The organism is Arthrobacter sedimenti (genome assembly GCF_042652025.1).
GTDB lineage: Bacteria > Actinomycetota > Actinomycetes > Actinomycetales > Micrococcaceae > Arthrobacter > Arthrobacter sedimenti.
On record NZ_JBHSDQ010000010.1, the window covers coordinates 57,672 to 107,338 of the forward strand.

Consider the following 49,667-nt stretch of genomic DNA (forward strand, 5'->3'; position numbering starts at 1 on the left):
CGGGCCTGCAACCCAGGGCGAGGCCGCGGTGAATACCGCCGCTTTCCGGTCCACGCCGAACTTTGGGTCGGGGCCAACAAAGCTCACGACGCCGGCACGTGCCAGGGCGGCGAGCTGTTCGGCCCGCAGCGCCGGCGGCCCGCTGGCCAGGCCCTCAACGAAGGACTCGAACCAGCCACGCAGCCCGGCGACCCACGACTCATCGGTGATGCCGCCGTCGGCCACTGCTGTCTTCAGGACCGCCCGTCCGTGGTGCAGCGCCCCAATGGCCATCTTGACGGGGTCGTCCTCCCCCAGGGCCGAGCGGCGCGCATCGTCGAGCAGGAACTCCACCACTGCCGCGTCATGCTCACCGCGGGACGCGAACGAACGGCCTGCCAGCGGAGCCGTAAGTCCAGGCAGGTCCAGGCGGTGCCGGGGCCCAACGTGGATGGCGAGGACGCTCTCCACGCTGTCCTCCCAGTTGGCAGCGCTGTGCGCGTGCGGCTGCAGCGCCTCCTCCAGCGCGGCCAGGAACGCCGGCGCGTCGGGCACCGCCCCGGGCTGCGAGCGCACCAGCGTTGAGTAGTAGGCCCACAGGGCGTCCCGGTGCAGCAACGGCCAGAGGTCGTGGTCAAAGGACGGACGGATGCCGGTCCTGGCCAGCCGCCCGATCGCTGCCTCCGTGAGGTAGCGCAGCGTGATGGACGGGGCGTAATAGCCAGGTAGGGCCGCCTTGGCCCGGTACGGGGTCCCCCGCCGGGAGGCGGCGATGATCAGCGGTTCCTGGCCGGACGGTTCGTACTCCAGGCCGCTGCCGCTGGGAACGAACTTCCCGCCGCGGCCCTCGGTGAGCTGGCCCATGGTGTCAAAGAAGTTCAGGCCCATGCCACGGACCAGGACGGGTTCGCCGGCGGGGATCCGGGCCCAGTCGACGTCCGCGGGCACGGCTGGAGGAAAATACTGCAACCCCAGCTGCGCGGCTGATGCCTGCAGTTCGCGCTGTTCCGGGTTAAGGCGGGACGGAATGTGCCCCAGCGCCAGCACCACCGAGTCGGCGCGGAGGGTCGCTCCGGTGGCCAGGCCGACGTCGTACGTTCCGTCCCCCACGGGGCGCACCGACTGTGCGGACGTTTGGTGGAATTCGACCGTGACGCCGTCGGGCGCCTTGTCCAGCAGTTCCGCGAGGGTGCTGGACAGGTAGCGTCCGTAGAGGGCGCGGCTGGGGAAGTCAGTGGATTCCAGCACCGCCAGTTCCGCCAGTTCATCGGCCGTGAGGTCAGGCAGCGGGTCCCGCTGCTGCTTGGCCCGCCACTGATCGAACGTAGTGCCGGCAACCGGCGCGGGCAGGGCCGGATCCTGGGGAATCAGGGTGGGATAGAAGGACTGGGTGTTCATGAGGAACAACCGGGACTGCCCCGGCTGCCAGACATGCCCGGGACCGGCCGGGTAGGGGTCCACGACGTCGACGTGCAGCCGCAGGGAGCTTCCCGCGGCGGCAGCGTGGGCGAGCAGCCGCTCCAGCACGCTGGTGCCACGGGGGCCGCCACCGATGATGACGGCCCGGTTGCTCTGCGATAATTCCACGGATCCAGCGTACGGGCTGAAGACGGAGCCTGCGCCCACCGTGTGACTTGCCAGCCATGGGCGATGTTGTTTGGATGGGGCGCATGACCACCACAGCAGCTGATCAAGCGCCCTTTCCCGGTCCCGGCGGGGATACTTCCGGCACCGCACCCCGGGAGACCGCACCGGAACCCGTCGACGAAAACGTGTGGCTGGAGGACATCTACGGCGAAGAGCAGCTGGCCTGGGTCAAGGAGCAAAACTCCCGCACCGAGGACCTGCTGGAGGACGGCGGCTACGCCGAACTGGAAGCCGGCATCCTTGAAGTCCTGGATTCCACCGACCGGATCGCCATGGTGGGCAAGCGAGGCGACTGGTACTACAACTTCTGGAAGGATGGCCGGAACCCCAAAGGCCTCTGGCGGCGCACCACCTGGGACAGCTACTGCACCGACACCCCGGAATGGGATGTCCTGCTTGATGTGGATGAGCTGTCCCGCGCCGAAGGCGTGGAGTGGGTGTTCCACGGCGCAACCTTCCTGCGCCCAGCGGCCGGCGAGCCCTACCGGCTGGCGCTGCTGGCCCTCTCCCCCGATGGCGGCGACGCCAACCGCTACCGCGAGTTCGACGTCGAGGCACGCGGCTTCGTTGATCCGGACGAGGGCGGGTTTGACCTCCCCACTGCCAAGGGCAACGTGTCCTGGCTGGACGAGGACACGCTGCTGGTGGCCTCCACCGCGGACGGGCTGCCCAAGACCGCGTCCTCCTACGCCCGTACGGCAGTGACGCTCAAGCGCGGCGAATCCCTTGCCACAGCGCCGCGCCTTTTTGAGGTACCCGAAGACCACATGATGGCCGTAGCCGCGCACGACTCCACGCCCGGCTTTGAGCGGACCTTCGCCGTGGACTACATCGACTTCTTCAACCGCACCAACTTTGTGCTGCGGGACGGATCCTGGATGGCCATTGACGTCCCCACCGACGTCAACGTCAGCGCGCACCGGGAATGGCTGCTTTTCCGCCCGCAGCAGGACTGGGTGCTGGACGGCAACACCTACCCGTCCGGGTCCCTGCTGGCCGCCAGCTTCGAGGACTACCTCGGCGGCACCCGCCGGCTGACCGTCCTGTTCACCCCGGACGCCCACACCTCGCTGCAGTCCTGGAGCTGGACCCGGAACTTCCTGCTGCTCAACCTGCTCAAGGACGTTTCCTCAGAAATCCGGGTACTCGATCCGTCCCGGGCCAGCGGCACCGACGGTGGCTGGGCCGCCACTCCCCTGGACGCCTGCCCGCCGTTGCACGATGTCAACGCCTACGCCGTGGACGACGAGGATGAGGCACCGGCCGACGGCGGGGCCGGCGACGATTTTTGGCTCATCGCCACCGGCTTCACCACCCCCACCACGCTGATGCGCGGCACGCTGGAGCGGGACGGCGCTGATCAATCCGGCGTGGGGACGCGTGGCGTGGTGAGCCGGCACGCAACGGTCAAGAGTTCGCCGTCATTCTTTGCCGACGGTGACTATGAGGTGGAGCAGCACTTCGCCGTGTCCGACGACGGCACCCGGGTCCCGTACTTCCAGGTGGCGCCGCGGGGGCTGGCTTTGGACGGGCAGAACCCCACGCAGCTGTCCGGCTACGGCGGGTTTGAGGTTTCACGGACACCCGCTTACAGCGGCACCGTGGGCAGGGCGTGGCTGGAGCGGCGGACCACGCTGTCGGACGGAAGCGACGGGAAGGCCCCGCACTCGCGCGGCGGGGTCTACGTGGTGGCAAACATCCGCGGCGGCGGCGAGTACGGGCCGGCATGGCACCGCGCCGCGCTGAAGGAAAACCGGCACCGGGCCTATGAGGACTTCGCAGCCGTGGCCCGCGACCTCATTTCGCGCGGCGTCACCTCGCCCCGGCGGCTGGGCTGCGTGGGCGGCTCCAACGGCGGCCTGCTGGTGGGGAACATGCTCACCCGCTACCCGGAACTGTTCAGGGCCGTCTCCTGCGGGGTGCCCCTGCTTGACATGCGGCGCTACACCAAGCTTTCCGCCGGGCATTCATGGATTGCCGAGTACGGAGATCCTGATGTTCCCGAACAGTGGCAGTACATCAGGACGTTCTCGCCCTACCACCTGCTCAAGGACGCCGTGGAGTACCCGGAAACCTTCATCTGGACAGCCACCTCGGACGACCGCGTGGGTCCTGTCCAAGCGCGCAAAATGGCCGCCCGGATGCTGGCCATGGGGATCCCGAACGTGTGGTTCCACGAGGCCCTGGAAGGCGGCCATGCGGGCGCATCGGACAACCGGCAGGCCGCCGCGCTGCAGGCCCGCAGCCAGCATTTCCTGTGGAAGGCGCTGGCAGGCTGAACGCTTTGCATTCTGCCCTGACGGTCCGGCGGGCAGGCGCCGGCGACATTGAGCGGCTTTCCCAGGTGCATGTCCTCTGCTGGCAGGAAACGTACCGGGGGATGCTGTCCGACGCCTTCCTGGCTGCAGTGGATCCGGCGGGCCGGCTGCGGCTGTGGCGCCACCTGCTGGACCGCCCGGAGCCTGCCGAGGCCTGGGTGGCGTGCGACGGCGGGAAAGTCGTTGGGTTCGCCGGCGCCCGCCGGTTGCCTGCTCCCGGTTCCCCGGAAGGCCACCCGCCGCCGTCGTCCGGAGACCTGGAACTCTGGGGCCTCTATCTACTGGCCTCACACCAGGGCCTTGGGCTGGGCGGCCGTTTGCTGGAGGCGGCCATCGGCACCAGCGCGGCGAGCCTGTGGGTGGCGGCCGGCAACAGCAGGGCCATCGGCTTCTACCGGCGTTTCGGCTTTGAACCCGACGGGGCCGAGGACGTCCTGGCTGACTGGGAGAACCTGCCCGAGATCCGCATGGTTCGCCCGGCCCAACATTTCCTGTAAGGGCAGCACGCCTGCAGTACCGGGCTCGGTCAATGGCGGGAACCGTTTTGCGCTGCATGGCCGGATCTGCGTATCCTTGGTGGGCTAGCAATAGCAATTGGAGACGTGCCAGAGCGGCCGAATGGACTTCACTGCTAATGAAGGGTCGGGGTTAAACTCGACCGGGGGTTCAAATCCCCCCGTCTCCGCGTTTGGCCCCGGTCCTCGGACCGGGGCCTTTTGCGTTAACCGGCACTTTCCGGGAACGCGCTGTCCAGCACACGGACGTGCAGGGCGCCAGTTGATGCCGCGGTGGCAGGATTAGCCCATGGCGGCACGCAGCAACCCACAGCAGCCGGACGGCACCCGTTCAGGATGGAACCCTCGCCTGGCGCTCCTGGTGGCGGCGACCTTCTTCATGGAATTCCTGGACGGCACGGTCCTCACTACTGCCATTCCCAGCATCGCGGCGGACTTCGCCATCCCCGCTGCCGACGTCAACATCACCATGACGGCCTACCTCCTGACAGTGGCTGTTGGAATTCCGATCAGCGGCTGGCTGGCTGAACGGTTCGGTGCCAGGCGGATCTTCTGTGCCGCCATCGCCGTGTTCACCGTCGCTTCGCTGGCCTGCGCCCTGAGCCAGGACCTGGCCACGCTGACCCTGAGCCGCATCGCCCAAGGAGCCGGCGGGGCCATGATGGTCCCGGTGGGAACCCTGGTGGTCCTGCGCGGTACCCCGAAGTCCGAGCTGCTTCGGGCCACCGCATTCCTGGTGTGGCCGGGGCTCCTCGCACCGGTCCTTGCGCCGCTGGTGGGCGGCGCGCTCACCACCTACCTGTCATGGCACTGGATCTTCCTGGTGAACCTCCCCCTCGGCGCAGCAGCGTTTGCCGCTGCCCTGCGCCTGGTTCCGGTAACGCCGGGAGATCCCGGCCGACGGCTGGACTGGACCGGCATGGCGCTGACCACCGTCGGGGTGGGTGCCTTGGTGGCCGGCCTGGAGCTGGCCAGCAGCCATCCGGAGCTGCCCTGGGCCGGAATCAGCGCGCTGGCCGGAGCCGCAGCACTAACCGCCGCCGTGCTCTGGATGCGCCGGGCCCCCCACCCCCTGTTCAATCTCCAGGTTTTCCACGCCCGGACGTTCCGGGCCATGGCCACCGGCGGGTTCATGTACCGGGTGACCATCAGCTCGGTCCCGTTCCTGCTGCCGCTGATGTTCCAGACGGGGTTCGGCTGGTCACCGCTGCAGGCTGGTGCCATGGTGGCAGCGGTATTCGTCGGAAACATCGGGATCAAGCCCGCCACCACCCCGCTGATCCGGAAGTTCGGGTTCAAGGCAATGCTGGTGTTCGCTTCCGTGGCATCAGCCATCACCTTCGCCCTCTGCGCCTTCCTGACGGCGGAGACTCCGGAAGCACTGATGTTCGTACTGCTGGTATGCAGCGGCGCCTTCCGCTCCATCGGCTTTTCGGCGTACGCGTCGGTCCAGTACGCGGACATCCCGCCGGCACAACTCACGTCCGCCAATACGGTTTCGGCCACGATCGTGCAATTGGGCACCGGTTCGGGCATCGCCCTCGCAGCCCTGCTCATCCGAACCTTCAACGGCCCGGCGCTGGTCCCACAGGATCCGGCCGGGCCCTTCCGTGGCGCGTTCCTGGCAATGGCCGTCCTGATGCTCGCCAGCACGGCGGACAGCCTGCTGCTCCCCCGGCACGCCGGGGCGGCAGTGAGCCAGCGGGACCAGTCCCCCAAACCCGGTACCGGCGCAGACGGGGCCGCGCAGCCAACCGCCTCCGGCACCGACGCCGTGTCCAAGCCTGCCCAAGCCGGCAGCACCCAGCCCGCGGTCAGCCTGCCTGCGCCAGAACCAGGGGAAGCACCGCACCCGCCCCGGCCTGCCGGAGGGCGCGCCCCGCGACGGTAAGGGTCCACCGGCTGTCGGCAAGGTCATCGATCAGCATCACGCTCTGGCCCTGGACCGACTGCAGGGCTGCGCCAAGTTCAGGACCCACCACCAACCGGTCCCAAACCCCTGCCAGCCTGTAGGCGCTGTTGCCGCCGCGGCCGCCGGTAGGCCCACCGTGCGCCAACTGCAGCTCGCCCAGGTAGGGGATGCGCCCAATATCGGAGATTCCCCGGGCCAGTGAGCCCACCAGCTGCGGCTTGCTCCGCGACGGGACACCAATAATGGCGGCAGGCCGGCCCGCCCCACTCCAACCCGGGTTCCGGCTGTCCCCGGTTCCCCATTCCCGCAGGACCTGCACACATGCCTGGAGCATCGCAGGGTCCACCGGCCGGTCCTCCGCACCGGCGGCAAACAGCTCCCGCAGGGCACCGCCCCACCCAAGATCCGTCAGCCGGGCCAGGACGCGTCCCTCCGCCAGGCCTTCGCCCGGCTTGAGTTTGCCTTTCACCGGAACTCCCAAACGGTCCATGCCGCTGGGCCACTGCAGCCGCGGTTCCAGGACGCCTCCTGCCCTGCTCAAGGTCTGGCCTGCCGCCGCTGTAGCGTCCGCGGCAACGTCTGCCGGGAACCAGCGGCCCGCACAGTTGTCACAGCGGCCGCAGGGACGGGCTGTCTCGTCATCCAGGACGGAGGTGATGTATTCCATCCGGCAGCCTGCGGTGTCCTGATAGATCACCATGGAGTCCTGCTCGTCCACGCGGGCCTCGGCGATGCGGCTGTACCGCTCCGCGTCGTAAACCCACGGCTGGCCCGTGGACCGCCAGCCTCCGCCGACCCGTTCAACAGCGCCGTCCACTGACAGTACCTTCAGCAGCAGCTCCAGCGGCGTGCGGCGAAGGTCCACCCTGGCCTCCAGGGCCACCGTTGACAGCGCGGTACCGGCCTCGGCCAGCGCCGTCAGCACGGCCGCTGCCTTCTCCTCCGACGGCATGGACGCGGTGGCGAAGTATTGCCAGATTTCCCGGTCCTCGGAGCCTGGCAGCAGCAGGACATCGGCGTTGGCAGCGCCACGGCCGGCGCGGCCCACCTGCTGGTAGTACGCCACCGGCGAGGACGGCGCGCCGAGGTGGACGACGAAGCCAAGGTCCGGCTTGTCGAAGCCCATGCCGAGGGCGGAAGTGGCCACCAGCGCCTTGACCTGGTTGTCCTTCAACAGCTGCTCTGCCCGTTCCCGGTCCGCCGGATCGGTCCGCCCGGTATAGGCAAGCACATTGTGTCCTGCCTCGGACAGCAGCCTGGCGGTGTCCTCCGCAGCGGAAACGGTCAGGGTGTAGATGATGCCGCTGCCGGGAAGATCGGCCAGGTGGGTCAGCAGCCATCCCAGGCGCGCCTTGGAGTCCGGCAGCGACAGGACCCCCAGCCGCAGCGAGTCACGGCCCAGGGAGCCGCGGATGGTCAGGACCCCCGCACCGAGCTGCTCTTCGATATCGTGCACCACCCGGGAGTTGGCCGTGGCGGTGGTGGCCAGGACCGGCACCGAATCCGGCAGCCGCGTGATGAGGTCCGCGATGCGGCGGTAATCGGGACGGAAGTCGTGGCCCCAGTCGGAAATGCAGTGGGCCTCGTCGATGACCAGCAGCCCGGTGCGGCGGAGGAGTTCGGGCAACTGGGTCTCCCGGAATGCCGGGTTGGTGAGCCGTTCCGGGGAGACCAGGAGGACATCAACCTCATCGGCGGCCAGCTGCTCGCGGACGGTATCCCACTCCAACTGGTTGGCGGAGTTGATGGCCACGGCGCGAACCCCCGCCCGGGCGGCAGCGGCCACCTGGTCGCGCATCAGGGCAAGCAGGGGCGAAACGATCAGGGTGGGCCCGGCTCCGCGGCGCCGCAGCAGGAGGGACGCCACGAAGTACACGGCTGACTTGCCCCAGCCGGTGCGCTGGACCACCAAAGCCCGCCGCCCGCCGTCGACCAATGCCTCGATGGCCTCGAACTGGCCGTCGTGGAAGACGGCGCCCGGGTTGCCCACCAGCCCGCGAAGCACCTCAAGCGCCTCGGCATGCGTGGCGGTCCCGGGCGCGTCCGGACCTGCCGTGGCAACTGCGGCGGCGGAAACTGGGGAAGCGTACTGGTTATTGGCCATTGATTCAGTATCCCAGCACCCTCCGACACCCCGCACAGCGTCGCGCTGCCATGTGGAAACGGGCCCGGCACCCGCTACAAAGCAGAGCTGTTACGCAAGTTCTGCCAAAGTCCCCTTGGCCACATGCGCCGCACACGTAAGATAAAGCCCGTGACTAGCGAACAGACAACGACATTTGATCTCTCGGCCTCCTTCAAGGCCTACGACGTCCGTGGGATCGTAGGCGAGTCGATCACCGCCGAAATCGTCGAAGCCGTGGGCGCCGCGTTCGTGGATGTCCTGCAGCTTGAGGGCGAGACCATCGTGGTGGGCGGCGACATGCGCCCCTCCTCCCCCGAGTTCACCAAGGCCTTCGCCAACGGAGCGGCAAGGCGCGGTGCCAACGTTGAGCTGCTGGACCTGATCTCCACGGACGAACTGTACTTCGCCTGCGGTTTCCTCAACCGCGCCGGGGCAACCTTCACCGCCAGTCACAACCCTGCCGAGTACAACGGCATCAAGATGGCCAAGGCAGGCGCCGTGCCCATCTCCTCCGAAACGGGCCTCAAGGACATCCAGGCGCTCGCCGAGCAGTACCTGAACTCCCGGTCCATTCCGGCTGCCGGCACCAAGGGCCTCATCAGCGTGCGCGACGTGCTGAAGGACTACTCCGAGTACCTCCGCAAGCTCGTTGACCTCTCCGCCTCCCGTCCCCTGAAAGTAGTGGTGGACGCAGGCAACGGCATGGCCGGGCTGACCACGCCGGCGGTCCTGGGCGACGCACTGCTGCCCAAGCTGCCTTTCGACATCGTCCCGCTGTACTTCGAACTGGACGGTTCCTTCCCCAACCACCCGGCCAACCCGCTGGAGCCGGAAAACCTCCGCGACCTGCAGGCCGCAGTGATTGAGCACGGAGCGGACATCGGCCTGGCGTTCGACGGCGACGCCGACCGCTGCTTCGTCATCGATGAAAAGGGCGAGCCCGTGTCGCCGTCGGCCATTACCGGCATGGTGGCCCGCCGCGAAATTGCCCGGGCCAAGGCCCAGGGCGAGGAAACGCCCAGCATCATCCACAACCTGCTCACCTCCCGCGCCGTCGCGGAACTGGTGGAGCACGACGGCGGCCGCGCGGTCCGCACGCGCGTGGGCCACTCCTTCATCAAGGCAGTCATGGCCAAGGAAGGTGCCGTGTTTGGCGGCGAGCACTCCGCGCACTTCTACTTCCGCGACTTCTGGAACGCGGACACCGGCATGCTGGCCGCCATGCACGTCCTGGCGGCCCTCGGCGAGCAGGAGGGCCCGCTTTCCGACCTGGCCCGCGAGTACGAGCCCTACGTCAGCTCCGGCGAGATCAACTCCGAGGTGGAGGACAAGCCGGCAGCGGTGGAGCGCGTGCGCCAGGCCTTCGCGGACGAGGACCTCACTATCGACACGCTGGACGGCAGCACGTTCACGGCCAGCGACGGCAGCTACTGGTTCAACCTGCGCCCGTCCAACACCGAACCGTTCCTGCGGCTCAACGCCGAGGCCACGGACCGGGCCACCATGGAACGCATCCGCGACCGCGTCCTCTCCCTGGTGCGGGCCTAGGACCGGATGACCGACAACACGGGGCAGGCAGCGGACGGCAACGGCGGGCAGGACAGCTGGCGCGATTCCGTCTCCGAAGCCACGGCAACTGACCTGGAGAATCTCCTGGGCACAGGCGTCAGCGCGGCCCAGGAGCAGCTCCAGCGCAATGGCGGCTTCCTGCCCTTCGCACTGACAGTCCAGAACGACGGCGAGGTGCGGCTGGTTGCCGTCTCCCCGGCGGATGCCGGGGAAGGCACGGACGGAGACTTCGACGCCGACGCCATGATCGGCGACCTGCAGGCACTCCTGCGCCAGAACCGTGACGACTTCCGTGCGGCGGCCGTGGTCTGCGACATCCTCCTGGTGGAGGAGGATTCGGACGCCATCCACGTCGCCGCCGAACACCGGGACGGCTCCCTCTTCGCAGCCGTGCTGCCTTACTCCGCCAACGCCACCACCCAGTCCTGGGAATTCGGCGAGCTGGGCGCGGACGCCAGCGAGCCCACTATCTGGGTGGACTAGACCGGAACTGCAGCCATGAAGATCAATGCCTTTGCTGACGTCAGCCTGCGCGCGCTCATGGTGCTCGCGGCCGTACCCGACGGAACGCTGCTCACGACCCAGAGCATCGCGGACTCGGTGGGGACGCCCTACAACCACGTCAGCAAGGCCATGGCCAAGCTGCGCAGCATGGGCCTGATCGAGGTGGTCCGCGGCCGCTCCGGAGGTTCACGGCTCAGTCATGCGGGGCGGATCGCAACAGTAGGCCAGATCCTCCGGCAACTCGATAGCCGCACTGATCCCGCGGACTGCGTGTCTCCCGCCGGAAACTGCCCCCTCATCAACGAGTGCCGGCTGCGCGGCGCCTTGGCCCGCGCACGCGAGGCCTTCTACGCCGAGCTCGATTCGGTGGTCATCGGGGACCTTCCGCAGGCCCGCCAGATGGCACCCGTTTTCCAGATGATCGGCCTCCGCGCCGGGCTCTAGCCTCCCCATATCCGGTCGCTCGCTATCAGTTTGGTTCAAACTTCTACAAGGTGTAGAAATGAGGCAGAAATACTCGTATTTCAAATATGAGTTTCCTCCGGCCGGACGAAGGCCCCGGCCATAACCTCAGGAGTACAGATGCTCTCGGACAAGTCCCGCCCCGTCATCGAGGCCACCCTGCCGCTGGTCGGCTCCCGGATCGGATCCATCACTCCCAACTTCTACGCCCGCCTTTTCGCGGCGCACCCAGAACTGATGGATGGCTTGTTCAGCCGCTCCAACCAGCGCTCCGGCAACCAGCAGCAGGCCCTCGCCGGCAGCATCGCTGCCTTCGCCACCCACCTGGTGAACAACCCGGGCACCCTGCCCGAAACCGTCCTTTCGCGCATCGCCCACCGCCACGCCTCCCTGGGCATCACCGAACCGCAGTACCAGGTGGTCTACGAGCACCTCTTCGCAGCCATCGCCGAGGACCTGGCCGAGGTCATCACCCCCGAGATCGCCGAAGCCTGGACCGAGGTGTACTGGCTCATGGCAGACGCCCTGATCAAGCTCGAGAAGGGCCTCTACGCTGCACAGGCCAACGATAAGATGTGGACTCCCTGGCGCGTGGCCGCGAAGACTCCCGCGGGAACCGGGTCCATGACCTTCACCCTGGAGCCCGCGGACGACACCCCCGTCACCCCGGCCCTTCCCGGCCAGTACGTCAGCGTCAAGGTCGCCGTTGCAGACGGGCTGCGCCAGGTCCGGCAGTACTCCCTCTCCGGCGACGCCGGCACCAGCCGCACCTTTACTACCAAGCTGGACGACGGCGGCGAGGTCTCCCCCGTGCTGCACAACACCGTCCAGGTGGGCGACGTCGTCGAGATTTCCAACCCTTACGGCGAAATCACGCTCAAGGAGGGCGACGGCCCGGTGGTCCTGGCCTCTGCAGGCATCGGCTGCACCCCCACCGCTTCCATCCTCCGTTTCCTTGCCGAGTCCGGATCCGACCGGCAGGTCCTGGTGCTCCATGCCGAAAGCACACTGGATAGCTGGGCCCTGCGCAGCCAGATGACGGACGACGTGGAACGCCTCGACGGCGCCGAACTGCAGCTCTGGCTGGAAAAGCCGGTGGACGGGGCCAAGGAGGGCTTCATGTCCCTGCGCGAGGTCGACCTGCCCGCGAACGCCTCCCTCTACCTGTGCGGTCCGCTGCCGTTCATGAAGAACATCCGCAATGAGGCCATCAACGCCGGCATCCCCGCCACCCGGATCCACTACGAGGTCTTCGGTCCGGACATCTGGCTCGCCAGCTGAGTCCCCACCGCCTCCCTGACTTCGCTTCGCTCAGCCAGGGAACCCACGGCGGCGGAGGCCCCTGTTGGAGAACGGCGACGGCCCCGCACCTTTTCGCAAAGGTGCGGGGCCGTCGTCGTATGGAAGGTCGGGCGGCTGCTAGTGCCTGGACATCCGGTCCTTCAGGGAATCGAGCTCGGAGCGCAGGGCATCCGGCAGCGAGTCGCCGAACTTGGCGTACCACTCCTCAATGGAGGCGAGCTCCGCATCCCACTCTTCGCGGTCGACGCGGACGGCGTCTTCAACGTGGGCGTGGGTCAAGTCCAGGCCGGTGACGTCCAGCGCGTGCCCGGCGGGGACGTATCCGATGGGGGTCTCGACGGCGTCGGCCTTGCCCTCGATGCGTTCGATGGCCCACTTGAGGACGCGGGCGTTGTCGCCGAAGCCGGGCCAGGCGAAGCCGCCGTCAGCTGTGCGGCGAAACCAGTTCACCAGGAAGATGTGGGGCAGGCGTTCCGGGTTGGCCTTGCCGGAGACGCTGATCCAGTGCTTCAGGTAGTCGCCGGCGTCATAGCCGATGAACGGCAGCATGGCCATGGGGTCCCGGCGGAGCACGCCCACCTGGCCCGCGGCCGCGGCCGTGGTCTCGGAGGACAGCGTGGAGCCCATGAAGATGCCGTTGGTCCAGCTGCGGGCCTGGGTGACCAGCGGAACGGTGGTCTTGCGGCGTCCGCCGAAGAGGATGGCGGAAAGCTCCACGCCTTCCGGGCTGTAGTACTCCTCGGCAAGCATGTCGATCTGCGCGATCGGCGTGCAGAACCGGGAGTTCGGGTGAGCAGCCGGCTTGTCCGAATCAGGGGTCCAGGAATTGCCCTGCCAGTCGGTCAGGTGCGCCGGAACCTCGTCCGTCATTCCTTCCCACCACACGCCGCCGTCGTCGGTCAGGGCGACGTTGGTGAAGATGCTGTGGCCCTTGGCGATGGCGCGCATGGCGTTGGGGTTGGTGCCCCAGCCGGTGCCGGGGGCAACGCCGAAGAGGCCCGCTTCCGGGTTGGTGGCGCGGAGTTCGCCTTCCTTGCCGATCCGCATCCAGGTGATGTCATCGCCCAGGGTCTCCACTTCCCAGCCTTCGATGGTGGGATCGAGCAGCGCGAGGTTGGTCTTGCCGCAGGCGGAGGGGAAGGCGGCGGAAACGTAGTAATTCTTCTTTTCCGGCGAGGTCAGCTTGAGGATGAGCATGTGCTCGGCCAGCCAGCCCTCGTCGCGGGCCATCACCGAGGCGATGCGCAGCGCGTAGCACTTCTTTCCCAGCAGGGCGTTTCCGCCGTAGCCGGAGCCGAAGGACCAGATGGAGCGCTCTTCGGGGAAGTGGACGATCCACTTGTCCGGGTTGCAGGGCCATGCGACGTCGTCCTGGCCGGGCTCGAGGGGCGCGCCCAGGGAGTGCAGTGCCGGGACGAAGAAGGCGTTGGTCTCGGTGATCTTGTCCAGCACCGCGGTACCGATGTTGGCCATGATGCGCATGGAGGCAACCACGTAGGCGCTGTCGGTGATCTCGACGCCGAACTTGGGGTCCTCGGCGTCGAGGTGGCCCATGACGAACGGGATGACGTACATGGTGCGGCCACGCATGGAACCGGCGAACAGGCCACGCAGCTTGTCCTTCATCTCCCGCGGATCCATCCAGTTGTTGGTGAAGCCGGCGTCGCGCTTGTTTTCGGAGCAGATGAACGTCTGCTCCTCGACGCGGGCAACGTCAGCGGGATCCGAGAACGCGGCGAAGGAGTTCGGGAACAGGTCCGGGTTGAGCCTGGTCAGGGTGCCGGCAGCAACGAGCTCGTCCGTGAGGCGGGTGTTTTCCTCTTCGGAGCCGTCAACCCAGTAGATGCGGTCCGGCTGCGTAAGCTCAGCAACCTCTTCGACCCATGCCAGCAGGCCGGCATGTGTGGTGGGTGCTTTCTCAAGCAGCGGCTTCTGCGCCAGATCGCCCATTGCAGTTCCCTTCCTCGGGTTCATCGGTGTGTCCTAAATGCTATGGTCCGGACCAGTGGAGTTTTTGGGGAGCTTGACTGACATTTCCGGTCACCAAAAGTGAATTCCCCGGGAAATCAAGGAATTATTGCCGCGAAAAGGCGCATTAAGTGACAAAGGTCACCTAGACCGGTCTAGTCGCGCAGATTACAGCCGCTTCGATTTGGCATCACGCCCCGGCTCGCGTAAAGTAATTCGAGGTTCAGGGAGAGCGGTTCTTCTCCCGGGACACGGAATGCGCCCATAGCTCAGCTGGATAGAGCGTCTGTCTACGGAACAGAAGGTCAGGGGTTCGAATCCCTTTGGGCGCACCAACAAGGTCCGCACCGGTTCGCCGGTGCGGACCTTTTTTGTGCTGTCAGCCAGGTCATCCCCGGCTAGGCTTTGCACATGATGCCCGAGGCCGCTGAGCGCGAATTTGATGTTGTTGTTATCGGCGCAGGCGCCGTGGGGGAAAACGCGGCGGGCCGCGTCGTCGAGGGCGGGCTCACGGCCGTGCTCGTGGAAGCGGAACTGGTGGGCGGCGAATGCTCCTACTGGGCGTGCATGCCCTCCAAGGCCCTGCTGCGCCCCGGCACCGCACTGCATGGAGCGCAGACTACCCCTGGCGCCAAGGAAGCGGTGACCCGGACCTTGGATGCCGACGCCGTCCTGGAACGCAGGAACTACTTCACGTCCAACTGGCAGGATGAAAGCCAGGTTTCATGGGTAAAGGACACCGGCATCGAGTTGGTGCGCGGCCACGGCTGGCTCACGGGACCAAAGACGGTGGAAGTGGCCGGCCTGGACGGGACGCAACACCTGCTGCGGGCGCGGCATGCCGTGGTGCTGGCCACCGGTTCAGCCCCCAACACGCCGCCAATCGAAGGCCTGCAGGATGTGCAGGTATGGGGAACGCGTGAGGCGACCTCGGCAAGCGAGGTGCCGGACCGGCTGACAGTACTGGGCGGCGGCGTGGCCGGGACCGAACTGGCCCAGGCCTTCGCCCGGCTTGGCTCCAGCGTCACACTGGTGGCGCGCAGCGGATTATTGGGCAGCTTTCCGAAAGAGGCCTCGGAACTGGTGGCGGCGGGACTGCGGGCGGACGGGGTGGAACTCCGACTCCATACATCCACGGAACGGATCAGCGGGAATGATGACGGCACCATCACCGTCAGCCTGGGCGACGGATCCACGGTCACGTCGGAGAAGGTGCTGGTTTCCACCGGCAGGCACCCTGCACTGGAGGGCCTTGGCCTGGAAAACGTCGGCTTTGAGCCGGATGAACACGGGCACCTTTCCCTGACGGCGGACATGTCCGGCCTGGTCCAGCAAACACCCGGCGACGAGCCCTGGCTCTACGCCGTGGGAGACGCGGCGGGCAAGAATCTCTTCACCCACCAGGGCAAGTACGAGGCACGCGCCACCGGGGCGGCCATCGCGGCCCGCGCCAAAGGCGAACTCAAGGGCTCCCCCGGCGACTGGAGCCGGTACGCCCAAACGGCAAACCAGCATGCCGTGCCCAGCGTCGTGTTCACGGACCCGGAGCTGGCCAGCGTCGGACGCACGCTGCAGGCCGCCCGCAAGGACGGATTCAACGCGTCCTCGGTGGAACTGCCCATCCAGGTGGCGGGGTCCTCACTGCACTCGGAGAACTACGAAGGCTGGGCGCAGCTGGTGGTGGACGAGGACCGCAAGGTCCTGCTGGGCGCCACCTTCGCGGGCCCGGACGTGGCCGAACTGCTGCACGCGGCCACCATCGCCGTAGTGGGCGAGGTGCCCCTGGACCGGCTCTGGCACGCGGTCCCCTCCTACCCCACCATCAGCGAGGTATGGCTCCGCCTACTGGAGAAATACGGCCTCTGACCCTATTTGAACTGACCAGTCAGTTCGGTTAGCCTTGATGCAGACTTCTTCTGCGAAAGGCAATCCTTGCTCTCAGCACGCCAGCTCCACGCCAAAGGACGCCGGGACCCGCTGCTTCCGCCTACCTCGCTGACGGTTCGCCGGGGCGGGCTCCTGCTCGTCACCGGCGAGCGCCAGGACCAGCGGACCGCGCTGTCCCTCCTGCTCAGCGGCCGGATGAAGGCCTCAGGCGGAGACGTCAGCTGGGACAACAGCCCGCGGACCAAGCAGTTGCGGCTGGCGGCGGCGCTGGTGGATTCCCCCGCCGTGAACGAGCCCGAGGAACACCTCAGCGTCCGCGACCTGGTGACCGAGGACCTGGCCCTGATACCCCGCCGCTACCGGGGGGCGTTGCTCAGCGGGCCGTGGCTGAAGGTCAACCGCTTCGAGGACATCGCGGACCTGTGGACGGAGCAGCTGGACCCCCAGCGGCGGCTTGAGCTGCTGACGGCACTGGCCTTGGCCAACCCGCGCACCGACCTGCTGGTGGTGGACTCTCCGGACCGCCACAGTGCAGACGCGCTCACCTGGTTGCCGCGCCTCCAGGAGCTGGCGTACGACGCCGGGCGGCCGCTCGCCGTCGTGGCGGCAGTCAGTGCCGTCCCCGCTTGGTGGGACGGCCCGGTTGCCGCAATCGGCAATGAGGTGCCCGCCCCTGTCCTTTCCGACGGCTCCGACCCGCTCGACGACGACCACGCCGACGACGACACGGCCTCCTCCGGCAAGCACGCCGCCGAAGCCGGGCAGCACCCGGAACACACCCGAACCACACTCGAAACCGAGGTTGCCAAGTGACTGTCCTGCGGCTGGCCCGCTCCGAACTCAAGCGCATGACCGGCGGGCTGCTGCCAAAGCTGACCATCCTGGCCCTGGCCATGGTCCCGCTGCTTTACGGCGCTGTTTACCTCTACGCGAACTGGGATCCCTACGGGCACCTCAACAACCTGGACGCCGCCCTGGTGGTGGAGGACTCCGGCGCGACAGCTGCAGACGGGACCCGGCTGGAGGCCGGGACCAAGGTGGCGGACAGCCTGGTGGACGGCAACGTGTTCCACTGGATTCCTGTGGACAGCTCCGCGGCGGCCGATGCAGGCGTCAGGAGCGGGCAGTACGCCTTTGCACTCCGGATTCCCAAGGACTTTTCCGCCAATCTGGTGTCCCCGGGCAGCTTCGACTCGGCCAGCCAGGCGATGCTGAACGTCACCACCAACGATGCGAACAATTACCTCCTGAGCACCATCGTGGACAAGCTGACCACTGCCGTGCACTCCACTGTGGCGAAGGAAGTGGGTGAGGAGACCGCCAACCAGTTGCTGACAGGTTTCGGCACCATCCACTCCAAGATGGTCCAGGCCGCGGACGGCGCCAACCAGCTGGCCGACGGTGTGGCCACGCTCAGGGACGGAACGGTTACCCTTCACGAAGGGACCTCGGCGCTGAGCAGCGGGGCGGACCAGTTGTACGCCGGCCAGCTGAAGCTGCGGGACGGCGCCAACCAACTGTCCGACGGCGCAGGGCAGCTCAGCAGCGGCCTGGCGGTCCTCAAGGACAAGACGGCCACCCTGCCCGCAGACACGCAAAGGCTTGCTTCCGGTGCCGCCCAGGTCGCGGCCGGAAACGCCCAGCTCAACGCCAGGGTCCAGGATGTGGCCGCGCAGCTGGACGCCGCAGACCAGGGCCTCCGGTCCCGCGTGGTGGAGTCCAACAGCCAACTGGTGGCCTCCGGCGTCCTGACCCAGGACCAGGCCAACAAGGTCCTGGCAGACTTCGACGCGGCAGCGGCTTCCAGTCCGGTGGCAGCCGCCAAGAGCAAAATCCACACAGACGCGGCCCAGGTCCAGCAGCTCGCCGACGGTTCCCAGGCAGTCAGCGCGGGGGCCGCACAGCTGGCGGCCGGCATGCCGGCACTCACGGACGCCATCGGGCAGGCCTCGGCAGGGGCTGACCAGCTGCACAGCGGGGCCGCAGCGCTGGCAGCCGGTGAGCAGTCAGCCGTCGACGGTGCCGCAGGCCTTGCCGACGGGGCACACAAAGTGGACATCGGCGCAGCCCAGGTTTCCGACGGCGCGGCGCAGGCAGCCACCGGCTCACGGACCCTGGCGGACGAGATCGGGAAGGGCGCCGGGCAGGTCCCCAACCCCGACGACGCCCAAAAGAACAACCTGTCCCAGGTGATGGCCGATCCCGTGGCGGTCAGCAACGTCTCCCAGGCCAAGGCAGGGTCCTACGGCGCAGGCCTGGCACCGTTCTTCCTCACGCTGGCCATGTGGATCGGGATCTTCATGCTGGTCCAGGCCATGCGCCCCATCACGCAGCGGGCACTTGTCTCCAACGCGCCGTCGTGGAAGATCGCCCTGGGCGGCTGGCTGCCCTTCTTCCTGGTCTCGGTGGTCCAGGCCTCGCTGTTGACCCTGGTGGCGGACGTGGCACTGGGGCTCAATCCCGCCCACCCGGTCCTGATGTGGCTGCTGATGCTGGCCGCTGCCATGGCCTTCAGCGCCCTCATCCAGGGCATCGTGGCGCTGCTGGGTTCCCCCGGAAAGCTGGTGGTGCTGATCCTCCTGGTCCTGCAGCTGGTGTCGTCCGGCGGCACGTTCCCGTGGCAGACCACCCCGCAGCCGCTGCATGTGGTGCACCAGGTCCTGCCCATGGGATATGTAGTGACCGGCATGCGGCACCTGATCTACGGCGGTGACCTGTCGATGATCCTCCCCACTTTGGCGGGTCTTGTGGGTTACACCCTGCTGGGGGCTGTGCTGTCCACGCTCGCAGTGCGCAAGAATAAGTTCTGGACGCTCAAGACGCTGAAACCGGAGATCGCAGTATGACCACAGAACCCATGGCCGCTGCCAAGAGCCTCCGCCCGGCCCGGACCAACGCCACCCGCCAGAAGCTCTTCGATGCCTCCATGGAGCTGATCGGCGAGCGCGGGGCGGCCAGCGTCACGGTCGACGAGATCGCGGCGGCCGCGGGGGTCTCCAAGGGCACGGTGTACTACAACTTCGGCAGCAAGTCAGAGCTGATCGCGCAGCTCCTGCGGCATGGCGTGGACATCCTCAAGGCGAGGCTCCTCGAGGCCGCCGACGCCGAAGGAACGGGCAGCGACCCGCTGCTGGCCATGGAGGCGATGATTGGGCAGGCCATGGATTTCATGGCGGAGTACCCTTCCTTCGCCCGCCTCTGGGTGAGTGAGAACTGGCGGATCCCCAGCGAGTGGCAGGGCACGTTCTCCGTCCTGCGTGCGGAGCTCCTTGAAGTCATCGGCCAGGCCGTGGAGAAGGTGGCCAAGGCATACCCGGTGGACGATTCGGTGTCCCGGGGCAGCCTGGAGACCGCCATCTTTGGCGCCTGCTTCGTGGTGGGCCTGGACCGGCAGACGTACAACCCCGAGCGCACCCGTGACCAAAGTGTTGCAGCAATCATGGCCATCATGCGCGGCTACGTCCTGAAGGTCCCCGCTCCTCGGGGATGATGGAGCACATGCGCCATACGGGAAAGAGCGGAAAGTTTGCGGTGATCTGCGGCATCGTCGCTGCGGGACTGCTGGTGCTCACCGCAATGACCCTCGCCGAGCCGGTGTTCGTCGCATTCCTGGGTGTCCTGGCGCTGGCCTACCTTGCCGCGCTGGCCGAGATCCTGCTCCGGCGGCGGCGCTTTGCCCTGCTGGCCGCAGGTGCCGGGACCGCCCTGGCCCTCGGCTTTTCGCTGGCGTTCCTCAGCACCTGGGAATTGGCGTTCGACGGCCAGTCGTCCTTCCTGGGCACCCCGCTCCCCACCCGCGACCCCGACAACTACTTCATCGGCGCTGCCGGTGCCCTTGCCGCCACCTTCGGCATCCTGTTCCTGGGTGCCTTGTGGCCGGGCAAGGGACGGACGACGGCGGCGCGCAGGCCTTCGTCCGCAGGCCGCGGGACTTCTCCTGCAGCCCGCCCCGCGGCCAGGGGAACCGCCCAGGGCCAAGGCAGGTCAGCGGCTCAGCGTCCGCAGGCGGGCCAGCGGAATGTGGCTCCGCGGGCCGGCACCCAGGCAGCCACCCTTCAGCGGCCCTCCGCTTCCCGGCCCCCGGCCGGAGGCCCGGCTGCGGCAGCCAAGCGCCAGCCGTCGTCGGGATCCCCTGCGGCCAGGCCTGCACCCAGGTCCGGCAGCGGCTCCGCCTCCCGACGCTGACGCCGACGGCCCCCACTGGTCAGCACCGCCGTCGCAACACCACCCAGCAGGAGCAGTCCGCCCGCCATCTCCGTAGGCGACGGCACCTCCGCGAGGACCAGCCACGCAGCGGTCATGCCCACCACCGGGACCAGCAGGGTGAAGGGGACAACGGCCGACGACGGGTGGCTGGCAAGGAGCCGATTCCAGATTCCGTAGCCCACCAGTGAAGCGAAAACTGCGGTATAGAGGGCACTAAGGACAGTCGGGGCCTGGAGGGTGGACAGTGACTGCCACACGGTGTCCGGCCCGTCCAGCAGTAGGGACAGCGCGCCCAGCGGGAGTGGAACCACAGCGCCGGACCAGACCACCAGCCCCAGACCCGACGCTGCTTTGGCCCTGCGGACGATGACATTGCCGGCTGCCCATGACAGGGCCGCGGCCAGGACGATGACCAGCGGCAGCAGCGGGGCCACGGCACTGCGGCCCACAGCCACGAGCGCGAGGCCGGCGACGCCGAGCACCACTCCCGCGAGCTGCCGCCGGGTGGGGCGTTCGCCCAGGAAGGCGGCAGCGAGGAGGACTGTCAGCAGAACCTGCGCCTGCAGGACCAGGGAAGCGAGCCCTGCGGGCATGCCCAGTGCCATGGCAAGGTAGAGAAGGCCGAACTGTCCGGCGCTCATGAAGAGTCCGACGCCGATGATGGCCTTCCAGCTGACATCCGGTTTCCTGATGAAGAAGATCCACGGGAAGACCACCAGGACGAAGCGCATGGCAACGAACAGCAGCGGCGGGAAGTCTTGTCCGCCCGCGTGCAGCCCGATGTCGATGGCAACGAAGTTCAGGCCCCAGAGCAGGGCCACGAGGACGGCAAGGAGGGAGTCTCGCAGGTTCACGCTTCCACTGTCCCAGAGCAGCGGATGAAGCACCAGCGCTCATTTATGCGCTCGATCATGTACCTTTGCTTCATGATCGACATTGGCTCACTGCGGGCACTGGCAGGAATTGAGCAACACGGTTCCGTCATTGCTGCCGCCGAGGCCATCGGGTTCAGCCCCTCGGCCGTGTCCCAGCAGGTGAAGAAGCTGGAGAAGGAAGCGGGCTTCGCCGTCCTGGAGCGCCGTGGCCGCGGCGTCTTGCTGACAGAGCGCGGGCTCGCCTTGGCCGCGTACGGCCGGCGCATCCTGGCCGAACTGGAAGAGCTGCAGTCCACGCTGTTGGCGGACCCAGCAAAGCCCAGCGGCAGCCTGAAGATTGTGTCATTTTCCACCGCCTGCCGCGGGCTTGTAGGCCCGTTGCTGGCGCGGCTGGAGCAGTCAGGCGCGGCGCTGAGCGTTGCCGTCCTGGCGGAGGATCCGCGCGAAGCCGTGGCCCGGGTGGCGAACGGCGAAGCGGACCTCGGCCTGGTGCACAACTGGAACTCCGTGCCGCTGGTGATACCGGAACACTTGACGTTGGAATGGCTGTGCGAGGATGTCGCCGACCTCCTGGTCCACCGCAGCCACCCGTTGGCGCAGCGGCCTGAGGTTGAGCCGGCCGAGCTGGTCGACGAGGAATGGATCAGCACGCCGGCCGGAGCAATCTGCAATGAGGCGTTGCTCCGGATTTTCGCCGACTTGGGGCGCGTGCCGGACATCCGGGTCTACGATCCCGATTTCGCCACGCACATCGCCCTGGTGGAGCAGGGGGTGGCGGTTGCACTCGTCCCCCGGCTGGGGCGGCCGGCACTGCCGTCAGGGGTTGCGGCTGTTCCCGTGGTCAACCCGGTCCAGGCCCGGCACGTGGGACTGGTCCACCGCCGGACCATGACGGCCAGCCCAGGGATCAGGCACGTCGCCGGACTGCTGCGCGAGATTGCCGCCAGCGTGCCAGGTGCCTAGCGGGCCCGGGACTGGTTTGGCCGGATCCTAGTGGGCCCGGGCTGGTTTGGCCGGATCCTAGTGTGCGCGGGGAACTGTAAATCGGGTGATCCGGGCGTCCTGCCCGTCCAGTTCGGCCCACGGCTTCTCCGTTTCCAGGACCGTCAGGGCGTTGGTGGGAAAACGGGTGGCGGCGTCCATGTAGGCGTCGTGGTCGGAGTCACGTGAAGCGAGGTGCATCGCCAGGTCCTGGACGCCCGGCAGGTGCGCGATCAGCATCAACGTGGTTACGGTGTCCGGCACATGGTTGACCACGGTGAGCATCCGGAGGGCCGACGCCGCGTAGAGGCCGTCTTCAAGCTTGGGCGTGGGGGCCTTGTCGCCGAGCTCTGAGCAGACCCATGTACAGGTTTGCCGGGTCCGCAAGGCGCTGGAGCACAGGATGAAGTCCGGAACGATGTTGTGCTTCAGCAGCCAACGGCCGGCCAGCGGAGCTTCCCGGTGCCCGCGCTCCTCGAGGGGCCGCTCATGGTCGTCCACCCCGCCCGGCCAGTCCGCCTTGGCATGGCGCATGATCACAAGGCGTCGGACATGGTGCGAACTCATGGCCCAAGCCTAGCCCCAGCAAGCGCAGCAAAGGACAGGAGGGAACAGCAGACACGGGCGTCACGCAGAGCACGCTTTCATGAGCAGGCAACGAGACAAGGCCCGCGAAATCAGGGCGCAGCCACAGACAAGGTTCCCAAAGCATGCCCACAGTGACGCGAGGCCAAGCAGGCGGGAAGGCACAGTGCTTGGAGAGGGCTGTCCTAACGCCGAAAGGCGGCATGTCCCGACAGCGCCGTTGTTGCGTTGGGCCCACGCCGCCAGGGTTCCCTGGCCGAGCTTGCGAGGCGAGGGTGGCGGTGGGGAGGAACGAGCGCAGGCGCCGAAGGATGCCTCGCGAGAGCGAAGGCGACCAGTTCCACGGGAACAGGTCGCCTTCGTGCGCAAGAGACTTAGATCGAGTACTCCGGAGCGGCCCAGACAACAACTTCCGGGTGCTCGTAGAACCGGTAACCCTGGCCGCGGACGGTGCGGACGGTGTTGGCGAGCCGGCCCAGCTTGGAGCGGAGACGGCGGATGTGGACGTCGATGGTGCGCTCGTTGGGCACTTCTTCGGCGTTGCGCCACAGTCCTTCGAGGAGTTCGTCGCGGCCCACGGTGCGGGTGCCGTTTTCCACGAGGTAGTTGAGGAGTTCGAACTCCTTGAAGGTGAGGTTGAGGGATTCGCCGTCGAGGTGGACTTCGCGGCGGGCAAGGTCGATGAGGACGCCGGACGGGCGCGGTTCCTGCTGCTGGGCAGGGCGTGGGGCCTCGGTGCGCTGGCGGGAGTTGACGGTGGGGTCGCCGAAGGTGGAGCGGACGACGTCGAGCGCGGAACCTGGGGTGCCTGCGGGGGCTACTGCCACGGCGGCGTAGCTCTCGGCGCCGGAGACCAGCGACTGGGCGTAAGCGCGGATTTCCTGGGCGAGCTTGGCGATGGAGGTGCCGGCTGCGGCTGCGGTTTCCTCGTCGATGCCCATGTAGAGGACGAAGCCGCGGGCCACGTTTTCGTTGGCTACCGGGCGGACAGAGTTTGCGCCGGGCACTACAGGGGTAGGGGCAGTAACGGGAGCGGGCTCAGTGGGGTGCACGGCGCGGAGCTGGCCGTAGGAGTTGGGGTTGTATCCCTGCGGGGCGAAACCCTGGCCGGGAAAGCTGCTTCCGGAGGTGGAGGGAGCGAGCGCCTGCCGCGGGCCGAAACCGGGACGGAGGCCCGAAGACTGGCCTGCCTTGGCGGCGTTACGGACAGAGATGTGGACGTATCCGGATGCTACTGACATGGAATGCTTACCTCAATGTGAAATGGCCGTCTTCGCGGCTCGAATGCTGACTTCCCCGATTGCACAGAGCGGGGAGGGGCGCCCGACGCTGGGCTTGGGGGCGAATGCCTAAGAACTTCGGTGGGTGGGAAGGTCAGGCGTGCATTCGACAACAGCGCATGTCGGCAGCAGCGGATGTGCTGGGCCAATATTCTGCGGCTGCAGGTGCTGTTGAGTTCTTGTTCACATTGGAAGTGTGCAGCGTAACAATGCCAACTTGCAAGTAACAATGGACCGAAGGGTCCGCATTGTGAGACAAATCCCGGAATTGTGGTCGATGTCACTAGTTCGGCAGCGGGCTTATATTTCGACTCTTATCCGGTGGGACCACCTATTTTGGCCCGTTCCCGAAATATTATTCGCCTGTTTGCGGCAACGCCGAACAGCATCGAAATTCAACCGTTTGACGTGGAATCGCCTACCGCCGGTTAGCCCGTGTCCAGCCACCGTCCTGCCCCCGGCATATTTTTCTGCTGAAAATCCTCCGGCCGGAGGCAGGATGAGTGGGAAGTGACGGCGGTGCTCGTTGTCCCGGCCCTTAGTTGCTGCTGGTTCCCGGGTTGGGAGTTGTTGCAGTGCCGGCCGCTGCAAGCTGGATGGTCTGCGCGGTGTAGGTGTCCGAATTCTTCAGCGCCGTAATGCGGACAGTCGCTCCGGTGGTCACGCTTGACAGGCTGAGCGTGCTGCCGGTGGAACCGCCGCGCTGCCGCATACCCTGTGTCACCTGGACATCGCTGCCCACGGCGTAGGTGCGGGAAAAACCGTCCTCGCTCTTGACGGTCAGGGAGGTTCCCGAAATCTCCGTCACGGTGCCGGTTTGTCCTGCCATGGTCACGTAACTGGAGTCCCGCAGGACCACATATTCAGAGTGGACGGCTGCATTGAGGCCTGCTCCGCCCATCCCCAGACCACCGGGACCGCCGTCCAGCCCCATGCCGCCGTCCATGTCGCGCCCTGTCCCGCCACCGTCTGTGCCGGTTTGGCTACCCGGGCCCGCCATGCCGCCTTGCCCGTTCATACCGCTTTGCCCGTTCATGCCGCCTTGCCCGCCGGGACCGAACTGGCCGTTGGCACCTGCGCCCAAGCCGTTGTTGGCTGAAGCAGCAGTGGAGCCGTTTCCGGCGGCGTAGGCGCCGGCACCGGCTGCTGCGGCAACTACCACCGCCACTCCACCCACCAGCAAACCCTTCTTTGCAGTCCAGCTTCCTTTCCCGGTCCGCGGCGTAGCGCCTGGTGCGTACGGCTGCGCCGCGCCCCACCCTGTGCCGGGGCGGGGCTCCTGGCCGGCTGCCGGCGTCGTGCCCCATCCTGCGGAAGGCGAACCGGGTACGGGCGCGCCCCAGCCCTGTGCAGGCTGTTGCGGAATCGGCTCGTACGTGGCGTGGTCCGGGGCGTCGTTGGCGTGGTCGGCCGGGGCGCCGCCCCACACGGGTGCCGGCTGCCCCTTCTGTGCTGACGCGTCGGGGACGGCTCGGTTGTCCTGCTGATCCATGGCTTTCTCCAAGAATTGATTTGATGGTGGTGATGCTGCTGTCCTGTTGTTCGATCAGGTTCTGCCGGTTTGCTGTGCGGCGCCTGTGCCGCAGGCCAAGGCTGCCTGTGACCTGGCGGGACAGCCCCGGTCCGGACTAAGCCCGGGCTCCGTGTGCTGGGCGTCCCCGCTGGCTAGGCTGGAGCTCACAGCTGGAACACAGCAACGGCAAAGCATCGGCAAACCGGCAGATCGGAGGGTTGTCCCATGGCATCCCCGCACCCCATGACCAACAACCTTCCGCAGCTCACCCACCCCGACGGCTCCCCCATCCGTGCCCTGGTGGTGGATGACGAGCCCAGCCTGTCCGAGCTCATGAGCATGGGGCTGCGCATGGCCGGGTGGTCGGTGGCCGTGGCCGGGGATGGGCCCACCGCAGTCAAACTGGCCAAGGACTTCCACCCGGACGTCCTGGTGCTTGATGTCATGCTCCCCGGGTTCGACGGCGTGGAGCTGCTGGGCAGGATCCGCGCCTTTGCCCCGGAGGTGCCTGCGCTCTTCCTGACGGCAAAGGACGCCGTCCAGGACCGCATCGTGGGGCTGGCCGCCGGCGGGGACGACTACGTCACCAAGCCATTCAGCATGGAGGAAGTGCTGCTGCGCCTGCACCGCCTGGTGCAGCGCTCCGGGGTGGCCGCCATGGACACCGCCGAACTGGTGGTGGGCGACCTGGTGCTCAACGTGGACACCCGGGAAGTCACCCGCGCCGGAGAGGAGATCCAGCTGACGGCAACCCAGTTCGAGTTGCTCCGCTACCTGATGGAGAACCCCAAGCGCGTGGTCAGCAAAGCCCAGATCCTGGACCACGTGTGGGACTACGACTTCGGCGGCCAGGCGAACATCGTGGAACTGTACATTTCCTACCTGCGCAAGAAGATCGAAGCCAACCATCCGCCGATGATCCACACCGTGCGCGGGGCGGGCTATGTCATCAAACCCGCAGACTAGCCAAGGAAAAGCATGTCATCGCTTTCCGGTGTCCCCCGGCCTGCCGGCCGGTCCTGGTTCAACCCCTCCACCTGGCACCTCCGCACCCGCCTGATCCTGCTCTCCATGGCGCTCCTGGTGGCCATCTCCGGCGCGATCGGCGTGGTCAGCTATGCCTCGATGGACGTGGTCCTCACCAATCAACTGGATGCGCAGCTGAAGCTGGCGTCCCGCGGCCGGCCGCCCGAAGGCAACCCGTCCGGCCGCCCCGATCCCCTCGACGCGCGCGGGCAGAGTGTGGGAACGCTGAATGCCAGGGTGGTGAACGGGCAGGTAAGCAGGGAGGCTGGCTTCCTTTCCTCCGACTTCACGCGGACATCCTTGACCTCCTCTGATGTTGCCACCCTGCAGGCACTCCCCCACGATGGCCTGCCGGTGGACCGCGAGCTGTCCAACGGCGACTACCGGGTGCTGGCCACCCAGACCGCGTACGGCGACGTGGTGATCACGGGACTGCCGCTGTCGATGAAGCAAAGCACCGAGGCCTCACTGGTGCTGACCATGGTGCTGGTCTCGCTGGGCGGCCTGGTCCTGATCGGGTTGGCCGGCACTGCCATGATCCGTAGGACCATGCGGCCACTGGAACAGCTGTCGGACGTTGCCACCAAGGTTTCCAAGCTGCCCCTGGATGCCGGTGAGGTGGCGCTCGCCGTGCGCGTGCCGCCCTCCGCAGCGCACCCCACCACGGAGGTAGGAAGTGTGGGCCACGCCCTGAACCTGATGCTGGACAACGTCTCCAGCGCGCTGGAAGCCCGGCAACGCAGCGAAATGAAGGTGCGCCAGTTCGTTGCCGACGCCTCCCATGAACTTCGAACTCCGCTGACCGCCATTCGCGGGTACACCGAGCTAATGCGCATGACCGAGCACCTTACCGAGGACGGACAAAAGTCGCTGGGCCGCGTCCAGAGCCAGTCGGAGCGGATGACTGCGCTGGTGGAGGACCTGCTGCTGCTGGCCCGCCTGGACGAGGGCAAGGCAACCGAGACCACGGATGTGGACCTGACCCAGCTGGTCATCGAAACCGTCAGCGACGAAAAGGTCATGGCCCCGGACCACACCTGGCAGCTGAAGTTGCCCGACGAACCTGTCACGGTCCGCGGGGACACCACGCAGCTGCACCAGGTGCTGGCCAACCTGCTCTCCAACGCCCGGAAGCACACGCCGGCGGGCACCACGGTAACCACCGGCGTGATGCGCTCCGCAGACGGGAGCGTGGTGGTCACGGTTACCGACGACGGTCCGGGTATCCCGGCCGAGTTCCAGGGCAGCATTTTCAGCCGCTTCACCCGGGCCGACACCGCCCGCTCCGGCTCGGAAGGGTCATCAGGGCTGGGGCTGTCCATTGTTGAGTCCATCGTGGCCGCGCATGGCGGCACCGTGGAACTGGTCTCGCGGCCCGGCAGGACCGAGTTCGCCGTGCGCCTCCCCGCCGCGGGGCCGGCCAAGGCATAAAACCAGGGCAGCAATACTTACACAGGCACGTCACAGGTTGTGCCTAAAGCCCACAAATCCGGCGGCGCCACTCTTGATTCATGACGCTCACCGACTCCACTTCAGGAACCCTGCAGGACGCCGCGGTGGCGCCGCCGGACGTTCCTTCTGCCGGCCTTCCATCCGCTGGCCTCCCTTCCCGCGGGCGCGGCGTACGCCGCGCGCCGGTCGATACCCGGACCGCGGTCCCCGTCCTCGATGTCACCATTCCCGTCTTCAACGAGGAACGCGATCTTGAGGAATGCCTCCGCAGGCTCCACAACCACCTGCGCGATTCCTTCCCGCACAGCTTCCGGATCACGGTGGCGGACAACGCCAGCACGGACGGGACCCTGAAAATCGCCGAACGGCTGGCCCGTGAGTTCCCCGAGCTTGCGGTGGTCCACCTCGACGAGAAGGGCCGCGGGAATGCGCTGCGCAAGGTATGGCTGGCGTCGCCGTCGCCCGTCCTGGCGTACATGGACGTAGACCTGTCCACCGACCTTGCCGCCCTGCCCCCTCTGCTGGCACCCCTGATCTCGGGGCACTCGGACCTGGCCATCGGCACCCGCCTCACCCGCAACTCCCGCGTGGTCCGCGGCCCCAAGCGGGAGTTCATCTCGCGCAGCTACAACCTGATGCTCCACTCCTTCATGGGTGCCCGGTTCAGCGACGCCCAGTGCGGATTCAAGGCCATCCGCGCCGACGTCGCCCAGCAGATCCTCCCCTACACCGTGGACAATTCCTGGTTCTTCGACACCGAGCTCCTGGTCCTTGCCGAGCGCTGCGGACTGCGGGTCCATGAAGTTCCCGTCGACTGGATTGACGACCCGGATTCAAGTGTGGACGTGCTCCGGACGGCGCTGGCGGACGTCCGGGGCATGGCCCGGCTTACCCGGGACCTGGTCTACGGCCGCATCCCGGTACCCGAGCTGCGCGCCGCCCTGGCGCGGGGTCCGCTGCCGGCGTCGTCGCGGGCGGACGAACAGACCCGCGGCAGCAGCCTGTTCGGGCAGCTGGTCCGGTTCGCCGCCATCGGGGCCGCCTCAACCCTTGCCTACCTGCTGATCTTCCTGTTCTGCCGCGGCTTCATGGACCCGCAGCTGGCAAACTTCCTGGCGCTGCTGATCACCGCGGTAGCCAACACCGGAGCCAACAGGCGCTTCACGTTCGGCATCCAGGGCGGCAATCCGGTCCGGCACCACTTCGAGGGGCTGATAGTTTTCGGCATCGGCCTGGTGCTCACCTCCGGAGCGCTCGCCCTGGTGCACCGCACGACGACGCCCGACCGGTGGGCGGAAGTCCTCACCGTGGTGGCGGCGAACCTTGCGGCCACGGCAGTCCGGTTCCTGCTGTTCCGCCTGTGGGTCTTCCGGGACCGGACGACGCCCCCGGTACCGGCCGGCGCCGGCACCACCAGTTCCGACTCCACTGCTGAAAACATCACGGCAACCACTTCCACAGAAACGGCAGCATCATGACCTCCACCATTTCCCCGGCAGGAGCCACCTCCGCCGCCGGACCCCAGCATCCGCACGCCGGCCCCGCCGCAGGTCCTGCCGGAACAGCCAATCCCGCACCCCGCTGGACCCACTACGCCTTCGGTAACCAGGCACGCTGGGTGCGGCCCTCCGCGGCGGGGCTCCTGGTGGCAACTGCGGTCCTGTACCTGTGGAACCTGGCAGCAACCGGCTACGGCAATTCCTTCTACGCCGCGGCCATCCAGGCCGGCACCAAGGACTGGACCGCTTTCCTCTTCGGGTCGCTCGATGCCGGCAACGCCATCACGGTCGACAAGCCGCCCGCGGCACTCTGGATCCCCGCTCTCGCAGGCCGGATCTTCGGCTTCTCACCGCTGAGCATGCTGGTGCCGGAAGCACTCATGGGTGTGGCCGCCGTCGGGTTCCTCTATCTGGCCGTCAAACGGGTCTCGGGGCCGGCGGCGGGCCTGTTGGCCGGCGGCGCCCTGGCGTTGACGCCGGTGGCGGCGCTCATGTTCAAGTTCAATAATCCGGACGCAATGCTCACGCTGTGCCTGGTGCTGGCGGCGTACTTCACCACCCGCGCCATCGAGCGGGCTGGCTGGAAATGGCTGGTGGCGGCCGGAGCCGTGATCGGCCTGGCGTTCCTCACCAAGATGCTCCAGGGTTTCCTGATCGTCCCGGCGCTGGGACTGGCCTACCTGTGGGCTGCGCCCACCTCGATCGGGCGCCGCATGGCCCACCTGCTGGGCGCCCTGGGCGGAATCATTGTGGTGGCAGGCAGCTACGTTGCGCTCTTCCAACTGACCCCCGCTTCGGAACGCCCGTACATGGCCGGTTCCACCACCAACAGCTTCCTGGAACTGACCTTCGGCTACAACGGCCTGGCCAGAATCACCGGTTCGGGGGAAGGCATGCCCGGCGGTGGAGCCGGAGGTGCTGCGGATGCGGCCGGAGGCCCCGCCGGCGGCTTCGGCGGTGGCAATTCCGGGTTCGGCGGGGCTGCCGGCCTGCTGCGGATGTTTGGGACGAGCTTCGCGGGCGAAGTGTCATGGCTGCTGCCTGCGGCCCTGATCCTGCTGGTGGCGGGCCTGTGGTTCACCAGGCGTGAAGTCCGCACTTCCCCAAGCCGTGCATCGCTGATCCTGTGGGGTGGATGGCTCCTGGTCACCGCGGGTGTCTTCAGCTTCATGAGCGGCATCGTCCACCCCTACTACTCAGTGGCACTGGCACCGGCAATCGCGGCCCTGGTGGGCATCGGTGCAGTAGGACTCTGGCGCGGCCGGGCGTACTGGCCCGCGCGCATTGTCCTGGCGGCGACCGTCCTGGGCACCTCCGTATGGTCCTCCATCCTCCTGGGCCGGGACGCATCCTGGCTCCCCTGGCTCCGCGTGGTGATCATCATCTTCGGTGTCCTTGCCGCCGCGGCAATCCTGCTCCGCCTCGACGCCGTGGGTACTGCCGGACGGTTCCGGCGCGCGGGGGCTGCCGCCGTCGTCGTCGTATCCCTCCTGGCCGGCGGGCTTGGAGCGGGTGCCTGGACCCTGGCCACTGCTGCTTCCGCGCACTCAGGCTCCATTCCGACGTCGGGGCCCGCGGGGTCTTCGGCGGGCGCTTCCGGCAACCGGGCCGCGGGATTCCGCGGCGACCGGACTGACGGCAGGAACTCCACCACGGACTCTGCCACCGGAACCAACGGACTCGACCCCACGAATGGCTTCGGCGGCGCACCCGACGGCGGCACGGACGGCCCAGGCCGGGCAGGCGGTGCGGGTGGTCCCGGTGAAGGAACTGCCGACGCCGCGGTGACTGCCTTGTTGACCGGCACCACCACCAAGTGGTCGGCCATCGTCTCCGGTGCCAGCCAGGCGGCAAGCCTGGAACTCGCCACGAACACCAACGTCATTGCCTTGGGCGGCTGGAACGGCGGTGACCCATACCCAACACTCGCCGAGTTCCAGGACATGGTGGCCAAGGGCCAGATCGGCTACTTCATCGAGGGTGGCGCCGGTGGCATGGGCGGAGGACGCATGGGTGGCCGGGGCGGCAACTCCGAGGTGGCCGCCTGGGTCCAGGCCAACTTCCAGGCCCAGACCGTGGGCAGCTCAACCGTTTACCAGCTCACCAAGTAGGACGCCATGGCCAGCCAGCACACCATGCCTGTAACCACCGCAGCCCACTCCCGGAGGAAGCCGCCGGCGCGCCGGGCCGGGTTCGCCCTCAGGGACCGCGCGGGGTTCGCCCGCCTGGACCGGGCGGCCTTCCGCCGGCGGCTGGAACTGGCAACTGTGCTGGCCGGTACGGCCGTGCTTTACCTGTGGAACCTTGGAGCATCCGGCTGGGCCAACGCGTTCTATTCAGCCGCAGCCCAGGCCGGATCCCAGGACTGGGCAGCCTGGTTCTTCGGATCCTCCGACGCCGCGAATGCCATCACGGTGGACAAGCCGCCGGCTTCCCTGTGGATCATGGGGCTCTCGGTCCGGATCTTCGGCCTGAGCTCCTGGAGCATCCTGGTTCCCCAGGCGCTGATGGGGGTTGGCGCTGCCTGGCTGCTCTACGTGGCAGTGCGGCGGGCCGCAGCACCGGCCACCGGTGACGTCCGGCTCGCGCACCGCGCAGGCCTGCTGGCGGCGGCAGTCCTGGCCCTCACCCCGGTGGCCACACTGATGTTCCGGTTCAACAACCCGGACGCCCTGCTGGTGCTGCTCATGACGGCCGCCGGATACGCGGTCCTGCGTGCAGTCCAGGAGGACCGGCTGCGCTGGCTCCTGCTGGCCGGGGCGTTCCTGGGCTTCGGGTTCCTGGCCAAGCAACTGCAGGTCCTGCTGGTGCTTCCCGGGTTCGCCCTGGCCTACATGGTTGCGGGGCCGGGCAGGATGCGGCGGCGGCTGCTCCGGCTGGCAGCGGCAGCGGCAGCGATGGTAATTTCCGCCGGATGGTGGCTGCTGGCCGTGGGGCTGACTCCGGCGGACATGCGGCCTTACATTGGCGGGTCGCAAAACAACTCCATCCTGGAGCTGACCCTGGGTTACAACGGGTTGGGCCGGTTGACGGGCGACGAAACGGGCAGCGTGGGCGGCGGCAACGGCTGGGGTGTTCCCGGCCTACTCAGGATGTTCAACAGCGAGTTTGGCGGCCAAATTGCATGGCTGCTGCCGTCCGCCCTCATCCTTGCGGTGGGACTGGTGTGGGTTGGGCGACGGGCGCCACGCACCGATGCCGTCCGCGCTTCCGTCATCGTCTGGGGCTCGTGGGTCCTGGTGACGGGCCTCGTCTTCAGCTTCATGGCCGGCATCATCCACCCGTACTACGCGGTTGCACTGGCGCCGGGTATCGCCGCGCTGGCCGGCTTGGGCTCCGTTCTGCTGTGGCAGCACCGCCGGCAGGCCGCTGCCGGCATCTTCCTGGCCGCAGCGGTGGCCACGGCAGCTCTTATGGCCTTCCATCTGCTGGGAACCACGTCCGCTTACGGCCCATGGCTGCGCTGGCTGGTGCTCGCCGGAGGTGTGGCCGCCGCGGCAGGACTCGGGCTCAACAGGTTCCTGCGCCTGCGTTCCATGCAGCGGACGACGGCGGCCCTCGCCATTGCCGCGTCGCTCGCCGGGCCGCTGGCCTACTCCATCACCACCGCGGCGACGGCACACAGCGGGGCAATCGTGAGTGCAGGGCCAGCCTCCGGCTTTGGCGCCGGCGGACGCGGGCCGGGAGGCTTCAGTGCGGCCGGCCGGAACAACTCCGGCCGAGTTACAGGACAAGGCTTCGCCGGGCAGAACTCCACGGGACAAGGCTTCCAGCAGCAGGCCAACCGCGGCGGGACCGGCGGGACAACCCAAGGCGGTGCTGGATTTGCGGGCGGCATGGGCGGGCTCCTCGGCGCACCCACCCCATCAGCGGATCTCGTGGCCGCGCTCAAAGACGGCGCATCCGGTTACACCTGGGCAGCAGCGGTGGTGGGCTCCAACAATGCCGCCGGGTACCAATTGGCAACGGAACTGCCCGTGATGGCGGTGGGCGGCTTCAACGGCACCGACCCCTCCCCCACCCTGGCCCAATTCCAGGACCTCGTGAGGCAGGGAAGGATCCACTACTTCATCAGCGGCGGAACCATGCGATCCGCCTCCGGTTCGGATGCCTCGGCCCGGATCGCGCAGTGGGTTTCGGAAAACTTCACTCCGCAAAGCATCGGCGGCACTACCCTCTACATCTTGGCAAGGTAACAACACGGCATGGTGTACCGAAAGTAACGACTCAACCGGACGCAGACCGCAAAGCGGCGCGCCAAAGATCGTGACATCCGTTACCCAAATGTGACATTGGAATGCTTTTCCTGTACCGTCGATTGGGTGCGGCTCCCGTTCGGGCCGCATATCCCGGGTTGACGCCAAGCTCTGCCGCTTCCCCGGATCCCGATTGAGCAACGGCAGAGGCGGGGGACCCACCGTCCCGGGCAATGTACGCCCTTGGGGTTAAGCCAGTACGTGATTTTTCCGTGCGGCCGGATGCCCTCATCCGAACCCGACAGCTAACTCCGCAGGTGTGAGAGGCGATCAATCATGTCCAAAAACACGGCAGAACCATGCCTGCATGCCAAGGCTAAACACCGGGCAGAGCAGCAAGCAGCTACAAAGCCCGCAAAGAAGACCAGCTTCGGTACGCGAGCCGGGATCCTCGCAGCATCCTGCGCGGTGCTGGTGGGGGTAGGCGCGGCAGGTCAGGCGACCAGCAACATGACTCCGGTGTCATCCACCGATTCAAACTCTTCCACGGCAGCGGCCGACGCCCAAATGAGCATCGAGAAGAGCGAAATCCGTTCCAACCCGGCAGCGTCCGTTCCGGCGGCAATAAGCGTTGCGCCGCAGGCAGCGGAACCAGCCCCCGCGCCGGCACCGGCAGCCCCCGCAGCAGAAGCCCCGGCTCCTGCACCAGCCCCTGCACCGGCTCCGGCACCCGAGCCTGCTCCTGCACCTGAGCCGGCACCCGCCGTCGCGGTTAATGATCCCGCCGGCGCCCAGGCCTACGCCGCCGGCCAGTTGGCAACCTTTGGCTGGGGACCTGACCAGATGCAGTGCCTGCAGACACTGTGGACCAAGGAGTCGGACTGGACCACCACGGCCACCAATCCCAGCAGCGGGGCATACGGCATCGTCCAGTCCCTGCCCGCGGAGAAGATGGCCAGCTCCGGCGCGGATTACCTGACCAACTACCGCACCCAGATCAACTGGGGCCTCGATTACATCAAGAAGAGCTACCAGTCCCCCTGCGGCGCACTGAACTTCCACCTCGCCCACAACTGGTACTAGGCACCACTCCCCTGGCGCCGGGGGCTCAAAGGGAACTCTTCCGCTGAATCTCCCCACCTTTGGGGGCGTTCGACGGCGTGTCGCCGGCCATCCGCCGTCGTACGCCTTGGCGACGGGGCAAAGCTGCGAAATTCCAGCACAAACCGCGGGCCGCATCATCACGATGCGGCCCGCGGTTTGCTTTTAACTGTTGCCTTGCCCAGCGTCCTGCGCGCTGCTGTCCTGCCCAGCGTTCCGCCACGGTATGTACTGGACGGCCCACTTGTTGCCGTCCGGATCCGCAAAGTAGACGAAGTGGCCCCATGGGAGCACCTCGACATCACTGACGTCCACACCGTTGTTCTTCAGCTGGTCGTGCGCTTTTTGGATATCGTCGACCACCATTTGGAGAGTGGTCCCCGTGCCGGGAGGGGCGTCCAAAAGCCCCTCGCCCATGCAGATGGAGCAGGCAGAGCCGGGCGGGGTCAGCTGTACAAAACGGATGTCGTCCGACGGCCGCTCGTCGTAGTCCGCGTTGAAGCCCACCTTGTTGACGTAGAAGTCCTTGGCGCGGTCAACGTCGGATACAGGGACAAAGACAAGTTCCAGTTTCCAGTCCATCCGCACAGGCTAGCGGCGGGACCAGCATCCAGAAAGGGTGAAAACTACCCTGCGATGCCGTAGAGCCGGTCGCCGGCGTCGCCCAGGCCGGGAACGATGTAGGACTTCTCGTTGAGCTTCTCGTCGATGGAGGCCAGGACGATGTGCACGTTTGCGTCGCCCAGTTCCTCCTCCAGCTTGGCAAGGCCCTCCGGGGCCGCCAGCAGGCAGATGCAGGTGACGTCCGACGCGCCCCGCTTGAACAGGAACTTGATGGCCTCGCGCAGCGTGCCGCCGGTGGCGAGCATGGGGTCCAGCACGAAGACCTGGCGGCCTGTCAGGTCCTCCGGGAGGCGCTCGGCGTAGGTGATGATGTCCAGCGTTTCCTCGTCCCGGGCCATGCCCAGGAAGCCCACCTCGGCGGTGGGCACCAGCTTGGTCATGCCCTCCAGCATTCCCAGGCCGGCACGCAGGATGGGAACCACCAGCGGCGTGGGCTTGGTGAATGCGGTGCCAATAGTGGTGCTGACGGGAGTCTCGATGGTCACGGGCTCGGTGCGGACCTCCCGCGTGGCTTCATACGCCAGCAAAGTCACCAGCTCTTCCGTCAGCTGGCGGAAAACCGGCGACGGCGTGTTCTTGTCCCGCAGGACGGTGAGCTTGTGGGCGACCAGGGGGTGGTCAACAACGAGAGTGCGCATCCCCCAAAACTATCACCCGGCGGTGTCCTTGCCTCGGCTTCCGGACGCGCCCTCCTTGCCGGCGTCGCCGCCGTCGTGCACGGATTCCAGGACGACATCGCGCACCACGGGACGGTCGAACGTGGGCGCCGGGCCCGCATGCTGCTTGCGCCTCAACAGGTGGAACAACCGATGCGCCAGGATCACGACGGCCACCCAGGCCAGCCCCAGCGTCCAGCCGGCCATGACGTCGGTCAGCCAGTGGTGGCCCAGGAAAACCCTGCTCAGCCCCATGGCGATGATGAAGATCACGCCGGCCGTGATGGCCGTGACCCTCACCCAGAGCTGGTGGAACTGCAGGCACAGGACATACAGGAGGACACTGATGACCACCGTGGTGTTGAGGGTATGGCCGCTGGGGAACGACGGCGAATCCTCGTAAGGCGGCACCGCATCGGCGTGGTCGGGGCGGGTCCTGCCCACGAGCTTCTTGCCGAACGTAGTGGCCAGGATGGAGACGGTTGCCGCGCCGCCCACCAGGAGGAGCGGCCGCCAGGTCCGGGTTACGAACGTCAGCCACGCGGTAAGGATGCTGGCGAGGATGGGCATGCCGACGCCACCGCCGATGTTGGTGAACCCGGTGACAAAGGCATCGAGGCCCGGGTTTCGCAGCGACTCCGCGTAGTGGAGGGCCGGGACATCGAGGTTCGCGAGCCCGTCCTTGCCCACCACGTCGTCATAGACCTCGGCGCCCGCGAGCGCCATGATGACAACCACCGTTCCGCCGATGATCAGGGTCAGCCAGAGGGCGGCATAAGGCTTGAACCATCTGTCCATGCGCTCGTGGACTCTGCTCATCATGCCTCCCTGGAAAGTACGCAAGCTTAGTATCTCTCGAAACTATCATTGAGCCATGCTGTTGCCGGAAAAGAAACACAACGCCTGGATGGGCCTTGCCCTGGCTGAGGCCCGGCGGGCCCTCGCAACGGAGGACGTGCCGATCGGGGCCGTGGTGATAGGGCCCGACGGCGAGGTGCTGGGTAGCGGCCGGAACCAACGGGAGGCATTGGGCGACCCCACGGCCCACGCCGAGGTGGTGGCGATCAGGGAGGCGGCCGGACGATTGCAGGAACGGGCCCGGCTCGACGGCGGCAGCGACCACGGCTGGCGGTTGTCCGACTGCACGCTGGTGGTCACGCTGGAGCCCTGCGCCATGTGTGCTGGCGCCATCGTGCTGGCCCGGATCCCCAGGGTGGTGTTCGGGGCGTGGGACGAGAAGGCCGGGGCCGCGGGATCGGTGTTCGACATCCTCCGCGAACGCCGGCTCAACCACTGGGTTGAGGTCTACCCCGGGGTCCGCGAGGAAGAGTGCGCACAGTTGCTGCGAGAGTTTTTCGCAGGGCACCGGAGCAGCCTCTAACCCGTTTTATTCAGTCCCCGCCATGATGCCCAGCATCTTTCGGGCGGTGATGCTCCAGTCCGGCAGCCTGCTCCTCGCGTCCAGCGCTGTTTTCCGCCAGCTTTCCCGGACTTGTTGGTCCGTCAGCCATTGGCGCAGGGAGCCTGCCAGACGATCGGGACTCTCATTTCCCCCTGCTGGAAGTGGCAGCGTTGCCCCCGGAAGGCGGGGGCCGCCGTCGTCCGCTGCCTGCCCGGCCGTGCCAAGCGCTTCCACTGCCCCCGTCCCCTCGCGAACAAGTACCGGGATCCCGTGGGCCAGGGACTCGGTGACTGCCATTCCGAACGCTTCGGTCCGGGAAACCAGCAAGGTCAGGTTGGTGCGGGCCCATTCGACTTCGAGCGCTTCCCCCGTCAGTTCGCCCTCAAGCCGCACCCGCTCCTGCAGCCCATTGGCAGCGATGGCAGCCCGAACCTCCCGCGCGTAGCCCGGGTCCGCCTGGTCCGACCCCACGAACGACGCAGTCCACTCAAGGTCCTGGATCCGGGCCAGCGCTTCGACGGTCAGCACCTGGTCCTTGTTGGGCAGCAGGGCGGCGACGACCGCCAGGTGGGGAGGGGCGGAACCGGCGGCGCGGGGCGCGGGGTCGACTCCGGGCAGGACCACTTGGGCCTGAGGAAGTCCCCGCTTTGTCAGTACTGACGCCGCAGAAGTGCTGGTGCAGATGACCCCGGTTGCTGCACGCAAGGCGTTGGCTTCGTCTTCCAGGGCTGCAGGCCCGGAACTTTCCAGCACAGGCATATGCACCAGGACCCATATTTGCCGCCCCGCCTTTGCGGCGTACTCCAGTTCGTCCGGGGCCCCTACCGCTACCAGCCCATCCACGATGAGTACGGCCTGCCCGGGACCCTCGTCAGGTTCCCGTGTCCCGAGGAAGATGCCCAGACGGCGTCGTTCGTCGGCACTGGCATCCGGCCAGCTGCCATCGACGCTGATGACATCCACTTCGGCACCCAGCTCTTCCAGTCCAGCAACCAGGCGTGCGTTGTAGACGTTTCCACCTGAGCTGTGGCGGATGTTGCCGGGGACCAGCAGCCGGATGGGGCGCACGGTTAGGCGGTGAGGTCCAGGGAATAGGTGGCCCAGGCGTCCGGATTCTCGCGCAGCGTGACGTCGACGCCCGCCAGTTCGCGGCCGTCGTTGCTGTCTTTGATCCTGGCGGCGACCTGCTGAGTGATGTATTCGGCGAGTGCTTCCGTGGTGGTGAGCTTGCCTTCGAAGTCGGGGTGCTCGTCCAGGTTCTGGTAGTTCAGCCCCGCCAGCACTTCCTCGATGATGGTCCCGGCGGCACCGATGTCCAGGACGATCGCGTCGGCGTTGAGCGCACGACGGCGGAAGGTCACCTCCGCGACGAAGGTGGCCCCATGCAGGCCCTGGGCAGGCCCGAACGCCTCACGGGGAAGGCTGTGGGCGATCATGAAGTGGCGGCGGACGGTCAGGCTGAACATGGGTTACCTCAAGTTTTCGTTGTTGTCTGTGGCTGGACTGGGTGCGGGACTGCTGCCGGGGTATTCGACCACGTGGCACAGGGCCTGCAGGCTGCCGTCGGCCAGGTTCTGAACCACGTCCGGCAGGTCCTCGAAGCGGGATGATCCGGTCAGGAACGCGTCGAAAATGGGGTCCCTGAGCAGCGATACGGCAAGGTCCAGGCGGTCCGCGTTGGTGCGGCGGTGGCGGCGGGCGCGCGCCACCATGCCCACCTGGCTGGCCCGGATGGACAGGCGCCTCGCATGGAAGTCCTCACCCAGGGGTACGGTGACCTCCCGGTTGGCGTACCAGGACATCTCGATGACGTCGCCTTCATCGCCGACAAGCTGCAAGCTGCGTTCCAGGCCTTCCTGGGACGCCGAGCAGTGGAACACGATGTCACAGTCGGCCAGGGCGTCATCCGGCTGCGCGAACTCGACGCCCAGTGAGTCCGCCAACTGCTTCCGGCCCGGGTCAAGGTCCACTAGCTGCAGGCGCTGCAGCGGGAAGGTGCGCAGTAGCGTGGCCACCATGCCGCCCACCAGGCCGGCGCCAACCACCGCGACCCGGTCGCCCAGCCGCGGCCCGGCTTCCCACAGGGCATTTACGGCCGTTTCGACTGTGCCGGTAAGGACCGCCCTACGTGAGGGGACCTCGTCAGGGATCCTGGTCAGGGATTCCACGGGAAGCACGTAGCGGTCCTGGTGCGGGTTCAGGCAGAAAACGCGCTGGCCCTTCCACCCTTCGGGCCCCTCCTCCACTACTCCGACGGACAGGTAGCCGAATTTCACTGGCGCAGGGAACTCGCCTTCCTGGTGCGGGGCGCGCATTTCCTCTGCCACCCGCGGCGGAACGGCCCCGGCGTGGACCACCATTTCCGTGCCCTTGCTGATGCCCGAATACAGGGCACGGACCAGCGCTTCACCTGGTCCGGGGGCGGCCATTTCTTCCGCCCTGAGCTCGCCGTGCTCCTTAGCAGTGGTCCAGTATGCGGTTGCGTGGATGGGGGTTTCTGAATTCGTCATCTTGCTGACGAATCTATCCGGACGCACGGCGAGGGGGAAAGTCCGACGGCGGGTGTCGGGTTTTCATTGCGGCCTCCTGGAACACTGCGGACAGCATCGCGTTTAGACGAAAGGCACGGTTTCGTGGCCCCGGTCTTGGGACAGTCCGGACAAACATCGCGGTCGGTGGAACGCGCTCGGTGGAAAAGGCATGGGGTCCGTCGCGCGGCCTAGCGACGCAGTTCCATCGCAAGGCGACCGTTTGGAATGCGATCCGGGTGGCAAGGTTCCCCTGCACAAAGCAAGCTGCTAGGCAGAGGGCGGGTGGAGGATGCCGTCAAGGCATGCCTCACCCAAGGAGAAGCCAACGCCCACCAAGTCCGCGCAGCCTGCGATTGCCCTTTTCAACGGCTTCAGTTGCGGCACCAGCTGCCTGGGCCACTTCGGTGGTTCCCAGTCCTGGTGTTCGCTTGGGTACTGCCGGCCGGTGGGTGAGGTCCAGCCGGGTGGTTCGTTCTTGGTGGCCGGGGTGGGTTTCCACCCGGTGGTGTGGCGGAGTTTGTGGTGTTTGGGGCAGGGCTGCCCCAGGTTGCTGATCCCGGTGGGGCCGCCGTTGGCCCAGGCGAGGATGTGGTCGGCGTCGTTGTCCAGGGAGTTGTTGCTGCAGCCCGGGAACGGGCACTTACCGTCCCGCATCCGCAGCCAAGCCCGCATCGCCCCGGTCACCCGGTAACTCGTCCGCCCAATCTCCAACGGTGCCCCGTCCCGGGGATCCACCAACACCCGGTAAAACGATGTTGCCCCCTGCGCCACCAGCTCCCGCGCCATCGACGGCGGGACGGGCCCGTACCCGTCCAGCACGGCCGGCTCATCGGTCAACCCCATCAGCGAGTACACCGGGACCGTGACCAGGACCTGCGCATGGATCGGCGAAGACCAGGGCTACTGCCCGGCACCGTAACGTCCACCGGCATCTGGACCGTGGACGGCACCAGCGCCGCCCCGGTGGACGGCCTCGACGTCACTGCCTGCGTCGGATAAGGGCGTGGCACAGGGACCACCGGCGTGGACGATACTGCCGCTGCCAAGGACCGCACTGGCGAAGTTGTCGGCCCGCAGCTGCGGCATGGTCCGGCACTCATCCGGCCCCTGCATGCCACGCGAGATCGCGGTGAGCCGGTTCCACCCGGCCAACGCCTCAGCCGCCGGCAGGCACGCGGACAGCCAGGCCATCCCATCCTGGTCCGGACGGAACTCCACCCGCCGATCCGCCAGCCCCTTCGCATGGCGTTTCTCGATGCTCTCCGCGTGGTGGCGTTCCCGCCACGTCCTGGCCTTGACCCGAAACCGGTGCGCCGGCATCTGCCCCACCGGGCACCCCCGAGCAGGGTCCTGGGCGTCAGGGTCAAGGAAATGCGCTTCCAACGCCGCCGCCCCCGCAGCATCCAGACACGCGGCCTCGTCCGCCATCACCACCGCATGCTGCCACGACAACGTCCCGGCCCGCAGCCCCACAAGGGTTCGCGGCAACGAAGAAACAACGGCGTGCGAAGCAGCCAGGAACGATGACGCCGCCCGCGGCCCTAACGCCAGCACACACCCAATCTCCGCCGTGACCGCCATCTCCTGCGCCAGCACCGGCACATCAGGCCCGGCAACAACAGAGGCGCTCTCCGCGTACTTCACCGCAGCCTTCGCCTTCAACCCAGCGAACCCGGCCTCAACCTCACGGGCACCGGCCAAAACGTCCAGGCACCCATCAGCCAGCCCAGCCAACGGATCAGCCACCGAAAACGGCTCAGAACCGCACCCATCCACCTCAGCGTTCAACACAGCAAGGGCAGCCCGGATGTCCGCATAAGCCCTGGTTACCGCCGCCTTCCCCATGAACTAATCATCGTGCGAGGGTCTGACATTCACCTGCGATGCCGTTCAAGGCAGTAATCCGCGACGGCACTGCCGTGAGTGCGGCAGGTGCATAGGCAAAATCGATCCTTGCTTCACGCGCGCGCAGGCACCCGTTTTGGGGATGCAGGCCTTGCTCCGGTACCCTATTGAGGTTGGTGACGTGTCCGAGCGGCCGAAGGTGCAACACTCGAAATGTTGTTTGGTGTAAAAGCCAACGTGGGTTCAAATCCCACCGTCACCGCCAGGTAGAAAGACCCTGCTGCCCTTGTTACAAGGGAGGCAGGGCCTTTCGCTTTAACGTCCAAGAACCGCCCCCTGGCCTTCACGGCCCGCCCGCACACGAATCCTGACCGTCCTCTTTCCTCGGCCCGCACCCGCTGCTGTCGACCCGCTAATCCAGTATTTACTTTGCACCACACACCTGCGCACCATTCGAAGTGTGGGAACCATGGGCAGGTGGCACGGGCTTGCTTTCGCCTTGTCCCTGTTGATCCCAGCCGGCGCAACAGCGGGGTGCTCCTACGAATACGACGAGCCAACGCATACGCCTCAAACCGAATCTCCACGCGAAACGCGCTCCCCTGTGCCTTCCATTGATCCTCTCGTCCTGGAGCGCGAGGTCCACAACTACCGTGAGTTGGACCGGCTCCTGAAGGCAACACCGGGGCCGGTCCTCCTTTTTGAGGAGGGCCCGCTTGATGGCCCGGTCAGGGGGTTTGGCACGACGGCGGAAGTCCCCGCGCCTGGGCAGTACACCTTCACAGCGGCCTGCGTCGGCGCTTCCAGTGCCCAGGTCGCCATCGGGCAGGAGCACCCCGGAGCTCCCTTCCAGCCCGTCGAACTGACGCTGGACTGCATCGAAGCAACCACGCAGGTCATGGAGCTGCAGCAGGGGTACGTTTTCGCCCACCTGGTGGTGCCGGCGCCCGGCGATACCCCCTGGACAGGAGCCGTGGGCGGAGTACGCGTGACAGGTGGGGCACCTACGCCAAGCACCGGGAAATCCCCCTGACAAAAGGCCCTGTTATCGCTGGCCGCATGCCATAAGGCTGGGGTTTAAGGATCATCAGCAGGCCAGGCAGGAGGTCTGGAATGACTGCGCAGCCACAACATGGATTGCCGCTGGTACCAGGCGCTGCAGGGAAAGGGTTCACCTACTTCATCCGTCGGCACCCCGTACCTGCCTACTACGCCCTGACCTTTGTCATTTCATGGGGCTTGATGGCAGCGGTCATTGGCGTCGCGCCGGCCCCGATGGCTGTTGCACTATCCCTTGGCCCCCTCGGACCCGCCGCCGCATCCATCATCCTCACGAGCTTCCTGGACGGAAAGGCGGGCCTTCGGGAGCTGGTAGCCCGCCTTCGCCGGTGGCGGGTGGGCGCCCGCTGGTATGCGCTGGCACTCCTGACCGCTCCACTCGTCATGGCTTCGACGGCCGTGGCAGTCGCCGTCGTCTTCCCCGGTTTCTACGGCGGCGTTTCGACGGCGGCCGAGCTGGTGATCGTCGTATTGGCCGGGATTGCGGTGGGCTTGATAGTCGGCATGCTGGAGGAGCTGGGCTGGACAGGCTTCGCGCTGCCCCGCCTGCGCCGGCGGCACGGCGTGGTGTCCACAGCCTTGATCATGGCCGTGTTGTGGGGTGCCTGGCACTACCCCATGTTCGCCAACAGCACTGACCCGTCAGGAGCCATACCCAACGCCCTCATCGTGGCCGTGTTCCTGTTTGGCTGGCTGCCCGCTTATCGGGTGCTGATGGTTTGGCTCTACGACCGGACGGGGAGCCTCCCCTTGGCCATGCTGATGCACGCGCCCCTCTCCGCGGGCGCCTTCATTAACTCCTTCATGGCGGCCTCCGGGAACGCATCGGGAATCGCCATCCTGGTTCCGTCCCTCAGCTGGGGTGCGGCATTCTGGGTGGTTGCCGCCGTCGTCCTTCTCACCGAACGCCGCCACCCGCGGGAGACGACGTGACCGCGCAACTCCCGCCGGTGCCGGCAGGGGAAGCAATCCTGTCGGCAGCGCGGCGTTTCACCGCTGCCCACGGCCGGAAACTCAAGGTCGGTGAGGTGGAATGGCGCTATGCAAGGCTGGGCGAGGGACCGCCCGTGCTCTGGCTAACCGGCGGCCTGCGCCGGGCTGGGCTGGGGTACGACTTCCTTGGGCGGCTTGCGCGCAACCACGCGGTGGTGGCGCCGGATTACGCGCCAGTGAAGCGCTTTACCGATTTCGACGACGGCGTCTCCGCGATCCTGCGCGCTGAGGGAATTGAGCGGTGCGACGCGGTGGGCCAGTCCTACGGCGGTTTGCTCGCCCAGGCGTTCCTTGCTGCCCATCCCGGCCGGATCAACCGTTTGGTGCTCTCCAGCAGCGGCCCGGCAGACTACGGCCGGCTCTGGGTGCCGGCCCTGGCAGTGGCAATCCTGGCGGCGCGGGTACTGCCGAAGCGTTGGTCGGCTTCCCTGCTACTTGCCGGCCTAACCGGACTCCTCCCGGCCGGGTCAGATCCCGATGGCAACTGGGCAGCGGTTCTTCGCCACACTGTCCGGCACGACTTGACCAGGGCGGATATGGTGTCGCATTTCTCGGTCGCCGCTGACGTGGCCAGGAGGCAGCTGGTGCGTCCGGAACGGTTTCAGCAGTGGAGGGGAGACGCCGTGGTGCTGCGGGCGGAGAACGACCGCACCCAGGACGCCGGCGACATCCCCCGGCTCCAGAGATTGCTGGGCAGGCGGGTTCGGACGATTTCGATGGGCCCTGCCGGTCACACGGCGGCGCTGCTGGAACCGGAGCGCTATGTGCAGTGGCTGGAAAAGGCGCTGGGCTGATCTCCGGCGGACCACCGCCACATGGACGTCGCTCCCCAAAATTATGAGGTGTGCGCAGTTGAACCGCCGGCGCAGCCGCTTTCAAGGATTTGCCTGATCTCCGCGAGGCGCTGCAGCAGCCGGGGCCGCATGCTGTGGGTGATGGCCGGCAGCAGCCACCGGAGGAGCCAATGGGACCGGACGGTTTCTCTGTGGTGCAGGATGCTTCCGCCCCCAAAAGTATCAATTTGGTAGGTGAGGTGCCCGTTGAGCCAGTGGCTGGAAAAGTCCATGCCGAGAAGGTGCGGCGGGTCGAAATCGGACACCACGCTCTCGGTGTGGAACCAGCAACCCGGCGCCAAGCGTACCCATTCGTGCCAGCGTGTGCCCACCGCGGTTGGGCCAGCCGGTTCCTTGACCATTCGGACGGCGGCGTCGCGAGGTATCGGTTCGAAGTCCTGGATATCGGAGAGCAGAGCGAACACCGCCGATTGAGGCCTCCGGATCGCGACGGCAAGGTTAAACGTGGTGGCCCTTCTGATCACTTTTCCAGCATCCACGGACACAGCCCCACCGGTAGGGACCACTACCCCTGGACTTTTTGTCCTACCTGTCCGGCAGAATGGGGTTTCAATTAGTCAAATGTCTGGAATACAAGCCCGCCTACGAGAACCAGGACAGGAATGAAGGAATTCTTTACTGCCTCTTGCGACGGGGACATGCTGCGGTTGCAGTGGGTCCCGGAAGTCCACATCACGTACCAGACCGCCGTGCGTGCAGCCCGGGTTCTGGAGGGTCTAAGTGGTGGGCGCGCGTTACCTCTCCTGGTTAATCTCGCCGGTGTTGCCGGGTTGACGCCGCAGGCCAGGGCGGGCATGAATGCGTACCGCGGATTCTCGGCAGTGGCCCTCATCGGGGACGGGGCGATGGGTAAAGTCGTAGCGGCCTTTTCCAAGCGGGCCCTCACCCCCACGGCATATTTCACCAGTGAATCCGAGGCCCTGACATGGTTGTCCGAACAGGGCAGCCGGGCAAGCGCTCCGCGCGAAGCGCGGCAAACGGAAATTTGATCGCCACCAGGCTCACGACGCCGGCGACGGCTCCAGGCTGGGAATTGCCCCTCGGCGCGCTTCCTGATGCCCAGCAGCATGCCAGGGTCCATGACGAGGCAACCGGGGCGGAGGAGGAAGTCCATGACCCTGAGCGCGGCCTCCCGGCGAACCAGGCGCCTGCGTGACACGTCGGGTGCCCATGCTTGACGCCGCCATCCGGCACACGCTAGAAAGTAAGCAGCCTTATTATTTGTCGATTCTGCAAAAGAGTTCTGCAAAGGGAGGACCTGACATGAGTGACAAGCCCGGCAACCAGACGCCGAACACGCCCGATGTGAGCGAGACGAAACTGCGCAGCATGAAGGTGGATGAACTCCGCAAGGAGGCCAGGGAAGAACACATTGCCGGGGCCTCGGATATGCACAAGGAAGACCTGGTAAAGGCTGTGGCTAAGGCCCGGCAGGAGGACCACGACGGCGGCCGGAAGGAAGGTTCCCGGTCCGGCTCAGGCAACTCCGGACGGGCCAGCAGCGGCAAGTCAGGCAGCGGCAAGGAAGGCCGTGACGAGCCCGGCAACCAAACCCCCAACACCCCGGACGTGAGCGAAACCGAGCTGCGCGGCATGAAAGTGGATGAACTCCGCAGGGAGGCCAGGGAAGACCACATCCCCGGCGCCTCCGGCATGCGGAAGGAAGAACTGGTCAAAGAGGTGGCCAAGGCCCGCCAGGAGGGCGCGGGCGGCGGAGGTAACCGGAGTGAGGATGCCGGCGGAGACGCGGAGGACCTCGGCGCCGGCCCCGACGGCGGCAAGATCCGTTACGGCGATGACTCGTCCAAGTCACTGAAGTACTCGCAGGAGATCACCTCCACGGAGGAGGAACCCGAGCGCGAAGGCCGGAGCCTGGCTACCACGCACCATGAAGTCATCAGGCAGTGGGCCGAAGAACGCGGCGGTGTCCCTGCCACGGTGGAGGGCACCGAGCATGGCGACCATTTGGGCGTCCTGCGCATCGATTTCCAGGACAGGGACGCCAACCTTCGCGAGGTCAGCTGGGAGGAATGGTTCAAGACGTTCGACGACCGGCGGCTGAACTTCGTTTACCAGGAGGAGCGGACGGACGGAAACCAGTCCACCTTCTTCCGGCTGGAGAACCCGGACCGTGAAGACGCGTAGGGTCACCCAGGCCTGACACATGCAGGAGGCGCCATCGCTGTTGCGGTGGCGCCTCCTGCATGCGCGCCTAGAGCCGCGTATCAAACGACCCGCAAAACACGTTCTCGTTGAACGTGCCCTGGAACTCCGATTTGCCCTGGATCTTTTCCACTGCGGCCCGGATCGCTTCCCGTGTTCCCGCATGGGCGTGGATGGCGGTCCTGACCATGGGCACGTCGATCAGGTGGTTCGGCTGGTTCAGGGAAACGAACACAGTGGGCACCTCGGTGGCGTACCAGGGAATCTCGGCAGCCATGGGAGAAGACCATTTGATCCGGATGGCTGCCTCCTGCGCGAAACCTTTCACGTTGGCGAAGACAAACGCTGCGTCGTACTTCTCCGCGTAGTCGCCGGTGGCTTCCTCGGACAGCACCCGCATGAAGTTCATGCCGGCCTCCCCCGCCGCCTCGCGCTGCTCTGCCGTCCGGAACAGGTGGACCTGGAACCCGGCAGCTTCCAGTTCCTCCTTCACCACGTCCAGGTAGGCCAGTGGATCCGCCCGGGTAAAGTCTGCCCCGCCGGAGATTCCGTACAAACGGATGCGGGGGTGGGTGGCCGGCGTGATGGGCAGGTTACCGGCCGTGTCCTTGACCAGCGTCACCGTCTTGTCTGCAATCCCAGCGGCCACGGCACGGTGCTCAGCAGACCCAATAACGGCAAGCGCCTCGGCAGGCGGAACCAGCTCATCAGCAGATTTCCGGTGCAGCCCCAGCGACGCCTTCAATCCCAGGATCCGTCGCAGCGCATCATGCAGCCGCTGCTCGGTAATGAGACCGGACTTGTAGCCGTCCATCATGTATTGGAAGTCCTCGGCGGGGTTCCGGAAGAACAGGAACATGTCGCAGCCGGCAGCGATCGTGGCAGGCACCAGGTCCTTGCGCTTCATCGCCTGTGTCAGCCCAACCATTTGCGAAGCATCGGTGAGCACCAGGCCGTTGAACCCGAGTTCCCCGCGCAGCAGGTCCTGCAGGAGTTCCGGGGACAACGTGGCAGGCAGGACCTCGGAGTCGGACAGCCCGGGCCGGAAATGCCGGGATACCTCCGGCGCCCCGATGTGGCCGGCCATGATGGACTGCACGCCATGCGCAATCATCTCCCGGTACACGTGTCCGTACGTCCGGTTCCACTCCTCGTAGGGGAGGGTGTTGTAGGACGTGACCACGTGCTGGTCCCGCTCATCCATACCGTCCCCCGGGAAGTGCTTCATGGCGCATGCCGTGGGTGATTCGCTGATGCCGTCGAAGTACTCCTTGGCCCGCTCCACCACAACTTCCGGCGTGTTGCCGAAGGAGCGCGTGGAAATGACCGTGTTCCGCCAGTTGTAGTGGATGTCCACGATCGGTGCGAAGGCCCAGTTGCAGCCCAGGGCCGCCGTCTCCACCCCGGCCACCTGCCCCATCTGCCGGGCGATGTTCTTGTCCGGATGCGAGCCCGCCTGCAGATGCGTGGATACGAACGTTCCGTCGTCGCAGCTGCCGGCCCCGCCCATCTCGGGGTTGGACGCAACCAGCAACGGAATCCGGGACTTGGACTGCGCGTAGCGGATGTGTTCCTGCACCGCAGCGGACGGACCCGGACGGTAACGCATGCCGCCCACGTGGTAGTTCTCCAGCACCCCGTCGAGGTACTCGGGTGAGTAGTCGTTGTTGTGGTTGATGAACAGCTGCCCGATCTTCTCCTCGAGCGTCATCGCACCAATCGTGCCCTCCACCCAGGCGACCGCGTCGTCGTCGAGATTGAACGGGGCGGCGGCCAGGTCGACGTCGAACTGCCGCGGCCGGGTCCCGGCGGCACCTTCGGCTGAATGTGCGACGGCGGCAATCCCCTTTAGTGCCGCGGCCACCACTTCCGGCACGGGCGCGGCGATGTCCACCACCACGCCGCGTTCGTCCTCCTGCAGCGGTTCCAGGGTGGCGAGCTGGGAGTCCAGCAGCGCGGGCGGCATGAAATGCCCGGCCCTGCCGCCCACACGCTGGGCGAGGACCTCCTTGCTGCCGTTCAGATGCAGGAAGATGGTGTCCGGCGCCTGTTCCCGGATCGCGTCGCGGTAGGTTCGCCGCAGCGCCGAACAGGCCAGGACCATCCCGCTGTCACCGGCGGCAGCCAGCTCACGTCCCACGATCGCCAGCCAGGGCCAGCGGTCCTCATCGGTCAACGGGTGACCGGCCGCCATCTTGGCAACGTTCTCCACCGGATGCAGGGAGTCGCCGTCGAGGAAGGGCACCCCGAGTTCGCGGGCCACGAGGCCGCCCACGGTCGTCTTGCCGCAGCCGGAGACGCCCATGACCACCACGCGGGGTTTAGCAGGGGCGGGAATATTGTTGCTCACCAAAGTTGTCCTTCTTGCCGGTCGTGGTTTCTGTTACCAGCCGTGGCCACGCTCACCAGTCGTGGACGGTGCCGTCGACGAGGCGGTTGTAGGGCAGGTAGGCCTGCTGGTACGGGTAGGCCGCGGCGGCTTCCTCGTTGAATTCGACGCCGATCCCGGGCTTGTCGCCCGGGTGCAGGTACCCGTCCACGAACGTCATGGACTGCTCGAAGACCTCGTTGGTCTTCACCGAGTGCTGCATGTACTCCTGGATCCCGTAGTTATGGATCGCCAACCCCACATGCAGCT

Annotated in this window: 40 protein-coding genes, 3 tRNA genes, 1 pseudogene and 1 riboswitch (1 of these 45 only partly in view); of the genes and pseudogenes, 27 read left to right on the forward strand and 17 right to left on the reverse strand. The window is 66.8% G+C overall.

Going from position 1 to position 49,667, the window contains the following annotated elements; translation table 11 throughout:
* Window positions 1-1,566: the 5' portion of an FAD/NAD(P)-binding protein gene (locus ACFO0G_RS18195; RefSeq protein ID WP_286401787.1), read on the reverse strand. The gene continues 366 nt to the left of window position 1, outside the view; only the first 1,566 of its 1,932 coding nucleotides appear in the window; its start codon is at window positions 1,564-1,566; its stop codon lies beyond the left edge, outside the window.
* 83 nt (window positions 1,567-1,649) lie between these two features.
* Here ACFO0G_RS18195 and ACFO0G_RS18200 point away from each other — a divergent pair, with 83 nt between their 5' ends.
* From ACFO0G_RS18200 to ACFO0G_RS18215, 4 genes are all read left to right on the forward strand, one after another.
* Window positions 1,650-3,905 (forward strand): prolyl oligopeptidase family serine peptidase, encoded by a 2,256-nt coding sequence (locus tag ACFO0G_RS18200; RefSeq protein ID WP_376979393.1) that lies wholly within the window; start codon window positions 1,650-1,652, stop codon window positions 3,903-3,905.
* 5 nt (window positions 3,906-3,910) lie between these two features.
* A complete protein-coding gene (locus ACFO0G_RS18205; RefSeq protein WP_376979395.1) occupies window positions 3,911-4,441 on the forward strand; it encodes a GNAT family N-acetyltransferase in 531 nt (176 codons plus the stop codon).
* A 99-nt stretch (window positions 4,442-4,540) separates the two neighbouring features.
* Window positions 4,541-4,629 (forward strand) — tRNA-Ser (locus ACFO0G_RS18210).
* A 119-nt stretch (window positions 4,630-4,748) separates the two neighbouring features.
* The gene (locus ACFO0G_RS18215) at window positions 4,749-6,350 is read left to right on the forward strand and encodes an MFS transporter (RefSeq protein WP_286401780.1); all 1,602 of its coding nucleotides are present in this window, start codon (window positions 4,749-4,751) and stop codon (window positions 6,348-6,350) included.
* Here the strand turns inward: ACFO0G_RS18215 and ACFO0G_RS18220 are convergent.
* The gene (locus tag ACFO0G_RS18220; protein ID WP_376979397.1) at window positions 6,274-8,475 is read right to left on the reverse strand and encodes a RecQ family ATP-dependent DNA helicase; all 2,202 of its coding nucleotides are present in this window, start codon (window positions 8,473-8,475) and stop codon (window positions 6,274-6,276) included. The genes ACFO0G_RS18215 and ACFO0G_RS18220 overlap by 77 nt on opposite strands.
* A gap of 150 nt (window positions 8,476-8,625) precedes the next feature.
* Between ACFO0G_RS18220 and ACFO0G_RS18225 the strand changes: the two genes are divergently transcribed.
* From ACFO0G_RS18225 to ACFO0G_RS18240, 4 genes are all read left to right on the forward strand, one after another.
* Complete coding sequence (locus ACFO0G_RS18225) at window positions 8,626-10,044, forward strand: phosphomannomutase/phosphoglucomutase (RefSeq protein WP_286401776.1); 1,419 nt, start codon at window positions 8,626-8,628, stop codon at window positions 10,042-10,044.
* A gap of 6 nt (window positions 10,045-10,050) precedes the next feature.
* Window positions 10,051-10,548, forward strand: a complete 498-nt coding sequence (locus ACFO0G_RS18230) for a hypothetical protein (protein WP_286401774.1) — start codon at window positions 10,051-10,053, stop codon at window positions 10,546-10,548.
* A gap of 15 nt (window positions 10,549-10,563) precedes the next feature.
* Window positions 10,564-11,013: an RrF2 family transcriptional regulator gene (locus tag ACFO0G_RS18235; RefSeq protein WP_286401772.1), complete on the forward strand. Its 450-nt coding sequence runs from the start codon at window positions 10,564-10,566 to the stop codon at window positions 11,011-11,013.
* Window positions 11,014-11,151: 138 nt separating this feature from the next.
* Entirely contained in the window at window positions 11,152-12,312 is a 1,161-nt protein-coding gene (locus tag ACFO0G_RS18240) for a globin domain-containing protein (protein WP_286404284.1), read from the forward strand.
* A gap of 138 nt (window positions 12,313-12,450) precedes the next feature.
* Here the strand turns inward: ACFO0G_RS18240 and ACFO0G_RS18245 are convergent, their stop codons facing one another.
* On the reverse strand, window positions 12,451-14,283 hold the full coding sequence (locus ACFO0G_RS18245) for a phosphoenolpyruvate carboxykinase (GTP) (RefSeq protein WP_286401770.1): 1,833 nt from the start codon (window positions 14,281-14,283) through the stop codon (window positions 12,451-12,453).
* 276 nt (window positions 14,284-14,559) lie between these two features.
* Between ACFO0G_RS18245 and ACFO0G_RS18250 the strand changes: the two genes are divergently transcribed.
* The 5 genes from ACFO0G_RS18250 to ACFO0G_RS18270 all read left to right on the forward strand — a co-directional run bounded on the left by ACFO0G_RS18250 (window position 14,560) and on the right by ACFO0G_RS18270 (window position 19,678).
* Window positions 14,560-14,636 (forward strand) — tRNA-Arg (locus ACFO0G_RS18250).
* 76 nt (window positions 14,637-14,712) lie between these two features.
* Window positions 14,713-16,167: a dihydrolipoyl dehydrogenase family protein gene (locus tag ACFO0G_RS18255; RefSeq protein ID WP_376979401.1), complete on the forward strand. Its 1,455-nt coding sequence runs from the start codon at window positions 14,713-14,715 to the stop codon at window positions 16,165-16,167.
* Window positions 16,168-16,233: 66 nt separating this feature from the next.
* Entirely contained in the window at window positions 16,234-17,001 is a 768-nt protein-coding gene (locus ACFO0G_RS18260; protein WP_376979403.1) for an ABC transporter ATP-binding protein, read from the forward strand.
* Window positions 16,998-19,034: a YhgE/Pip family protein gene (locus tag ACFO0G_RS18265; RefSeq protein ID WP_376979405.1), complete on the forward strand. Its 2,037-nt coding sequence runs from the start codon at window positions 16,998-17,000 to the stop codon at window positions 19,032-19,034. The genes ACFO0G_RS18260 and ACFO0G_RS18265 overlap by 4 nt, the downstream gene beginning before the upstream one ends.
* On the forward strand, window positions 19,031-19,678 hold the full coding sequence (locus ACFO0G_RS18270) for a TetR/AcrR family transcriptional regulator (RefSeq protein WP_376979407.1): 648 nt from the start codon (window positions 19,031-19,033) through the stop codon (window positions 19,676-19,678). The genes ACFO0G_RS18265 and ACFO0G_RS18270 overlap by 4 nt, the downstream gene beginning before the upstream one ends.
* A gap of 565 nt (window positions 19,679-20,243) precedes the next feature.
* On the opposite strand, the gene ACFO0G_RS18275 is transcribed toward ACFO0G_RS18270, so the two are convergent.
* A complete protein-coding gene (locus ACFO0G_RS18275) occupies window positions 20,244-21,248 on the reverse strand; it encodes an EamA family transporter (RefSeq protein ID WP_376979409.1) in 1,005 nt (334 codons plus the stop codon).
* Window positions 21,249-21,320: 72 nt separating this feature from the next.
* Between ACFO0G_RS18275 and ACFO0G_RS18280 the strand changes: the two genes are divergently transcribed.
* Window positions 21,321-22,232 (forward strand): LysR family transcriptional regulator, encoded by a 912-nt coding sequence (locus ACFO0G_RS18280; RefSeq protein WP_286404283.1) that lies wholly within the window; start codon window positions 21,321-21,323, stop codon window positions 22,230-22,232.
* 57 nt (window positions 22,233-22,289) lie between these two features.
* Here ACFO0G_RS18280 and ACFO0G_RS18285 read toward each other — a convergent pair whose 3' ends face one another.
* The 3 genes from ACFO0G_RS18285 to ACFO0G_RS18295 all read right to left on the reverse strand — a co-directional run bounded on the left by ACFO0G_RS18285 (window position 22,290) and on the right by ACFO0G_RS18295 (window position 25,607).
* Entirely contained in the window at window positions 22,290-22,817 is a 528-nt protein-coding gene (locus ACFO0G_RS18285) for a SixA phosphatase family protein (protein WP_286401762.1), read from the reverse strand.
* A gap of 392 nt (window positions 22,818-23,209) precedes the next feature.
* Window positions 23,210-24,076, reverse strand: coding sequence for a winged helix-turn-helix domain-containing protein (locus ACFO0G_RS18290; protein WP_286401761.1), 867 nt, complete (start codon window positions 24,074-24,076; stop codon window positions 23,210-23,212).
* 577 nt (window positions 24,077-24,653) lie between these two features.
* The gene (locus ACFO0G_RS18295; RefSeq protein ID WP_286401760.1) at window positions 24,654-25,607 is read right to left on the reverse strand and encodes a hypothetical protein; all 954 of its coding nucleotides are present in this window, start codon (window positions 25,605-25,607) and stop codon (window positions 24,654-24,656) included.
* 246 nt (window positions 25,608-25,853) lie between these two features.
* Between ACFO0G_RS18295 and ACFO0G_RS18300 the strand changes: the two genes are divergently transcribed.
* From ACFO0G_RS18300 to ACFO0G_RS18325, 6 genes are all read left to right on the forward strand, one after another.
* Complete coding sequence (locus ACFO0G_RS18300) at window positions 25,854-26,594, forward strand: response regulator transcription factor (RefSeq protein WP_142131170.1); 741 nt, start codon at window positions 25,854-25,856, stop codon at window positions 26,592-26,594.
* A 12-nt stretch (window positions 26,595-26,606) separates the two neighbouring features.
* A complete protein-coding gene (locus ACFO0G_RS18305) occupies window positions 26,607-28,085 on the forward strand; it encodes a sensor histidine kinase (RefSeq protein WP_286401759.1) in 1,479 nt (492 codons plus the stop codon).
* An 80-nt stretch (window positions 28,086-28,165) separates the two neighbouring features.
* Entirely contained in the window at window positions 28,166-29,584 is a 1,419-nt protein-coding gene (locus tag ACFO0G_RS18310; protein ID WP_286401758.1) for a bifunctional glycosyltransferase family 2/GtrA family protein, read from the forward strand.
* Window positions 29,581-31,716, forward strand: a complete 2,136-nt coding sequence (locus ACFO0G_RS18315; RefSeq protein ID WP_286401757.1) for an ArnT family glycosyltransferase — start codon at window positions 29,581-29,583, stop codon at window positions 31,714-31,716. The genes ACFO0G_RS18310 and ACFO0G_RS18315 overlap by 4 nt, the downstream gene beginning before the upstream one ends.
* Before the next feature lie 6 nt (window positions 31,717-31,722).
* A complete protein-coding gene (locus ACFO0G_RS18320; protein WP_376979413.1) occupies window positions 31,723-33,801 on the forward strand; it encodes an ArnT family glycosyltransferase in 2,079 nt (692 codons plus the stop codon).
* A 170-nt stretch (window positions 33,802-33,971) separates the two neighbouring features.
* Window positions 33,972-34,132: riboswitch (cyclic di-AMP (ydaO/yuaA leader) on the forward strand.
* A gap of 5 nt (window positions 34,133-34,137) precedes the next feature.
* Window positions 34,138-34,884, forward strand: a complete 747-nt coding sequence (locus ACFO0G_RS18325; RefSeq protein ID WP_286401752.1) for an aggregation-promoting factor C-terminal-like domain-containing protein — start codon at window positions 34,138-34,140, stop codon at window positions 34,882-34,884.
* Window positions 34,885-35,067: 183 nt separating this feature from the next.
* Here ACFO0G_RS18325 and ACFO0G_RS18330 read toward each other — a convergent pair whose 3' ends face one another.
* Genes ACFO0G_RS18330 through ACFO0G_RS18340 form a run of 3 tightly spaced genes read right to left on the reverse strand, consistent with a single transcriptional unit; the run spans window position 35,068 to window position 37,001 of the window.
* On the reverse strand, window positions 35,068-35,484 hold the full coding sequence (locus tag ACFO0G_RS18330; RefSeq protein ID WP_286401750.1) for a glyoxalase superfamily protein: 417 nt from the start codon (window positions 35,482-35,484) through the stop codon (window positions 35,068-35,070).
* Between the two features lie 44 nt (window positions 35,485-35,528).
* Window positions 35,529-36,164, reverse strand: coding sequence for a uracil phosphoribosyltransferase (gene upp / locus ACFO0G_RS18335; RefSeq protein WP_141158139.1), 636 nt, complete (start codon window positions 36,162-36,164; stop codon window positions 35,529-35,531).
* 12 nt (window positions 36,165-36,176) lie between these two features.
* A complete protein-coding gene (locus tag ACFO0G_RS18340; RefSeq protein ID WP_286401745.1) occupies window positions 36,177-37,001 on the reverse strand; it encodes a phosphatase PAP2 family protein in 825 nt (274 codons plus the stop codon).
* Window positions 37,002-37,056: 55 nt separating this feature from the next.
* On the opposite strand from ACFO0G_RS18340, the gene ACFO0G_RS18345 reads away from it, so the two are divergent.
* On the forward strand, window positions 37,057-37,563 hold the full coding sequence (locus tag ACFO0G_RS18345) for a nucleoside deaminase (RefSeq protein WP_376979416.1): 507 nt from the start codon (window positions 37,057-37,059) through the stop codon (window positions 37,561-37,563).
* A gap of 6 nt (window positions 37,564-37,569) precedes the next feature.
* Here ACFO0G_RS18345 and ACFO0G_RS18350 read toward each other — a convergent pair whose 3' ends face one another.
* The 4 genes and pseudogenes from ACFO0G_RS18350 to ACFO0G_RS18365 all read right to left on the reverse strand — a co-directional run bounded on the left by ACFO0G_RS18350 (window position 37,570) and on the right by ACFO0G_RS18365 (window position 41,960).
* Complete coding sequence (locus ACFO0G_RS18350; RefSeq protein ID WP_376979418.1) at window positions 37,570-38,652, reverse strand: glycosyltransferase family 4 protein; 1,083 nt, start codon at window positions 38,650-38,652, stop codon at window positions 37,570-37,572.
* A gap of 2 nt (window positions 38,653-38,654) precedes the next feature.
* Entirely contained in the window at window positions 38,655-39,050 is a 396-nt protein-coding gene (locus ACFO0G_RS18355; RefSeq protein ID WP_376979420.1) for a 6-pyruvoyl trahydropterin synthase family protein, read from the reverse strand.
* Between the two features lie 3 nt (window positions 39,051-39,053).
* Complete coding sequence (locus ACFO0G_RS18360) at window positions 39,054-40,094, reverse strand: zinc-dependent alcohol dehydrogenase (RefSeq protein ID WP_376979422.1); 1,041 nt, start codon at window positions 40,092-40,094, stop codon at window positions 39,054-39,056.
* A gap of 288 nt (window positions 40,095-40,382) precedes the next feature.
* A pseudogene (locus tag ACFO0G_RS18365) lies at window positions 40,383-41,960 on the reverse strand (HNH endonuclease signature motif containing protein).
* A gap of 175 nt (window positions 41,961-42,135) precedes the next feature.
* Here ACFO0G_RS18365 and ACFO0G_RS18370 point away from each other — a divergent pair.
* From ACFO0G_RS18370 to ACFO0G_RS18385, 4 genes are all read left to right on the forward strand, one after another.
* Window positions 42,136-42,225: transfer RNA gene (locus tag ACFO0G_RS18370), tRNA-Ser, on the forward strand.
* 339 nt (window positions 42,226-42,564) lie between these two features.
* Window positions 42,565-42,993, forward strand: a complete 429-nt coding sequence (locus tag ACFO0G_RS18375; protein ID WP_376979424.1) for a hypothetical protein — start codon at window positions 42,565-42,567, stop codon at window positions 42,991-42,993.
* Window positions 42,994-43,073: 80 nt separating this feature from the next.
* The gene (locus ACFO0G_RS18380; RefSeq protein ID WP_376979426.1) at window positions 43,074-43,952 is read left to right on the forward strand and encodes a CPBP family intramembrane glutamic endopeptidase; all 879 of its coding nucleotides are present in this window, start codon (window positions 43,074-43,076) and stop codon (window positions 43,950-43,952) included.
* Window positions 43,949-44,806, forward strand: a complete 858-nt coding sequence (locus ACFO0G_RS18385) for an alpha/beta hydrolase (protein ID WP_376979428.1) — start codon at window positions 43,949-43,951, stop codon at window positions 44,804-44,806. The genes ACFO0G_RS18380 and ACFO0G_RS18385 overlap by 4 nt, the downstream gene beginning before the upstream one ends.
* Window positions 44,807-44,847: 41 nt before the next feature.
* Here the strand turns inward: ACFO0G_RS18385 and ACFO0G_RS18390 are convergent, their stop codons facing one another.
* Window positions 44,848-45,330, reverse strand: coding sequence for an SRPBCC family protein (locus tag ACFO0G_RS18390; protein ID WP_376979430.1), 483 nt, complete (start codon window positions 45,328-45,330; stop codon window positions 44,848-44,850).
* Window positions 45,331-45,468: 138 nt separating this feature from the next.
* Here ACFO0G_RS18390 and ACFO0G_RS18395 point away from each other — a divergent pair, with 138 nt between their 5' ends.
* Together ACFO0G_RS18395 and ACFO0G_RS18400 are read left to right on the forward strand one after the other, a co-directional pair.
* Window positions 45,469-45,855: a DUF7793 family protein gene (locus tag ACFO0G_RS18395; protein WP_376979432.1), complete on the forward strand. Its 387-nt coding sequence runs from the start codon at window positions 45,469-45,471 to the stop codon at window positions 45,853-45,855.
* 274 nt (window positions 45,856-46,129) lie between these two features.
* Window positions 46,130-47,011, forward strand: a complete 882-nt coding sequence (locus ACFO0G_RS18400; protein ID WP_376979434.1) for a Rho termination factor N-terminal domain-containing protein — start codon at window positions 46,130-46,132, stop codon at window positions 47,009-47,011.
* Window positions 47,012-47,078: 67 nt separating this feature from the next.
* On the opposite strand, the gene ACFO0G_RS18405 is transcribed toward ACFO0G_RS18400, so the two are convergent.
* Together ACFO0G_RS18405 and ACFO0G_RS18410 are read right to left on the reverse strand one after the other, a co-directional pair.
* Window positions 47,079-49,334 (reverse strand): gluconokinase, GntK/IdnK-type, encoded by a 2,256-nt coding sequence (locus ACFO0G_RS18405; RefSeq protein WP_376979438.1) that lies wholly within the window; start codon window positions 49,332-49,334, stop codon window positions 47,079-47,081.
* 97 nt (window positions 49,335-49,431) lie between these two features.
* Window positions 49,432-49,667: enolase C-terminal domain-like protein (locus ACFO0G_RS18410; RefSeq protein ID WP_376979436.1), on the reverse strand; the 236-nt coding region annotated here is incomplete at its 5' end.

Bases quoted from the DNA above. Each gene is read 5' to 3' on its own strand.
- ACFO0G_RS18280 (WP_286404283.1), top strand. From the start codon at position 21,321: ATGATCGACATTGGCTCACTGCGGGCACTGGCAGGAATTGAGCAACAC.
- ACFO0G_RS18295 (WP_286401760.1), bottom strand. From the start codon at position 25,607: ATGGATCAGCAGGACAACCGAGCCGTCCCCGACGCGTCAGCACAGAAG.
- ACFO0G_RS18380 (WP_376979426.1), top strand. From the start codon at position 43,074: ATGACTGCGCAGCCACAACATGGATTGCCGCTGGTACCAGGCGCTGCA.
- ACFO0G_RS18305 (WP_286401759.1), top strand. From the start codon at position 26,607: ATGTCATCGCTTTCCGGTGTCCCCCGGCCTGCCGGCCGGTCCTGGTTC.
- ACFO0G_RS18330 (WP_286401750.1), bottom strand. From the start codon at position 35,484: ATGGACTGGAAACTGGAACTTGTCTTTGTCCCTGTATCCGACGTTGAC.
- ACFO0G_RS18345 (WP_376979416.1), top strand. From the start codon at position 37,057: ATGCTGTTGCCGGAAAAGAAACACAACGCCTGGATGGGCCTTGCCCTG.
- ACFO0G_RS18235 (WP_286401772.1), top strand. From the start codon at position 10,564: ATGAAGATCAATGCCTTTGCTGACGTCAGCCTGCGCGCGCTCATGGTG.
- ACFO0G_RS18300 (WP_142131170.1), top strand. From the start codon at position 25,854: ATGGCATCCCCGCACCCCATGACCAACAACCTTCCGCAGCTCACCCAC.
- ACFO0G_RS18290 (WP_286401761.1), bottom strand. From the start codon at position 24,076: ATGTCAGTAGCATCCGGATACGTCCACATCTCTGTCCGTAACGCCGCC.
- ACFO0G_RS18320 (WP_376979413.1), top strand. From the start codon at position 31,723: ATGGCCAGCCAGCACACCATGCCTGTAACCACCGCAGCCCACTCCCGG.
- ACFO0G_RS18255 (WP_376979401.1), top strand. From the start codon at position 14,713: ATGATGCCCGAGGCCGCTGAGCGCGAATTTGATGTTGTTGTTATCGGC.
- ACFO0G_RS18400 (WP_376979434.1), top strand. From the start codon at position 46,130: ATGAGTGACAAGCCCGGCAACCAGACGCCGAACACGCCCGATGTGAGC.
- upp (WP_141158139.1), bottom strand. From the start codon at position 36,164: ATGCGCACTCTCGTTGTTGACCACCCCCTGGTCGCCCACAAGCTCACC.
- ACFO0G_RS18315 (WP_286401757.1), top strand. From the start codon at position 29,581: ATGACCTCCACCATTTCCCCGGCAGGAGCCACCTCCGCCGCCGGACCC.
- ACFO0G_RS18220 (WP_376979397.1), bottom strand. From the start codon at position 8,475: ATGGCCAATAACCAGTACGCTTCCCCAGTTTCCGCCGCCGCAGTTGCC.
- ACFO0G_RS18340 (WP_286401745.1), bottom strand. From the start codon at position 37,001: ATGAGCAGAGTCCACGAGCGCATGGACAGATGGTTCAAGCCTTATGCC.
- ACFO0G_RS18270 (WP_376979407.1), top strand. From the start codon at position 19,031: ATGACCACAGAACCCATGGCCGCTGCCAAGAGCCTCCGCCCGGCCCGG.
- ACFO0G_RS18285 (WP_286401762.1), bottom strand. From the start codon at position 22,817: ATGAGTTCGCACCATGTCCGACGCCTTGTGATCATGCGCCATGCCAAG.
- ACFO0G_RS18355 (WP_376979420.1), bottom strand. From the start codon at position 39,050: ATGTTCAGCCTGACCGTCCGCCGCCACTTCATGATCGCCCACAGCCTT.
- ACFO0G_RS18360 (WP_376979422.1), bottom strand. From the start codon at position 40,094: ATGACGAATTCAGAAACCCCCATCCACGCAACCGCATACTGGACCACT.
- ACFO0G_RS18405 (WP_376979438.1), bottom strand. From the start codon at position 49,334: ATGGGCGTCTCCGGCTGCGGCAAGACGACCGTGGGCGGCCTCGTGGCC.
- ACFO0G_RS18230 (WP_286401774.1), top strand. From the start codon at position 10,051: ATGACCGACAACACGGGGCAGGCAGCGGACGGCAACGGCGGGCAGGAC.
- ACFO0G_RS18395 (WP_376979432.1), top strand. From the start codon at position 45,469: ATGAAGGAATTCTTTACTGCCTCTTGCGACGGGGACATGCTGCGGTTG.
- ACFO0G_RS18215 (WP_286401780.1), top strand. From the start codon at position 4,749: ATGGCGGCACGCAGCAACCCACAGCAGCCGGACGGCACCCGTTCAGGA.
- ACFO0G_RS18240 (WP_286404284.1), top strand. From the start codon at position 11,152: ATGCTCTCGGACAAGTCCCGCCCCGTCATCGAGGCCACCCTGCCGCTG.
- ACFO0G_RS18245 (WP_286401770.1), bottom strand. From the start codon at position 14,283: ATGGGCGATCTGGCGCAGAAGCCGCTGCTTGAGAAAGCACCCACCACA.
- ACFO0G_RS18310 (WP_286401758.1), top strand. From the start codon at position 28,166: ATGACGCTCACCGACTCCACTTCAGGAACCCTGCAGGACGCCGCGGTG.
- ACFO0G_RS18325 (WP_286401752.1), top strand. From the start codon at position 34,138: ATGTCCAAAAACACGGCAGAACCATGCCTGCATGCCAAGGCTAAACAC.
- ACFO0G_RS18200 (WP_376979393.1), top strand. From the start codon at position 1,650: ATGACCACCACAGCAGCTGATCAAGCGCCCTTTCCCGGTCCCGGCGGG.